Below are 57,671 nucleotides of genomic sequence, written 5' to 3'. Positions count from 1 at the left end.
GATTGTCTTGATCATATTTTACAAGCCAATCCTCATCTACTTGGAAACTGTCATTTACTTCAAATGTCGTAATTGTCGCATCGGCAAGTATTCCAATCGGTGTTTCCGTTAACAAGTCAGTTGGTTCGATGCTAACTTCATAGACCGTATCATCCGGCTTTACTTTATCGTTCTTTTTCATTTCATTAAATGCAATGGAATCACGAGCTGGGATTTGCTGCTTCTCCAGTACGTCTCCATCAATGATCAGTTCGTCCTCTTTGCCCTCATTCAATACTACTGAAGCCTTTTGACCAATTTCGATTTCTTTCCAGTCTTCATGTTTCACATATGCGACAAACTTCTTTTCTAGTGATTGAATTTGGAAGATAATCGAATCGCCCTCAAGAACGATATCCTTAATGATTCCGTCAACTGGTGTCGTTAAGGAATTATTATTATTTAACTGGGAAATCATACTATCCAAAATGCTGATTTGGCGTTCAGTTTCCGCAATGGAACGCTCAATAATCGCAATGCCTTCTGCTGTTGGCGTATTTTGTTCAATGCCAAGCTCCAGCGTTAAATTAATATTCCAGATATCGTTGTCACCAAGTGTTGTCGAATCGGTTGCAGTGCTCGGTGAGGAATTGTTATTTTCGTATTGCAGATCCGAAACAATTCTTTCTAATTCAGACAGTTCGTTTTCATACGCATCGCGATCTGTCTCAAGACGCGTAAGTTCACGTTCGGCTTCTTCCGGTTTATAAATGGCCAGCTCCGTTAATAGGCTTACACTTTGTCCTTGTGTAACAAGTACTTCACTAATTGATTGTACAGGAGCTGCGATGAAATGCTCCTGCTTCGCCGCAACAACGGCATCCGTTTCCAGAACTTTTTCATGATAATCGGCTACGGCAAACTGCACATTGTTAATATAGTAGTTTTTCATAATAATATCGTTGTCTTTTAATAGTAAATAACCATTCACTAAAACGAACAATAAGGCAACTGCGCTAAAAACCTTCACTTTTTTCGTCATACGCATTACAGACCAAGCCACCCTTCGATCCAAGTTAAAACAGGAAGAATGCTATACAGCGCAACAAGCGAGGCCAATACAATTTGAATAAGTGTTAACTTAAACAGCAACGCTTTCGGTCGATCTGTCCAATTCGATAAAAATATGTATTGAATCCATACCGCAATTATCGATGCAACTGTTAATTGGTTCAGGAAGAACAGTAAGTAGTCATGATAATATACGTAGGCCATCATAGGTGCCAGTGAAAACATGGTGAACTGTGTAGAATATCCTGCAATTGCAAAAATGATCACCGTCAGTAATTTTTCAAGGACAATGAAGAAGATGACGTAAAGCTGTATTTTTCGAATCCATCCATAATCAATATTTGTCAGTAAATGAATCAAATATGTAATGATGTAATAATGAATGATAAAAAATAATATACCGGCTAGAATCGCACCGATTAAAGACATCAGTCTGGCAAAACTATATAAATCTCCTTCACCATTTACAAGTAGTGCCGTTAAATCGGTTGTATTCATCCCCCAGAAGTTGCGGATGATAAAAAACAGCAATGTGAAACCAAAAATAGCCAGCAAAACTCTCCGATACCCTCTAAGCCTTTGATCTTCGCTACGTTCAATGTTATGTATGAGTTGCGATGGGTGTGAAAGATGATGCCAAAACTTGTACTCGAACATAAATTCACCTCAATAATTTTATTAACATATGCTTAATACCCTAACTTGAAGAAAATAACACATATATTAACAGTGTAATAGAAATCTAGTTTCATTATAATCCTTATTGCAAAGTAAGTGTAAAAAGTATGTAAATTTTGAGGTAGAGACTATGTGAATTAAGAGAGAAATGCTATTTTTAGGAAAGGCAGAAAGAAAATATAGATGGTTACATTTCAAAAATAGTCTTAAGGAGTTAGCTGGCGATGAATTCAACAAAGCAAAATCGAATCAGATCACTTATCGAAATATTTTTGGTTTCAACACGTTTAGGGCTGACATCCTTTGGCGGACCAACTGCTCATCTAGGTTATTTCCACGAAGAATATGTACGAAGAAGAAAGTGGATGGATGAAAAAAGCTATGCCGATTTAGTAGCGCTATGCCAGTTTCTTCCTGGTCCTTCGAGCAGCCAAGTGGGAATCGGCATTGGAATTATGCGCGCTGGTATAGTAGGGGGCATTACATCTTTTATTGGATTTACATTTCCATCAGTAGCGGTGCTTATCGCATTCGCATTACTTATGACGGGTTTTGATGTTGGTAATGCCGGATGGATTCATGGATTGAAGATTGTGGCAGTGGCCATCGTTGCACATGCAATTATCGGAATGGCTAAAAGTCTGACACCCGATTTGAAAAGAAAGGCCATTGCAATCGTGGCATTACTTGTGACGACTCTATGGCAAACAGCCTTTAGTCAAGTAGCGGTTATTATTTTTGCCGCAGTAATAGGGTATCTTTTGCTGAAACGAGACAATGATGGTACAGAAGCTCAGTCGCGTTTTCCGGTTTCGAAACAGATTGGAGCGATTTGCCTTCTTGTGTTTGCCGGCTTACTGGTAGCTTTGCCTTTGTTGAAAGAGATGACAGGTTCTTATTGGGTAGCAATGTTTGATAGCTTTTACCGCTCTGGTTCTTTTGTTTTTGGTGGGGGACATGTCGTGCTGCCATTACTGGAAAAAGAATTTGTCCCAACAGGCTGGATGAGTGAAGAAGCGTTTTTAGCGGGATATGGTGTTACACAGGCAGTACCGGGACCTCTCTTTACATTTGCCGCTTATTTAGGTACGGTCATGAATGGCTGGCAAGGTGGAGTAGTCGCGACAGTTGCAATATTTTTACCGGCGTTTCTTTTAGTGGTCGGGGCACTGCCGTTTTGGGATCAACTACGCAACCATCCGAAAATTACAGGTGCCATCATGGGTATGAATGCCGCTGTTATCGGTATTTTAATTGCCGCATTGTATTCTCCAATCTGGACTAGTTCAATCTTGGAGGCGAATGATTTTGCGTTGGCCGTAGTGTTATTCAGCATGCTTGCTTACTGGAAAATGCCGCCTTGGATTGTCGTTGTTACCGGGGCGGTAACTGGATTGGTACTTTTATAGAAAGAGGAAGCTATCTTTAGCGTCAGAGATAGCTTTTTCTTTTTTTTATGTGGTATCTACTTTATATGTGTTTTGTTCAATTTATTGTAGGAAACTTTCTAATTCTTCAGCGAATGTTCTACATTGCCTCACTAACAGTCTATATTTCGGCGCATACATTCTACTTTCTTAAAAAGATGAATTAGTGACATATAATTTTAATGGGATTAGAGTTCTATATTTGTAATTAATATACTAATAAGGGAATCATGAATATATCATTTTTATGTTGATTTACAATATTATGAGAATATGAAAATTATATTATAAAACTAATTATTACCATGTAAAATAATAATTACCAAATAATATTACTTAAAGTTCTGATAATTAAAGTATTGATATTACTGGTATTAGTTGGTTTACTTTATTTTTCCTAAAATAGCATTGACATAAAAAAATCTTACTAATATACTTATTAATGTTATCGTAATATACGAGACAACATTTGTTAAAATGATAAAAAATTGTTTTTATTGGAGGAAATCATTCTATGGCTAACCAACCTAAGAAATATACTAAATTCGTAGCAGCTGCTGCTACAGCTACTCTTGTAGCATCTGCAATCGTTCCTGTAGCTTCTGCTGCTGGATTCTCAGACGTTGCTGACACAAACTCACATGCTGTGAACATCAATGCATTAGTTGATGCTGGCATTATCCAAGGATACCCAGACGGCACATTCAAACCAAACCAAGAACTAACTCGCGGCCAAGTTGTAAAAATGTTAGGTAAATGGGTAGAAGCTCAAGGTTTCGAAATCCCAGCTGACTACGCAACAAAAGCTCGTTTCAATGATGTAGCTGTTGATGCTAAAGACCAAGAATTAGTAAAATATGCTGCATTAGTAGCTGATACTGGTGTATTCAACGGTTCTAACGGTGCATTAAACGCATCTGGCAAAATCACTCGTGAAAACATGGCTCTAGTTTTAGACCGTGCTTTCAAAGCAATCAACGATACTACTTTAGTAGAATTAGCTACTGAAATCGAAGACGTTAAAGTTGCTGACTTAGCAACAGCTAAAGCAGAAGCTCGTGAAGCAATCCAAGCTTTACGTGACTTAGGTATTACTGTAGTTGAAAACTTCAACCCTAAAAACACAGTAACTCGTGGTCAGTTCGCTTCATTCTTAAACAAAACTATCAACACAGCAGTTGAGTTAACTGTTAAAGAAGCAGTAGCTGTAGATGCTAAAACTTTAAATGTTACTTTATCTGATAATTCTACTCATGTAGTTGAATTAGAAAAAGCTTTAGAAGCTAACGAAGCAACTAAAGTAACTTTCACAATCGACGGTAAAGAGTATACTGCTACAGTAACTTTCAAAGTTGAAGCTCCAAAAGTAATGTCAGTTAACATTGTTGACGGCGTAACTGTTGAAGTTAAATTCAGCGAAGCAGTATTAAAATCTGATATTAATAACAAAGTGTCAATCCAAGGCACAACTTTAGATACAGCTACATTATCTGAAGATGGCAAAACATTAACGTTAAACTCTGCAACAGCAATCAACGTTAAAGATGCTGCTGTAGTAGTAGAGCCAATCCGTACTGCTAAAGATCGTTTAGTGAAAACTGCTAAATATGTATCTGTAGTTACTTATAAAGATGAAGTTGCTCCAACGATTGCTTCTGTAAAAGCAACAACAAAAGGTAAAGCTACTGATACAGTAGTAGTTACATTATCTGAAAAAGCAACTATTGGATCTGCAAAAATTAACGGTGTAGATGTAGCATCTGGAAACATTAAAGTTGACGGCAAAACTGTTACTTTAGAAGGCGTTACAGTTGAAGCTGGTAAATCTCACACTGTTGAATTATTCAACGTTGAAGATAAAGCTGGTAACAAATCAGTTAAAGCTTCAAAAACATTTGAAGTATCTGTAGACACTGTAGCACCAACAGCTACAATCGAAGCTGCTGGCGACAACACTATTTTAGTAACTTTCGATAAATCAATGAACGTTGCTTCTGTAAAAGCTGCATTAGTTAACGGTATTGTTAAAGATGAGTTACTAGGTGCTGTAACAAGTGATACTGCAACTGTTGTTGAAAAATCTGACAACAAACAATTCTTAGTAGAATTAAAAGACAACACAATCTTTGCTAACAAAGATTCACGTACTTTTACAGTAGTATTAGGCGGTACAATGACTGACGCTTTAGGTAACAAGTTTGCTGCTACTACAAAATCTGTTACATTAACAAAAGACGCTGTTAAACCAGTAGCAACTGGCTATGACATCATTGTTGATGAAGATGGTAAAGTAGAAGAAATCGTTGTAGAATTCAACGAAGCATTATCTGCTAAAACTGGTATCAACTTCGGTGATATCGCAACTGTAGTAAACGCAGAAGGTAAAGTAGACTCTACATTAGATACATTAACTGGTTCAGTTGAAAAAGGTTCTAAGAAAGTATCATTCAAATTTGCTACTCCTGTATTAGTTGAAGGTAAATTAGCTGTAACTTTCAACAAAGATTTAGTTACAGACTTATCATTAGCTGCTAACAAAGCTGATGCATTCAACATGACATTTGATTTCGGTACTGCTAAAACTTCAACTGAATTTGAAATGGCTGCAGGTGCATTTGATACAACTACTGCTGATACTATTAAAGTTACATTCCCAGAAGCAGTTAAAGGTGGCGCGGTAGCAGGTTCTGCAACTGATTTAGCTAACTACACATTAGATGGTAAAGCATTAACTGGTGCAACTATTACTATCTCTGCCGATAACAAAGTAGCAACAATTAAATTAGCTGAAGGTACAATCACTGCTGATAATAAAACAGCTGTAATGAAAGTATCAAACGTTCAAAACTTAGCAGGTAATAAAACTGTTAAAGCTTACGAGCAAACAATTGCTGTACAAGATACAAAAGCACCAGAATTAACTTCTGCTGTAATTGTTGATAATGAAACTATTGAATTAACTTATAATGAAGCAGTTCAATTTGGCGGTACATTCGCTTCTGACTTCTCATTAATCGTTGATGGTCAAGTTTCAACTGTAGCATTATCAAATGCTGCTGTAGTAGCTGGTAAAGAAAACACATTACGTGTAACTCTTTCTGCACCAATTAACTTCTCATTAGTTGATACTGTTGCTGTAAAAGTAATCGATAACGCATCTGTTACAGATAAAGGCGAACGTAAAAACGCTCAAAAATTAAACATCGAAGTAAAAGCTAAGTAATATTAGTAATTTCGATTTTAGCTCCCTCTATTTTAATAGAGGGAGCTTTTTTTGTGAGAAAATTTGTAAATCCCTATAAAATTCTATACAATATTTACTATGGAGGGATTTTTATGCATTTTTTTAGTCAATTGAAAATAAATGGACTTCTATTAGATGTTCAAGGCTTTTTTCAAACAAAAATGAATATCCTTGAAATTCATTGTAAGGAAGTATTATCGTTATTTAGAAATTGGAAATATGAAGAAGTAATAGTTGAGGAATTAGCTTTTATAGATAAGGATCAAACTATTTATTCAGACAGTACAAATTTAGTAATCGCTGAAGTTAGTCATAATCAAATAAAGTTTCTACATATATAAAATAAGAGAATAGAAATTGGAGGCGTTACATATGAAAGTTCATACTAAATTTCTAGCATCTGCAACAGCAGCTGTTCTAGCAGCAACGGCTATTGTTCCTGTAGCAAGTGCGGCATCGTTTTCTGACATTAAAGGCAGTGGTCATGAGAATGCGATTACTTCATTATCGGAGCAGGGCATTATCGGAGGTTATCCGGATGGCACATTCAAGCCGAATCAAAACCTGACGCGTTCAGATGTTGTAAAACTACTGGGGAAATATTTAGTTTCATTGGGGCATGAGGTTCCGAAAGATTATAAAACGAAAATGCGCTTTACAGATTTAACTGCGAAATCTCAGGATGAATTGTTGCAGTATGCGGCATTAGTAAAGGATGTTGGTGTTTTCCAAGGAAGTAATGGGGCACTTATGCACCGTGACCAGTTACGCCGTGACCAGATGGCAACTGTTTTAGTGCGCGCATTTAAAGTCATCAATGATTTCGATTATGTGGAAACAATGAAAGAAACAGAATATAAATCGAATATTAGTGATTTAAATCGAACAACTGTGGAACATCAGGAATCAATAGAAACAATGGCTTATTACGGTGTGACAAAACAGAAAACATTCAATCCGAAAGATCCGACAAAGCGTGGTCAATTCGCTACATTCCTGTACAATATGCTGCAAATCGAAGTACCTAAGCCTGAACCGGAAAAGCCGGCTTTAACAATTAAAAAAGTAGAAGTACAATCAGCAGACAAACTGCGTATTACGCTTTCTGATGATAAGGCGTATATTGTTACATTAAAAACGCCGTTAGTGGAAAATGTGGATACTGAAGTTACTTTTGATGTTAACGAACAAACATTTACTACAAAAGTGAAATTCGAAGTACCTGATCTGAAAATTTCTTCTATAACAAATCCAAATGGTGGGCAAGTAGAGATTACATTCAATCAGCCTGTTAAACTTGGGGCAGAGTTAAATACGGCTGCAATTAATAAGTTAGTGGCCGTTACAGGTGTTGATCGTCTCGGACAAGTACAATTGTCAAAAGGCCAATTAAGTGAAGATAAGCGCACATTGACGGTGACAATTAATGCGACAACTGGATTAGAAGGACGTTACCGTGTCGTTGTGGATGGCATTGAATCGGCAACATCAAAAAAGCTTATTAAATATGATGATATTGCAACATTCGTACCTGATAAAACAGCACCGGGCGTTTTAAAGGTAGAAAATGTTTCGGCTACTAAAGTAAAAGTGGTTTTTACAGAACCGGTAACAAATCCTATTGGGGTTACTCAATTTAAATTAGCAAATGGTACGGTAGTGTCAGGTATTCAAGGAACAATTGAAAAAAACGCTACAGAAGTTATTTATGATTTATCGGCGGCGACTGCAAAAGGGCAAATTTTAGCGCCAGGCACAGCAATTTCTGTCACATTTGGAACAATTATTGATATTTCGAATAACCTATCTTCACCAAACCCGTTAACTACGTATATTACAAAAGGGGATAAAGATGGGGTTGTACCAACGTTAACAAATGTTACGCAACTAGGTGCAAAAAAGTTCAAGTTAACATTTTCTGAGGAAGTTCGCGCAATTGTACCCGCAGATATTACCATTGCTCAAAATACGTATTCACCGGGAATTACTAGTATTGTTAAAGATAAAGAGGAGGCCAATTCCTATGTTGTTACGACGAATGGTTCATTAAACGGATATACAACTATTTCAACGACACCTGGACGCTATATTACAGATGTTTCCGGAGAAGTGAATGTATTTTCCACAGCTTACAACTTTGTAGCTGATACAACTGTCCCGTCTGTTGTCAGTACTAATGTTGTAAAAGATAAAGGAATCGAATATTTAGAGTTTACGTTTGATCGTAATGTAGAAACAGCGGCCTTTGCACAAGTGACACTATCAGGCAGCTATATTTCAAATGGATATACGTATCCATTAGCAAATTCTTTAGTAGGGCAGCTTGAAAAATCAGCAACAAACGACAAAACAATCCGAGTCCGCCTAAGTACATTAACAGGGCTGACATCAAATTCTGGCTACACATATTCAGTTGGTGCTACGTTTACAGGTGTTACTAGTGAGTATGGACAGGCGGTAAATCCTGCCTACCAAGTGAATTTTGTACGTGGTTCGGATTTTGCACAAAATGAAGAAAAGCTTTCCGTTTTAAGTGTGGAAACTTCCTATAATGCTAGACAGGGTACGGTAATTGATAATAAAACGATTGTGATTACGTTCTCGACATATGTGGACGGTGTTACGGCATCGAACCTGCAGAACTATGTTTTGGAAGGTTTGACAATTCAGCGTGCAGTCGTGAATCATAATGAGCCGCATAAAGTATATTTAACAATCAAGGAAGGGGATATTAGCTTCCCTCGCGGCACGAATTTAACAATCAGCAATTTACGGGCATTAAATTCAATCGTCACAATGGAACCTAAAACTGAGCTGGTTTATTTAAATGAAAATATCGCACCGCAATATGTTTATCATAATATTACAGGAACCGATACAATCACTCTTTCATTTAATGAAGCAGTGAAAAATGTATTGAATCATTCATTTGAAGTAAAAGTGGGCGATTTAGCAGTGCCGATTTCACAAGTATATACGACAGGTAGTAACAATGAACAAGTGGCAATCCGCTTAGCCCAACCGTTAAAAGCAAACCAAGTTGTCACTGTTTCCCAAACTGGCACATCAACAGTTAGTGATCTGGCAAATAATAAACTTGTTCTTTCACCGATTCAGTTTACCGTTCCTACGAATATTAATTACTAATTTTTGGAGCATATCTATTTCGATAGATATGCTTTTTTATATCTTTATAATACTTTCTGGTTATTTTAACGGAATTATGTTTATATTCAAATAATTTGTGGAATTGGAAAGGTTGTAAGCAAGTTTGAAGAAGATGCAATATATTTCATTGTTTTACAAACTAGGAGGTTAATAAAGATGCAGAAAAAGTATAAGAAGTTTTTGACGACGGCAGCTACTGCGACATTAGTAGCTTCAGCAATTGTTCCGGCGGCAAGTGCGGCCAGTTTTTCGGACACAGCAGGAAATACTCATGAGCGTGCGATTGATTCTCTAGTAAACCAAGGCATCATTTCAGGATATCCTGATGGTACATTTAAACCGAATCGTACACTGACACGTTCGGATGTTGTAAAACTATTAGGTAAATACTTAGTATCACAAGGTTATAAAATTCCTTCAGATTATAAAACAAAAATGCGCTTTTCAGACTTGCGCAGCACTTCACAGGACGAGCTATTGCAATACGCGGCATTAGTAAAAGATAACGGTGTGTTTAACGGAAGTAACGGAAACCTGTTACCGGCAGATCCGATTACACGTGAAAATATGGCAGTTGTTTTAGTGCGCGCTTATACGAATATTAATAATTTTGATTTCCTTGGACATGTTATGAATCAGGATTTTAAAGAGGATGTCATCGATTATAACAGAGCGAAAGCGGAGGCGCGCTCTGCAATTAGAGTTTTGGATTACTATAACGTAACGGGCGTACCGAACTTCAATCCGAAAGGTAACACCACACGCGGCCAGTTCTCTTCATTCCTGTACAAATTGCTTCAAGTGGAAGTGCCGGGCGAAGGATTGAAAGCGGTTGAAGTTGTTGATGCCTCGACTTTAAAAGTTACACTGACTGATAACACGGAACATACTGTAAAATTGGATACACCTTTGGAAGCGGGCAAAGAAACGCCAGTTAAATTTAAAATCAACGGTAAAGAGTATGGAACGTCTGTCACATACAACGTTGCCTTAACAGTAAAATCAGCCGAAGCTACAGGTGCAAATAAATTAAAGGTGACTCTAAGCGACAACTCCGAGCATGCAGTTACTTTAGAAAATAACCTTCCTGAAAATGAGGAAACAACGGTTGAATTCAAAATTGACGGTAAAGATTATACGGCGAAAGTTACGTATGTCGTTACAGAAGTGAAAGTGGCATCTGTGAAAGCGCTTAATGCAGGACAAATTGAAGTGAAATTCAATCAAAGAGTCGACTTGCCTGCCAGCCTAACATCTGCGCAATTGGCAAATTATGTGACAGTATCAGGTGTAGATAATAATTCCGTTACTCTTTCGAGAGGGCAGTTAAGTGAAGATGGCCGTACATTGACAATCTCTACAAACGGGGCGGCAGCTTTATCAGGACGCTATCTTGTAAAAGTAAACAATGTGAAAAATAATGCCGGTACAACAGTTACTCCATATGATGACGTTGTCAATTTCGGTACGGATACAGTGGCACCAACGTTAATCAGTACAGTAAATCGAGATGCGAAAACAGTTCGTGTTACTTTCTCGGAGCCTTTGCGCGCATTTAGTAACAGCAGTATTACCTTCAGACTGGCGAACGGCACGAATGTAACAGGTATTACTGGAGAAATCGAAGCGGGTGCTACGTATGCAGACTTTGATTTATCAAATGCAATGGTAAATGGTCAGCCATTAGCGGCAAATACTTCAGTTACTGCAACATTTGCAGGACTGCGTGATATTGCAGGGAATTTCAGTACACCAAATCCGTTAACGACAAGCTTTACAATGGGCGGGGCTGATGGAGTTAAACCAACGTTAACGAGCATTTCACAAACAGGCCCAAAAACATTTAGACTTACATTCTCGGAACGAATTCAAAAACCGGCAGTCGGTGATCTGGAGTTGCGTTTAGGGAATTCGGCAAATGCGATTACGGCAATTGAGGCAGTGCCTGGTGATGACCGTTCATTTATCATTACTGCTACGAATGATTTAAACGGTGTATACAATATTGGCACAGCATCCGGCAGAACGATTACAGATATTTCAGGTGAAACGAATACATTTACGACTACTCATTCGTTTACGCTTGATACAGCAGCACCTGAAGTAACGTCAACTTCAGTAACAAGAGAGGGCAATTTCGAGTATTTAAATATTACGCTCAATAAACCAGTGGATTTGGTAACTGCATCACGTGTTACAGCTTCCGGCAACTATGTTAAAGGCGGTGTAACACATACATTCAATGGCACAGCGACAGCGTTAGAGTATAGAGAAAACGGCAATCGTGCTGTAGTACGTGTGAAATTGGACGATTTACTAGGTGCAGGCGACGCGGTTAATGCAACATATAATGTGACGTTATCATTCACGGAAGTAGACAGTGCGTATGGAGTAAATACAGCAAATAAAGCAGTCTCTTTCCAACGTACATCGGATTATTCAAACAATGACAATGTACTGGTTGTGCCAACTGTTACTACTTCGGTGACGGATTCAACATTGACGAACAATCAAGTGCGATTGAAGTTTAACCATGTGGTGGACGCAACTACCGCATCTGTTGCAAGCAATTATTCTATTCCAAATGCAAGAGTTACAAATGCTCAAGTTCCAAGTGATGCATTAGATACGGTTATCTTGACGTTATCACCAAATGAAACAACAGCATCCGGCGAGCGTAACTTAACGATTACTGGTGTGAAGGCAAAAGACTCCGTTGCCTCACAGCCGAACTTAACGGCAGTCGTCAATTTAAAGGAAAACATTCGACCAATGCTAAATTCAGCTCAATTTATTTCAGCAAACCAAATCGAGCTTACTTTTAGCGAAAACGTAAGCGGTCTTGATACAGATTCATTTGTAATTGTAAATGCTGCAGGAGCATCGGTTGGAATTGCATCAGTAGCAGGATCGACAACAGGCAATAAAGTAACGGTTACTTTAGCATCGAATCAACCGGTTAATACATCAGTTACAATTACACAAGGTGAAGGAATTGAGGATGTAGTTGATGAAGCAGGCAATGCGGTAGTTCATCCATTCACTTTATCACCAACGTTAAGAACAAACTAGGTTGCAGGTAGTGGCATATATGCTGGATTGCATATATGCCTTTTTTAAGGTTTTAAATCTTCTAATATAAGATGTAGATTTTCTAATAATTATGTGAAAGTTCTAATAAGTTGCCCGTTTTCTAATAAAAAGTTACTTTCTTCTAATAACTGTTCTTAAATTTCAAATATCCCTTTTCGAAGTTCTAATAAGCCAGTCGGAACTTCTAATATAGATGCTAATTGTTCTAATAAAATACTAAGAGCGAATAAATTAGCAGTACTATGGCTTAGATATAGTTGAATCCAATTGCTAAATATATGGAATTGCTAATATCAATAGCGAAAGTTCTAATAAAATGTAGAAATCATCGAATATGTTCAACAATCATTCTAATAAAATTAGTAAAGGTTTATGAGATGCCTGCTGTAAGATACCGTCTACATAAAACTATAAACTATTGTATAATTATGCTAACTAGTTTCAGAGGAAGGGTTGAAATAAATGAAAAAGTTTTTCTATGGCTCAATTCTTACTGCCGTACTTATTATTTCGAGTATTGTAGTAAGCGGTCATTCAGTACAGGCATATACAAATCCGTTTACCGATGTAAAAGAAACAAATTCCCATTCAAACGCAATAGTATCTTTATATAATGAAGGAATTATTACAGGCGTAACGAGTAAAACTTTTGAGCCTGGTAAATCGGCAACACGTGGGGATGCGGCATTATATTTAGCGAATGCATTAAATCTGCAAAATAGTACCGCACCAAATCCAGGTTTCAAAGACGTTCCAACATCAAGCAAATATTATAAAGCCATCTCTGCATTAAATAAAGCAGGTATTGTGAACGGTTATGGCGATGAATTCCGTCCAAACGCAACATTGACACGTTCCCAGTTGGCAAAGATGTTGACGATTGGCTTTGAATTGGAGCAATCTACTACTACAAAGACGAAATTTACCGATGTTAATAAGCTAACGGATACTGCAACGAAGATATACATCCAAACATTAGTAGATTACGGAATTACAAAGGGGACAACAGCTAGCACATTCAGCCCGAATATGAAATTAACACGCGCCCAGTTAGCGACATTTTTATTCAACGCGATTGAAGCAACTTCTGATGACTTTATTGTAATTGGAGTAGAATAATGGAGCTTTATATGCACTTGAGTCTTGTATAGGCTCAAGTGTTTTCTTTTGGGGGAATTGTGATGAGATTGAGATAATGAAGTAAGAGGTATAGAAAAAGTAGAAAGTTTATCTGAGAAACGAGAAAATCCTAAACACGAAAATGGACCCCCCCTCGACTGGGAGTAGAATCTTTTTATCGAAACTATGACCCGCAAAAGTAGAACTGCATCCCCGACGCTAGAACCCACCTCCCCAATAAAGAAATACCTAGTAAAGGAAGCGAGAATTACCATCGCTTCACGAAAAGTTGCATGCTAAACTTAATTTGAATATTACTATTCTATTAAAAGTTGTACATTTCAGTGAAATATATGGCGATATTCGGTATAATTTATACGTTATTGAAATAAAAGGAGGGAATCTGTCGAATGTTGAAAATTAAATCAGCACTGTTAGCCTCGCTACTATTTATATCCACAGCGCTACCAACCGCAACGTATGCAAATGTACAAGGCACAGTTGAAGCTGAAAATCCAACAGTACAAAATTCAACCACTACTACGACTCAAACTACGGATTCCGGTAATAATCCGGTAGTTCAAGAGGAGACAGTTACAGACGAAAATAAAGCGGAGTCTACTTCTGCGGACGAAAAAGCTGAACAGCCGACGACAACACCTGCTCAGCCAGAAACAACACAAACAGAAACATCTCCGAAAAGCGAGGAATCAGTAGAACAAGAGCAAGATTCTCCCGCAAATACTGAACAACCTGCAACAGATACAGAACAAAACGAGTCATCAGAGGAGCCAGCCAATCAGCCACAAGCGGGCGAGAAATTAACGGTTAAGCAGAAGCTTGCGGATGTACCGGATAGTTTCTGGGCAAAAAATGAAGTGATGCAGCTTGTGGAAATGGGCGTAATCGGTGGTTATCCGGATGCACAGTTCCGTCCCAATCTGAATATTAACCGTGGTCAGGCAGCGAACTTGTTTAAAGGTGCGTTAAAGCTGCCGGACGGTAAGTATCAAAACAAATTTTCAGATGTAAGTACGAAATCAAGTTTTTTACAAGGTGTATTTTCTACATATGAAGCTGGTATTTTTGGCGGTAAACCAGATGGACGTTTCGGTGTAGCGGATGCGTTAACACGTGAACAGATGGCGACGACTTTAGTACGTGCATTTGATTTGAAAGACACAGGTAAAGAACTGACATTTAAGGACTGGAACAGAATCAGTGAGTCACACCGTGAAAATGTTAAAATTCTAGCGCAGCACGGAATTACAACAGGACGTGAAGACGGCACTTTCGATCCGAAAGCAACGGTTAACCGTGTGACATTCTCGGTAATGCTTCACCGTGCGCTCGTGGCAACAGATAAAATTGCGAAAAACGAATATAAAGTACAAGCTGCGGAAGTATCTAGCAATTTTAAAAACAATCGTGAAGAAATGAACTTTGCACAAGTAACATCTGACGCAAATCCATTATATCTTCGTTCAACAGCTACGATTGTATTTAAAGGAACAACGACTGAAACTTACGGTGTTGCAAAGGATACAGTTTATAATTATGCCGTCGGAAACCAAGGCGCAACAGTAAAAGTAACAGTTCGCGCATTGGAAAACGGCGATGACTTTGTATTTACAACATTGACGAACAAAGGGAAATCAAAGCTGACTGTGGATTTATTCCAGAAAGCAACGAATGTAACAAATTATCGTTTGTACCGCTATGATCGTTTCCCGATCGAAAAGAATTCAGCCGATGTGTTTGGCTTTGACTCGTCATCATACCCAACAGGATTATTACGCATTATGGAGAACGAAAAGCTGGCAACAGATCGTATGGTCGGAAAAGCCTATCGTTCAAAGCAATTAACACAAAGCTATAAAGATACTGGCGGTACAAGCTATATGCGTGATCTGGAATCTGAGTACGAAGCGTATTCACAAGCATGGCTTGGCGAAGATTTATTCAGCTACTATACACTTGTTTCTAATGGCAACGATATTGTCGACACATGGTATATGAATTCAAATGAGCGTTTATTTAAAACAGATGAAAATATGAATGGCTGGATGCTTGAAACTGCGCTTAACTATAAGAAGCGTAACAACTGGTACACAGCAGAAGGTCCATACAATAAAATGGCGACAACTACAGAGCCAATGCCGAAATCTTACCAAGGGTTCGGCCGTAATCTATTGCTGGTAAAAGAAGACCGCGCACTTGTTTTATTAAAAGAACAGGGCGACCGTTATTTTGCAAACTTAGTGAAAAACTCGTTCATTAACTTGAATAAGTTTAAAGGCGACGCGACCTACTGGAAGACAGAAGTAACGAGTACGTATTTGAAAAACTTATTTGGCATTACTGCACCGTTTATCGATACACGCTTCAATGAGCAGATTGCGTTATTCTACTATAATTCCGGCGCAGAGTTTAATATGCCGAACTATAAAGAGCCATTACGTAATTATGCGGATCTTTTAGCATCGCGTAAACAGGCGGGGCATGTAATTAATGTCGCTAAAGACGCTTATTATATTTCGGATTATTTCCCTGTGAATCAGCAGGTGACAACACATGCATCGATGAACCATGTACTTGGGGGGATGAATGTTCTGTTGCTGGCATATAAAGAATTCCAGGATCCGAAGTATTTGGAAGCGGCAAAATCAATTAGCCGTGCATTGCAAATTGAGAAGAACAAGTGGATCCGTTCAAACGGAGATATTTGGTACCGAGTGAATCCAAAAGGTGAATTTGCGGGTGATGATTATCAGCACTTAACACTTGAAGACTTGATCAACTCTTATAAAAACTGGAAAGATGTAGATCCATCACAGTTACCGGTGTTTGAAGAGATGCTAATTTCAAAAGCGAATTATTTATCGAAAAACCGTTTAGGTCACACATACAAAATCAAAAACGGTCTTGAAGAAATCGGCATGTCCGAGTATTTACCGGAAGGCAAATTATATACAGACGCATTATAATAAGCAAAGCTGTCTAGAAAGTGTAAAAACTTTTTAGGCAGTTTTTTTGTTGGAAATTGACCACTTAATAAGATAATAGAACTAAGATTACTAACAAACTTTGAAAATATGCCGATATTTAACATAGGATTATGAACATATTTGAAGCACTACCCATGAAGGAAGGGATAAAACGATGAAGAAAAACTTGAAGGTTGGTTTAATGGCAGGGCTTTTAATTACTCCGGCAATCATCGCGCAAGCTGGTGAGGCAGAAGCGAGTGCAACACCGACTCCGTTTAATGTCGAAGCTTCAGTTACTGCAGAGGGATTATTGAACAGTTTTAAAGCAGCCAATGAAGAGTCCACAAGTGCGACATTAACTCAGGAAAGAACAATTTACAATACATATAAAGATAATGAAACATTTGCGGATATCATGCCGCTGATCGATGCCAAACTGACATATTTAGAAAAATACACGCAACTCAAACAAGATGCAGCAAAAGTGAAAAGTTTAATTTCAAAATTAACGAATACAAATAAAAGCTTAGTTGCAGACAGACAGGCAGCACTGGAGGCACTTGAAAACCTAAATGGAAATCTGGAGAATGCCGGCAGAGAATTGAGCAATGCTGTAAACGGTAATGCAGGTACATTTTTGGAAACACTACTGTACTACGATGAAAACGGTCAAACAGATTTCGTTGATAAATACATTACAGCGGCATCTTTAAGCCATTTGCAATCTTTTGAAGAACAAACGACAGCCATTGAGCAATTTATCGAAAATTACATTAGTCCGATCACGACATTCACCACTCAGGAGTCATTCAGTAAGGAAAGCTTTATTAGCGCTGTTACTAACGCACGAACTGCATTTAATGACATAACAGATCTTGCATTTAAAAATGTATTGAAAGTTCAATTGGCAGAAAGTAATGCTGGTGTTGAACAAATTATAAAAAATGCAGAAGCAGATATTAAAAAGGCACAAACGGTTGAAGATAAAATTAAAGATTTAGTAGAAAACCCGCCAACTGCAACAACGTTTAATTCTAAAGTAAATGGACTTGTTAAAGAATATGAACAATTAACAGAAATTCAAAAAAAACTAGTACCAAACGCGGATGATTTAAAACCATATAAAAATGTATTAAACGTAGTAAATGAAATTACGAGAATTTCTAAGCTACCTGTAAATACTGAGGAATTCCGTGAAGAGGCGGAAAATGTAGTGACTCTATATAATGCCCTCGATCCATTGGATACACGTCTTGTAGTGAACTATGACAAATTGCTTGAAATGCAAGCGTTTATTGAAAAAGCACAAAAAGTTGAAATAGAAATAGTTAAGATTGATTCAGCAAAATATGAAGAGAAAAGCTCAATCGTTGCAGATGCAAGAACCGCGTACAATTCATTACCAACAAATGAGCGCAAATATGTATTAAAAGAATTATTAGATCTCCTTACATCATGGGAAAAATCAACGGCAACCGCTGCAACGATTAATAAACAAATCGAAGCGATTAAAACAGATGTATTTGCAAATCTGGATGATGAAAACCTGACGGACACGAAAAAGCGATCAATTGCCACTTCATTTATCACAAAAGTCCGTACAGCGGAATCTTCGTATGCCAAGATTAAGGATAATGAGCAGGAGCTTGTCACAAACCGTGCTCGTCTTGAAGCTTTAATACCGGTAGCAAAAATTGCAGAACAAGTAGTGAATTTGAACGTCACGAGCACAACTTATGCAGAAGATTTAGTATCAGCAGAAAATAAGTTAAACGATTGGGATTCTTTAAAAGAGGCGATTCCTTCAAAAGAAGCAGCAAATGTCGAGAAGCTTCATCAATTTTTAATGTCCTATTTGCGATTACAAAAAGAGGAACTATCGATAGCGGCAAATTTGGATGCTGACATTCTTGTCTTCCAAAATGCTGAATTAGTTGATTTGCAGCAAATCGATGCAGCTCGTGAAAAATATAATTCATTATCTGCAAACGGCAAGCGGTTAGTAAAAAATATTAAAGTATTAACAGAGATTGAAAAGGCGAACAAGGCAGTATTAAATACAATTCAGGCAATCAGCAAAATTGATGTATTGGCAAAAGATTTTACGCGTAAAACGACCGCAGCCGAAACTTCCTTCACCAAACTGACGGAACCTATGCAAGGGCTTGTCTACAATAGAGATAAACTAGTTGAGCTCTTGCCGTTTGCAAAGCTGATGCTGGAAATCGATGCAATTCGCCCGACGACAGCAGAATTTAAGGTTAGTCTTTCAAAAGTGCAAAATGATTTTGAAAATATATTAAAAGACTATACTGCTCCTGCAGAACCAATTACAGATTTAGAAAGCATTCAATTAAGGCTTTTTACCGAATACGGGAAAAAATTAACGGATTATGAAGTGATTGTTTCAGATTCGTTTTCAATGGAAAGCCGAATCGATGCACTGCAAACGAAATCCGGTGAAGCATTCATCACCGATTTAGCGGAAGTATCGGCAGCTTACAAAAAATTGGATTCTGCAACGAAAAGCAATGTCAGGAACTCAAAAGTTTTAACAGAGCTTGAACGGGACTACAAAGCATCACTGAAAGTAATTGATCTAATTGAAAAGCTGCCTGTTCATACAGACCGTAATTATCCATCAAAGGTAGCGGCAGCACAAAAAGCGTATGACCGCCTAACAGAAAAGCAAAAGCAAGATGTTTATAACTATGGCTCGAAGCTGGGCAATATTTTAAAAGTAGCGGATTTAATCAATCGTATTGAAAAACTGCGTGTCGGTTCAAAAACATATGAAGCGGATGTCGCGGCAATTCGCACTGAATATGCAGCGTTGACTGCTCCGGAGCAGGAACTCGTACATAATATTTCGAAGCTTGCAACTGCGGAACAAGGTGTTTCAAACGCCAAGCAGGTAGTGGCATTAATCGATGCGGCAATTCCTACTGCGGAAGGTTATATTCAAAAACTGATAGATGCAAGAAACGGCTATGATAGTTTGGCTAAATCAGATCAGCGCTTAGTAACGAACTACAAAGACTTAACGACTCGCGAGCGCGGTGTAAAACCGGTATTAAAATTGGATACCGATATTTTAGCGTTGGATCCATCGAATGCACGTACATTTGTTACTAAATTTAAATCAGCTGAGAAAGCATATGAAAAACTGACAATGTCTGAACGCTCACTACTCGTCAACAGCGAAAAGTTATTAGGAGATCTTACGACAATTTATAATGTAGTAAATGCGATCAATTCAATTAAACCATCGAGCAAAACGTTTGTCGAAGAGACGGTGGCAGCGAGAGCATTATATAACGAACTGCCGGCTGAGTTAGCAGTACAAGTGTCGAATTTACCGACATTGCAGGAACATGAATTGAATGTGGAGGGCGGCGCAAAGGTAGACGCGATGATTCGTGCATTAAATGCAGCACCGGCAAATGAATTTATCGCCAAAATAAAAGAAGCGCGTGAAGCCTATAAATCGTTAAGCTCGGCCAATAAAAAAGGCGTGACACTTGAATTCGAATTAAAAGAGCAGGAAAAATACATTAAACCAATTGAAGCGGCAATTACAGCAATTGATGGCTTAAGCAATCCAAGAAATGATTTGAGCCGTCAATTCAATACAGTCAATAATGCTTTGAAAAAATTGGATGATAAACAAAAAGAGTACGTAACGAATATGGACCAATATTCGAACTTATCCAATGTAATTCATGTCTATACACTGATTGCCGGACTAAAGCCAAGCGACAAGTATTATCAAGGGAATATGGAAGCCGCTAAGCTGGCATATGACAAGTTGTCGGAAGAGGAAAAACTGAAGGTTACAAACTATTACAAATTACAAGAGGCCGTTCTCGATATGACGGAAGTCCAAAAGGTAACGTCAATCATTGCCTCATTGAATTCTTCTTCAAGCAGTTTTGATACAGATGTTACAAATGCAGTAGCAGCATATAAAGCACTTCCTTCCGGGTCTAAGCGCCAAGTACTGAACTACTCTGTACTTCAGCAAGCTGAAAAAGATTTAAAAGCGGCAGAGCGTGTCATTAAGCAAATAGAGGATCTGGATCCATCTTTAAGGACATATGCTTCAAGAGCGAAGTCAGCGAAAACAGCGTACGAACGCCTGACAATCGACCAAAAATCTTTAGTGAAAAATTATAATAAACTGCAGGCCGCTATTTTTGAATTAGGGTTGTAATTTTATTGAAAATGCTTTAATTTAATTACTGTACCCCAAAAGGTAGAATAGGAAATCTACCTTTTGGGGTTTTTTTTAGTGTAAAATTAGATTAAAGCGAGACGCAAATTTATAGAAGATAAGAAAGATTTCTATGGGATTTGGCATGAAATTTCTATTTCGTGGCTTTAAGTTAGCTGCAAAGTTTTCTGTTAAGATAAAAGTAATTAATCCATTGTATAATAATAGTTATGGACTGATAGGGGGGAGTTTGATGAAACGGGTTTTAATTATGGGGTCCATCATTGCGTGTTTATTACATGCACCATCTTCTGATGCATATGCAAAAACGTCTCCAACTTTCACCGATGTGAAAAGTACGTATTGGGCAGCACCTGTAATATATGAGCTAGTTGAAAAAGGATTTATGGAAGGCTATACAGATGGTACATTCAAACCGAACAGTACGACGACTCGTGCGGAGGCTGCAAGTATTATTGCCAGAACGATGGGCGTCCAACTAACGACCGATTTTGTTCCTGATTTTACGGATGTTCCTGCAGATCACCGTTATTATAAAGAGATTTGTAAACTAGCAGAGTTGGGGATTATTCAAAACACTAGTGAGTTTCATCCTGAAGCCCCTTTAAAGCGTGCACATATTTCAAAAATGATTGCCCACGCCTATGACGTTGAAGTGGATCAGAAAAACAAGACATCTTTTAAGGATTTACCTAAAAACTATTGGGCAAAAGATTATATTGAATCACTGGCAGATGTGGAAATTGTAAAAGGAAAGACTGAAAAAACCTTTGAACCGAATGAGTTCGTTACTAGGGCTCATTTAGCTGCACTCACAATGCGCGGTATGGAGTTTAAGGAAAAGGTTAAAAATTTGGAAGTAGTATATGACTTTTTGCAAAAGGATTATATAGATACCGTGAATCATCATAAACAGTGGGAGAAAAAAATATTGGAGCTTGTTAATAAGGAACGGGCTGCTAAAGGACTTTCACCACTTATGCAGGACAAGGAATTAACACAGATCGCCATTATTAAAGTGAAGGATATGCTAAAACGCAATTACTTCGAACATAATTCACCTTTTTACGGCAACCCGTGGGATTTAGCAATGTTGTTCGATTATGAATATACAAGCTATGGAGAAAACCTGGCCCGAAACTTCGAGTCACCGGAAACAACGGTAAAGGCCTGGATGGCTTCACCGAAACATCGTGACAATATTTTAAAAGAAGTATATACACATATGGGCATCGGCATTGAAAAGTCGAAAAATGGGAAATATTATGTAGTTCAACATTTTTCTAGCAAATGAAATGGTAAATACTAGTACCTTACATTACAGTAATGTTACAAATTTTATTTCATTAATATAAATATTCTATAAAAAACACCGAATCTCTGCGTAAATACAGAGATTCGGTGTTTTTTGTTTTTATATCAAAATACTAGAAACTGTTACACAAGTGAAAAATAATATTACAAATATATATGTTACCCTGTTATTAGGTTAAATAAACATGAACAAACAAGTTTTACGTTATGTTATACCTCGAATATTCATCGCGAGGCCTATTTTGAAGGGAGTTCCATTTTAAAGTGAAAAAGAAAATCTTATTACCGATCTTTGCAACTTTCATGATTTTTTCAGGTGTAGGGATGGGTTCGAATAATACAGCACAAGCAGCATCAGTTTCAGAATTAACAGCAACAGCTTCTAAATATATCGGTGTACCATACGTTTATGGAGGAACAACAGCAAGCGGATTAGATTGCTCTGGATTTACTCAATTAGTATTCAAGCAATTAGGCTTTGACTTAAACCGTACAGCTGCTTCCCAATATAAACAAGGTAGTGCCGTTTCAAAATCAGATTTACAACCAGGCGATTTAGTATTCTTTAATACAACTGGTAAAGTCGCTTCACACGTTGGTATCTCATTAGGTGGAGATAAATTCGTTCACGCTGGTACAAGCACAGGCGTTACTGAAGCAAATTTAAATTCTTCTTACTGGGCGAAGCGATATAACGGAGCTAAACGCGTAGCGAGCTTTGGAGAAAGTAATAAAGTAGTTGCAGCAGTATCTTCAGAAAAAGAAGAAGTTAAAGATTCAGCAATCGATTTCACGATTTATGCTTCTCGTGGTGAAGTAGCAATTCAATTAGCGAAAACTTTAGGTTTAGATACATCTGATACAAATTCACCATTCACAGATATTAAATCATCATCAAAATATGCAGGTGCAGCAACTGCACTATATAAATTAGGTGTTTTCACTGGTGATGAGGGTAAATTCAATCCAGCTTCACCATTAACACGTGCTCAAATGGCAAAAGTGTTAGTAAAAGCATTTGACTTAAAAATGAAGCAGGATACTTTAAACTTCACAGATGTACCAACATCTCACTGGGCGCATAACGACATCTCGATCTTAGCATCGAACGGCATCACAGTAGGTAAAGGTGACGGCACATTCGGTACTAACGATAACGTTATGTTAAAACATTTAACAGCTTTCATTAACCGTTTACAATAATAAGGTTGGCAACACCAATACTTAAAGAATAAAAATTAGTAACTTCTACATATCTCAATAGATATCCACCTTGCAGGGAAGTACTTACTAATAGTAGTTGAAACACAGACGAATTTGTCTGTGTTTCTTTTTTTGGTCGAGGGCTTTATTAGCAGGTTACTGAGAGTAAGTAGAATCTTTTACATCAAGAGTAGAAAGATTACTAGAGAATGTGGGAGGTTTAGGTTGAAATGTGGAACAGTTCACACCTAAAGTAGAACGCACTAATAACTAACTTTAACCTGATTTGAAACTCTCATTTCATGATGAAAAATACCATATTCTATTTTCTATAAACTAGAAAAATATTAAATTTCTTGCTTTGTACATATTAATTTTATGAATAATTTGGTAAAATGGGAACTATCTAATAGAGGGGAGGATTTTAACATTGTCTTTGCGCAATCTTGTCGTGACGGTGACAGTCATCTTCATGGCAATGTTCCAATTGAATACGGCATTTGCTAGCACAAACTTTGCCGATGTCCCTTCTTCAAACGGGGCGTATAATGAAATAAACTATTTAGTAAATGCGGGTGTCATAAAAGGATATACGGAAAAAGGTAAAACTCTTTATAAACCGAATGCTCATGTAACCCGTGGACAAGCTGCTAAAATGGTCGTTGTTGCAACAAACAACAAGCCTTTAACTGTAAAAAAGTCATCGTTTTCTGATGTTACATTGGGAACAGAGCTTTCCGGCTATGTAGAAAGTGCGGTGGAGTTAGGATTTTTCTCTGAGCAATCCAAAGGAAAATTTGCACCGAACACGCCTTTAACACGAGAAGAAATGAGTAAAGTGCTGGCCATTGCATTTAAATTAAATACAGCTCAAACAGAAAAGCTGGAAATTCCATTCAAAGATATTAAACCAACGTATGGCTATTATCCATATATCGCGGCAATTTACTTTAACGGAATTACAGTAGAGGCAGAAAAATATAACCCGAAAAATTCAGTAACACGTGCGCAGTTCGCTTCATTTATCGCTCGTGCATCTTCTGAAAAGTATCGTTTACCATTGCCGGTACAAGGGGTAACCGTACCGGACGTTTCGTCAGCAATTGCTTCTGTCAAAGCAAATGTAAATAATCTGAATGTCCGCACATCTGCATCTTCTTCAAATGCATCGAATATTTTGGCGAAAGTAAATACAGGAGCATCATTTGCTGTATTTGAAATCCAGAAAGACGGTTGGCTGAAGGTTTCACATGGGGGGCGCTATGCCTATGTTTACAAGGATTATGTAGATTTTATAGATGAATCCGGCAAGCTGCTTAACAAAGTTCAAAAGCATGTTTACGCATTGGGTAACATTCAAGCATATGAAAAGCGTGATGTCGCATCAAATAGCGTAAGCGCGATTGCTGATAAAGAGAAAATTGCTGTATATAATACAATTGGAAATTGGTATGTCACGTTAGTAAATGGTTTACCTGCCTATGTACGAGTTTCTCAAACCGAGGATTCATTGCAGACAGAACCAGTTCCCCCTCCAACAGCGGAACCGGAAAAACCGGTAGTTGAAGAGGAAAACAATGTACCGAAACCTCCTGCGGAAAATAGCGGAGAAAATGAACAACCTGTTACGCCGCCGCAACAGCTATTGACGAATACGGTAGGCAAAGCGACAGTCGATGCCTTGCAAATTCGTGAGTCGGCTTCAGGTACTTCACGTTCGCTTGGTCAAATTAAGCGAGGAACACTAGTGGAAGTCCATTTGGTATCCGGAAGCTGGGCTAAAATCACGTATAACGGCATTAATGGATATATCAACAAAACATATTTACAACTTCTTAATCAAAAAGGACCTGCTGTAAAAGATCGTATTATTGTTCTTGATCCAGGTCATGGCGGTAAAGACCCGGGTGCTGTTAAAAAAGATGCACGTGAAAAGGAAATCGTTCTAAAAGTTGCGAATCTAGTAAAGCAAAAGCTTGAAAAAGATGGTGCAACAGTAAAGATGACGCGTTCGGGTGATACATATCCTAGCTTAGAGGATCGTGTTCGATACGCTAAAAAAGAGAACGGCGAAATTTTTATCAGTCTTCATGCAAATGCAGCAGCAAAGGAAGCAGCAAATGGAACGGAAACATTCTACAGTGTTACTTCCAATGCAAATGAAAAAGAAGATTTAGCGTTGGCAACTGCCATAAACAATGAAATCGTTAAAAATGCGAAAATGTACAACCGTGGTGTAAAGCGCGCGGACTATGTTGTTATTAAAGGAAATGTGATGCCTGCAGTGTTAGTGGAGCTCGGTTTCATTACTAATACTGCAGATAGAGAAAAGCTTGTATCTGACGAGTATGTCGAAATTTTTGCCCAGTCTATCTACAATGGCATTGTGCAATATTATACGAAATGATTGACTGAGCAGCTTCCTGATAGAGGGGGCTGCTCAGTTTTTTATTTATCATTGATTTCTAATATCTTCAGCGGAAGTTCTAATATGCTGTAAAATGTTCTAATAGAAGCGCCAAGTTCTAATATAATAGGCTTTTCTTCTAAAATGTCATCCGGATGTTCTAATATCAATCCCCGAAGTTCAAATATGCTCTGCAAGTCTTCTAATAACTTTCCTAACTTTTCTAGTAAACTGCTACTTTCATAACCCTGGTCCAACTATAAAAAAACCAGCACTTCCGTAGAAGTACTGGATCAAAATTAATTTCCTGGAATCAATTGAACTAAATCAGAGCGTACCCAACCGTATTTTGCAGGTGGGTTATTGTCTGACATAATTTTGTACCATACATAGCCGTCCGTACCTTTCGTTTCTTCAACAATTGCGACAGGATAGCCGAACATGCCTGTTTCACCTACATATTTCGCTTTATAAGTGAAGTGAACTGGCGATGATGTTGATGGTTCGTTGCGGACATTTACTAAATGACCATTTTCATATGATACGAATGCCAATTTCGCTTGCTTGTAATCTTTTTTACCGAAACGGTTGTCCATGCGGTACATATGACCGGCAATTTTACTGCCCCAGAATGGATCTGATGCATAGTGCACATTCATGCCGGCTGTTTTATTACCCGGAGCTGCACCTTTTGCATAACCACCTGATTGAGGCACGTAATTCAAGTTAACATAGCGGTTAATAAAGGCAAGGACACTATCGTCACGAGATTTATAAACTTCGCCTAATGTAGGGTCTGTATCGAATACTTTAATACCGAAAATATTGTTTTTTGTTAAAGCATTTTTACTTACACCGTAATCACCTTCGTGCATTGCTGCAGCTAAAATGAATAAGGCATTGACATTATATTGTGATTCCACCTGCTTTAAAAATTTCCCCATCCCGATTAAACGAGATTCAACTGTTGCTTTTGCATATTGAGGGGAAGTTTTGATTGCCTGGCGCTCTGTTAATAATGTCATAATTATTTTGTCCAGTTCATCAGCTGTATAGTTAGATGGCTGACGAATCGACTGGAATTGGAAGTACGGATAATGTGTTCCTACTTTTTTCGTTAATAGAACGTCAGAGTAGAAGTTTACACCGTCCTGGCTATAATATTGACCGCCGCGCTGCATAAATACCGGTGCTTCACTCACTACATAATCCCAATTATATTTTTGTGTAATATGGTTGTACGTACGATGAGTTAAGTACCCACCATCAACAAAATAGAAGTCTTGTCCTTTAATTAAGCTTGTCGGTGTTAATGTAACTTCATCAATTTTCGCATAGCCTTTTGTATCAGCTAATTGAACGATTGCATACTGATCGTTGCTTCCAATGTATTTAAACTGAGAGCCTTCTACAGCATACGATAACGACTTCGTGAAGTTTTTATCTGAATAGATTGTAACAGTGTTTGCTTTCGTATCAGCTGCTGAAGCGATACCAGAAGACATTTTAATGATTTTGTCACCTTTTATAATCAAGTTTGAGCCAGAACTTTTTAATGCCGATTCTGCTTGTTCGTAGTTAAAGTATACAGTAGAGTTTTTTGTAATTACTCCATTTGAAATTTTACCGACATAATAAACATTTGGGTTCGGAGCAGGCGTTTCAGTAGGTTCTTCACCTTCATTCAAAGCAAATGTTTCGATTGTCGTTTGCATACGGAATAAAAATGCTGCGGCATGCGCGATTGTAGCATTGCCTTGAGGTTCAAAAAATACCCCATTTTTCGTATGTGACCCACGGATAATATTGTAGTAAACGTTTGTAGCTACAGCCGGTTTGAACTGATCACTAATTTTGTTGTTATCTTTAAACGTTAATGGCTGTCCTTCCAACGGCACGTTTGAATAGCGCAATGCTTTTTCCAAAAGTGCTGCCATATGCTGGCGCGTAATTTTTTCGTTCGGACGGAATGTGCCATCAGGATAACCACTTAAAATGTTAGAACCTGCAGCTGCCTTGATTTCACGTGTCAGTTCATTACCAGCTTTTAAATCTTTAAAAGTGTATGTAGACGAATCTGGTAATTTAAGTGCGCGGGTAATATATGAAGCAAACTCTCCACGCGTAACGGCACGGTTTGGATTAAAATTTCCTTTGCTGTCTGGTCGGATGACATTAAGATTAGACCAATATGTTAATTCATTTACCATTTGATGGCCTTTTATATCATTTGCATGAGATGTTGATTGTGTTGTGAAAGACAGAGCAACGATTAATGCGAATGCTAGTCCAACTATTTTTTTTAACACAGATTCACGCTCCTTTCCTATATGATGATATTTTACCAATATATGAGCGAGAATCATAGATGAATCCTAATACTTTAAACGTTTGTAATATAAATGTAATTAAAAAGTCCTTTGAAAAATATTTTATAGATAGGGAAAAAGAGTTCTGTAGTATAAGGATAGAAAATATAAAAAGAGTGAGCTAGATTAAAGCTCATTAATATTTTATGGAAAAAATAAGAGGGGGGTTCCTGAGTTAGGGGAAAGAGATGAATAAAAAAGGAAACATTTCAAAACAAGTTGTCTTATTATATCTATCTATTAAATAGTGGATTTAATAATAATTATAAGTTTAATGCTTTCGATATTTTTTTTACTTCCTTTGTTAAATAATGAAGCTGTTCATGTATTCCCTGGAGGTCCATGTTATTTTCGTTGGAAGTACTGACCTGCTGTTGTGTTTCCTGCAGTGCAAGAGCGGACGCAAATGTTGAAATCCCTTCCGCTAACGTAGCTAATAAACCTGCCAGCACTTCAAGTGAAGCGGCTTGGATTAAAGGATTGTTTTCGATCGGTGGTTCATTGTTTTTCTTACGGTTATTTTGCAATACGACGACCTCCAAAATAGTGATGTATATATTTTATGGTTTTGAGGAGTAATTATGAATGACTGGCTGGAATTTGTTCCGGAAATTTTTAAATCTCTCTTGACTATTTAATGGTAAAATCTAGATATATTTGTGGGGTTAGGGTACTTTTGAAAATGCACAAGGCTTTTAAGATTATCAAATATATTGTGGATACAGCACTCTTCCTTGTTCTAAGCTTTTATACAGCGATTTTTTGTTCTATATTCCACTTAGGGTGGGCTGTAGATATCATTACCGTTGATACACCTAACGAAGAACATTTGACTATACCTTTCCAAGATTATATTATGTACATTTTAATAGGCAGTTTTATATTAAGTGTTTATATTTACAATTTATTCGGACACCAAATCTACAAAAGAATAAAAATTGGCATACTTACTTTCATACTTGGATTATCAATGCTTCTCAGTACAATAGAGTTGTTTTCAATGGTAATCCTATTTAGAACGATGCCAGTAGAATTTTATATTTCTCAACTTACTGTTCTTATTTTCCCTTTATTATTAATGATATTTATGGCGAAAAAACATCGGGAGTTATTTAAATGGAAAAGTAAAGGGGTATTAAAAATTACTCGAATATGAAGATTTGAAGAGAGACAAAAATTTTGTCTCTTTTTTAATGCCCAAATATAGTTCTATATTTTTTAGGGCTGAAAAACCATTGATCTGACAATTATTCTAGTAATTTAGGGTGTGTTTTATACTCTCATTGAATTATAATTGTAACCATATTATACTTAAGTTCGTCTTAATCCACATGAGCAAAACTCATCTAAAAATAGAGAACTTCATATAGGAAAGGGTTTGGGACATCTATGAATGACATTTCTGTCAAAATGAATAAAAAAGAGTGGCTCGAAATTTTTGGGGCAATTCTTGTACTTGTGGCGGCCATACTGCTTCCGCCTTCGATAGCGCAAATTAGCACAGCTGTTTTCTTTGTACTATTTGCATTTTTTAAGCCATTTCAAAGTTTAGTAATTTTAGTACCGTACGTTATTTTCCGTACATTCTTTATTGAACTGAACCCTGGTCTTAAACTCATCGGCGATTTAATTACGATCGTCGTATTGCTGCGTTTATTTTTACTAAATACGAAGAAATTTAAAACTTGGTTTCATTTCAAACCATTTGAATACTTCTTCTTCGCCTTTTTAATCTTCGGTGCAATCATTGGATACAAAAACGGTGTATCACTTGGTGCAATTGTATTCCAATTACGTACATTCGGCGTTATGTATTTACTGTATTACATTCTAAGTCGCAGTGAATTGCCGAAAAACTTCCTTGTGAAATTGGCATGGGTTACAGTATTTTCAGGTGCCGTTATTTTCATACAGGGGATAGTAGAAAAACTGTCGATGCGTCAGTTATTAATGCCGGAAGTATGGACAGAAAAAATACTTTCTTCAACAAACTTCGTGCGTGTCTACGGTATGCTGAACAATCCAAACTCGTTGGCATTGGTTATGTTCTTTGCCATTGCCGCAGTATTTTTCCTGCGATGGGCATATAAAAACAATGAATTTAAATGGACGTTCCGAATTGCACAAGTCGCTTTCTTTGGAATGCTGTTATTGACACTTTCCCGTGGTACATGGATTTCCGCATTCGTGCTTGTCCTATTCTTCATGCTTCTATCACGTAATTGGCAATTATTGAAGAGAATTGCCATTTCATTTGTTGTAGCAATCGCGCTTATTTATTTCCCTGTAAACTGGGGAGTATCTTTTTTACAAAACTTGGGTGTGGAAAACACGGTTGCGCCTGAAGAAATTTCAGGTGGTATCAGCAATCGCTTCACGGAAACATTCTCGGACGACACTTTGGAGCTTATGCAGGAAAGTGGTCGTATGTTCTATATTAAAAAAGGATTTGAAGTGCTGAAAGATTATCCGATTACAGGTGCCGGTTTTGGTACATTCGGTGGTTCGGCGACTTTATCATATGACTCACCGATTTATGAGGAGTACGGCATCCGTTCAGATATTTACGGAGGTAAAAACTTCTATTCCGATAACCAATATATCCAGGTTATTGCCGAGACAGGAGCAGTCGGCGTTCTATTATTTGCTGGCTTCCTACTTGCGATGGTATGGATGTACTGGAAAGAACGTAAAACAGTCTTCGGACAATATTTATTCGGGCTATGGTTCGCAACAGGTGTAGCAGGCTTCTTCTATAATATTTGGGAATTAAAAGTATATGTACTGTTCTACTTTATTCTCTTTGGAATATTTGCGAGTATGCGCACAATGTATCCAATGCTCAAACTCAGCGATTACGAAAAACAAAAAGCAGAATAGATCAAGGAACTATCTTCTTAGGAGGATAGTTCTTTTTTATTGAAATTAACAGACTAGAAGCTTCAATTATTGTATTTGTATTCTTTTCTTATGCTATATGTAATTTTATGTTGAAAAAAACGAAAATTTGTAAAATGTAACAAAAGATTAATAGTCTCTCACGCGAAAATTTGTTAAGGTTAGAGGTAGGACATTAAGAGAGGAAGGTGACTTGCTTCAAGTTAACAAGGAAGCACAAATTATGAAAACAAACAAATCACTATTTATTGCAGTGCTAATGGTGTTTGCACTTATTTTCAGTACACCGCAATTTGCAAGTGCAGCACAAACGACAAATGACTCATACCCGCTTTCAACAGGGGTAACATATTCAAACTATACTCATAAAGGTTCTAAAACAAGTGTAGTTAATCATTTAGAAGTAGATTTAACAGACTCTTTCACTAAGGTCGGGTTAGGTTTACCAACTCCGGTTAATACGTTAATGACTACAACGCAACATGCGAACAGTCATACGAAGGAAGGAAATCGGGTAGTTGGGGCAATCAACTCTAATTTCTACAATATGGGGGATGGCTATCCTTTATATTTAATTTCTCAATATAATACTATCGTTACACCAAGCGTTATTTCAGATTCAAGTTCGAACTATGTCAGCCAACCGATCGCATTCGGTATTACAAAGGACGGATATGGAGAGATTGCTTACTATAATAGTAAGATTAACGTTACATATAACGGTCAAACGAATGAAGTAAATGGTCTTAATGTAAAGCGCGGAACAGATGAGGCGGTTGTTTATACACCGCAAAACCATAGTTCTATGACCCCCAACAACGGAAAAGGTATGGAGTTTATCGTTGAAACTGGCAATACAATCGGTGCAACGAAATTCGGCCAGACTTTAACAGGTAAAGTAACTGCAATCCGCGGTTATGATGATGAAACAAAATCGAAAATTCCGCGTAACGGTTTCGTGCTTTCTTTTAACGGATCGGCATGGGGCGATAAATACCGTGGTATTAAAATCGGCGATGAAATTTCGGTAAACTTTGCTATTGATGATCGTTGGATGGATGCACAGTTTATGATGGCAAGTGGTCCGTTACTAGTATTGGACGGCAAAAAAAATCTGACAATCAATGAATCAAGTTCACGTGCAAGAGAAGTTGCACCACGTACGGCTATTGCGATCAGCAAAGATAAGAAGAAAGTACACTTGATTACAGTGGACGGACGTATTAGCTCAAGTGCAGGTATGACGTTACCACAGTTTGCGGATTATCTAGTAAGCCTTGGCTTTGACCGTGCGATTAATTTAGATGGCGGCGGTTCAACAACAATGGGTATTCGTAAATACGGCAGCAACACAGTCGTTTTAGCCAATACACCATCTGGAGGTACGCAACGTCGCGTTTCTGCAATTATAGAAGCAATCAGTACAGCACCAACAACAAATGCACCAAAGTATATTCAAGTAAATCGTGATAAAGTAGGTACGTTATTAGTCGGTGCAACAGTGAAACTTACACCGAACTACGTGTTGGACGAGTATTACAATCCATTGGCAGTAAATGCAAGTGACTTTGTGCTAACACCGCAAAATAACACAGTGTCAGTTAGCGGCTTAAGCTATACAGCTGTAGCACCTGGCTCTGAACGTATAACGGTTTCAAATAAAGGCGCAACACAAACTATTAGCTTCAATGTAGTGGATGCACCGGCTGGACTTTCTATTTCGGAAGTATCAGGTACAGTTGAACCAAATGCATCGCTTCAATTAAAAGCAAATGTAACAGGATCAAATAATGAAACACTAATTTATAACGATTCACAAATTAAATGGTCTATTGATGGAAATATCGGTTCAGTATCCAGCTCAGGTCTTTTCAAATCAAATGGTAAAGAAGGCACTGCCCGTGTAACAGCTACATTAGGAACAAAATCCGTTTCTAAAGAAATTGTTGTAAAGGCTGCAGAAAAACCATTATTCAAGGATATTTCTGTGAACAATGTTTATAAAACAGAAATAAAATATTTAGTTGATAATAACTTAATTAGCGGCTATCCGGATGGTACATTCAAACCCGATATAGCATTAAACCGCGGGCAAGCAGCTGTATTGCTGACTCGTGCATTAGGTTTATCTACAAAAGATGTGCCAAACCCTGGATTTAGCGATCTATCAACAAAGAGCACATATTATGGTGCAGTTGCTGCGATTGTACAAGCAGGCATCATGAGCGGTACTGGTGATGGCAAGTACGAACCGGGCAAACCATTGACTCGTGCTCAAATGGCGAAAATTTTAGTTGAAGCGTATAAATTAACGGGTACTACTTCTACAAAATTTAAAGATGTAAGTACAAAGCACTGGGCATATGATTATATTCATACGCTAGCAGCAAATGAAATTACAACAGGTTATGAAGATAATACTTATAAACCAAGTCAAGAAGTATCACGCGTACACTTCAGCTTATTCTTATACCGCACAATTACACAAAATAAATAAGAGAGAACCTTTGTAAAGTTGCAGCGAGGAATCGCAACTTTTACAAAGGTTTTTTTATGGAGAAAAGAAGGAGTTGGGGAAGAGAGGGGGGAGAGCGGGTGAAATGAAGTTGGTACGGAGAGTTTTAGTGCGTGGAATGGGTTTTTGATGGGGAGAGATGTAAGTATTTGCTTCGGTATTTTTGAAAATATGAAATATTTTGTCGCTGAAGTAGAATGCTTGGGTTGGAAAGTAGAACTTCGTTTCAGGATAGTAGAACGTTTTTCGGGTTAAGTAGAAAGTTTCACTCGAAAAGTAGAACGGATTGCGAGTAATAGCCGAGTTGTCACTATTGTGCGCGGAAGTAGAATGCTTATGGAATTAAGTAGAACTTTGCACTAGGAAAGTAGAACGTTTTTCTGGTAAAGTAGAAAATTTCATTCGAAAAGTAGAACATGTAAGAGTATTCGTCAAGATGTGGTCGAAAGTAGAACGCTTAGATCAGGAAGTAGAACCTCGCGCCAGGGAAGTAGAACATTTCCCGAGTAAAATAGAAAGTTTCTTTCAAAAAGTAGAACGATATAGCTCTAAATGAGAACTTCAAGATCTTAAAGTAGAACTTTACCCTGAAAAAGTAGAATAGAGTACTTCTTTAAGTAACTCATCACCTCCTTTAAGTAGCAACATAATTAAAATTAAAACCTATCTATTATCCTGACTTAAAACATCTTCAGGAATTAAGTAATATACACCACGTCCTTTGCCAAATTGCTCAAAATTCAAGCGCTTCAGCAGTTTTGAAGTAACTGCTTTGCAGTTGATTCCAACAAATTCCCTCAATTCACGATTTGTAATATGGTCCCCGATTAATACTCGATATTGATGTAATGCTAAAAAGAGAGCCTTTTTACTTTTCTCGCCACAGCGTGGGCAAATCCATAACCCGTGATAATAATACATGACATGATGAAATTCACACTTTTTGCAAAGAACGCCATTTCTTATACGATCTCTTTGCACATTCTTGCTTATAGGGAGCCGGCATGCGATAGCCATTAATTTTCTTTCCAATTCCACTAAATCAAGTTTTGTTTCGGCATAGTTTTGATATAATTTCTCCAGAAACTTCGGTAAGCCGCTTAAATGAATAATAGGAGAACCGTCTAAGGACGAATCCAATTTTGTTCTGATATTAGCATTGACTACAATAAATAAAACTGGCAGCTGAATTCGCCACTTTGATAAAAGGCGCGATAAAAATAACTTGTGTCGGTATGCCTGGTCAAATGGATTCGAAAAATTTTCCAGTAACCCTTCCTCAGTTTGACGAGCAAATTCATGAAAGGCAGGTTTATAAAATAGCGTACCTGAAATTTGTTTAACCTCGACAACGAGAAGAAATCTTGTCGTAATTATAAGGGCATCGATTTCATGAGAAAAACCTTTTTCATTTATACACTCAAAGTTATAAAAAATTTTATAGGGACCAACAAAATGATAATCCGCCAATGTTCTCTGCATTTTTAATTCGCCTGCTATTCCAGCTTGGACGCGATAATAAGCCTCTTGATAAGAGGTAAACTCTTCATCATCAGCTTGTAATCTAGACACAAGAGCTTCCAAATAAACAAGTTTTTCAGTCCTGTACAATAAATCACCTCTACTCGGGCATTGAGATAAAAACTCTATGACAGCAATGTATCCGAAAATTTCTAAGCTTGCAAATGCCCTTGAATAGTCATTTATCGCATAAATTCCTCTTCAAAAAGTAAAAATGAAACTAATCTTATATACAAACCGTCTCATTAACGAAAAACTATAAATTTATTGTTAATTTTCTTGTTGGGAAATAGTGTGTTCTTGCCCTCGGGAATATCGTTTCAAACAGACATTATGCTATACTGAAAATACAGATCATAACGCTGAACACATCTACTTCAGATGTGTTTTTCAAATGAAAAATGAAATAAGCCAAGCATACCCAAAACGCTTGATTCAAAGGATGAATGAATAAATGAAAATTGGTATTGTAGGAAATTACGGAAATGATAATAATGGAGACGAGGCGATTTTATTAAGTATTATTCGCCAGCTGCAGAAGGTATTTCAAATTGATACAAAAAATATTACGGTATTTAGTAATAATCCAAAACAAACAGCGGAACGTTATACTGTGCAAAGTTACCCTTTATACTACAAAAACGGTAATGCCGTGAAAACGTTCATGAAGACATACAAGGAGAATTCAAATGTCGTGAAAAACCTTGATTTTGTCGTAATCGGCGGCGGCGGCATTTTAATGGATCTTTATAAACGTGAAGCACCGCTATATGGTTCTTATGCAATGATGGCAAAAAATAATAATGTACCGTATGTTGTCTACGGCTGTGGTGCGGGTCCGCTTAACACAGGTTTAGGGAAATGGTTTATCCGCTATATGGCCAAGCATGCACAAAATATTTCAGTGCGTGATCCGCAATCACAACAGCTGCTAAAAACAATTGGTGTAAAACGTGATGTACCTGTCATTGGGGATCCGGCATTTAGTTTAGAAGTAGAACGTTCAAATTATAGTGATAAACCAAAATCAGTTGGGGTTACAGCAGTCCCATACTACAATGCTTCATATTGGCCAACCGGCGATGAGGCAAAATACGAAAACTATATTGATGGCATGGCGAAAAACCTGGACCGTTTAATTGAAGAGCATAATGTCGATGTAACATTTTTTGCGACAAAATATCCGCAAGATGCTGATGTGACTAAGGATATTCGAGCTAAAATGAAGCGTCCGGAAAATACAAAAATTATTGATGAAAACTTGCCGCCGCAGCGTATTTTGCAAATTACGTCCACGTTTGATGTGCTGATTGGTACAAGACTTCATTCTTTAATATTGGCAACAGATGCGAAAACGCCGATTATCGGTGTGTCTTATCATGTGAAGGTTAATGACTTTTTACAAATGGCAGGGCTTGGAAACTATTCATTACCGATTGATTCGCTTCATGAATCAGACGAAAAATTTGCAATGCTCTTTAACGATATGGCAGTAGATTGGGACGGTGCACAAAACTTAGCGGCTCGTACAAATGCGTCATTTAAAGAAAAATCAGCATTAGGGGAGCAGCTTTTAAAAGAAGGTGCGAAAAAGTAATGAAAAAAGTATTCGTCATTAGCAATATGTATCCATCTAAGGAACATTTAGCTTACGGCATTTTCGTGAAAAATCAGGTTGAGCAATTGGAACGAGAAGGAATCGAAACAGTGCTCGCGGTAAATACCAATCCCGCAACAGGAAAGAAAAATGTTATTTTGAAATATTTAAAGTGGGCACAACAGTTTATGCGTGTATTCCGTGCAAACAAGCGGAATATATCGCTAACACATAGCCATTATGTTTTTCCGAGCGGAATGTTCAGCTACTATTTAAAAAAGCGTCACAATATCCCGTATATCGTGACAGCACATGGTGGCGACATTAATAAAATGGCCAAAAAGGGCGGGCAAATCCGGGAGTTTACGGAGAAGATTTTACAGTCTGCAGATCATGTCATTGCAGTCGGAGAAGAGCTTGCTGCAACGATTGAAGCAACATTCCATGTTGAAAACGATAAAATTTCGGTGATGAGCATGGGGATTGATCGTAAAGTTTTCAAAGAAGCGGACGATAAAAAACAACGTGCCAAAGAGTTAGGGATGGATCCTGATAAGACAAACTTTTTATTCGTAGGCAACATCATACGGGAAAAAGGAGTTACAGAACTTGTGCGTGCATTCAATAAAGTAACGGAATCGCTTCCGCAGCAAGCCGCTCTTTATTGTGTTGGTTCGACTAAAGATAGTAATTTTACTAGCAAAGTAAAAGAGCTGGCTAAGGACAATACAGCGATCCACTTTATCGAACCGATGCCGCAGCAGGAGTTGACGCGTTATTTCCAGGCGGCAGATGTTTTCGTACTGCCATCTTATATTGAAGGACTGGGATTAGTAGCTTTAGAGGCAATGAGCTGTGGCACACCGGTTATTGCATCGGACGTGGGAGGACTGCATTATATGCTGGCGGATGGAGCGGGAGTATTAGTACCTCCGAAAGATGAGATTTTACTTCAGCTTGCACTTGAAAATGCAGTGAAAGACGGAATTGCAGTGAATGATGCGCGTGTAGCCGAGCTGCTTCATACGCATGATGCAAAAAACATTATTGCACGTTTAAAAGAGCTCTACACAGTACACGCGAATTAAAGTAATTGTAATTAAAGGAATGTGATAAGCGTTGAAAGGAATTTTAAAAATAATAGGAGCCGTCGCGGTTATAAATATTTTAGCACGTATGGTCGGCTTTGCTCGTGAAACATATATCGGAATTGAATTTGGTACAACTTTATATTCAGATAGTATTGTTAATGCTTATACAATTCCTAACTTTTTATACTTAGTCATTGGCGGAGCATTTACGACGGCCTTTATATCTATCTACCATAAGACGTCATCGAGCATTACTGAATATATACAGCGAACGTTTACAACGATTGTTGTTTCGATTACGCTCATTGTCATTTTATTTATGGCGTTGGCTGATCCGATATTAATGCAATTTTTCCAAGTGGAAAGTCAGGCAGAGTATGAAATACTGCGCTCGCTTTACTACTGGATGATGCCATCGACGATTATGCTTGTGCTGTCGACTTGGATGAGCGGTATTTTAAATGTCCAGGGCCGTTATCATTTATCAGCATTTTCGGTGCTTATTTATAATGGTTCATTTTTACTTGTATCCGTAGTATTATCCATCACAATGGGACCAATCGGAATGGGAATCGGGGCATTAGTCGGGGCGATTTGTATGTTCCTGTTCCTTGTATTCGGAGTCCGGAACGTAAAAGAAATGTCCTTTAAGCCAAACTTTAAACAGTCTGAAGATCAGAAAATGCTATGGAAAGTTGCGTTGCCGATTATGCTTGGCGGTGCGACTGCACAACTTTACATTTTAATCCAACGGTTCTTTACGAATATGCTGGAAGCCGGTGTTCCATCGGCGATGAACTATGCAACGAAAATGTCCCAGTTCCCGCAGGCGATTTTAATGACTGCCGTAACGACGGTAATCTTCCCGTTACTTAGCAAAAAAGAGGGAGAAGGGGACACAGAGTCGGTAAAACAGCTATATGTTCGCGGGATGCGTCTATTATATTTACTCGTGTTGCCTGTTTCGGTGTTCTTCTACTTCCAGGCAGAAGGTGTTGTACGCATCATATTTGAATATAAAGAATTTGATGCAGAATCAACAGCGATTACAGCGCCATTGCTGCAAGTATTCAGTACGACTATGTTCTTCCTTGCTGCCAACACGTACATTACGCGTTTCTACTATGCGAAGGGTAACTCTGTATTACCGATGATTTTCAGTATTTTAACAGTATTCGGTGTAAATATTGCGGTCGTGATGGCAACAATCGATGAAATGGGAGCAAATGCGGTTGCCTTAGGGACGTTGATCAGTGCCATCGTAAACTTCCTGTTGCTTATAATTGTACTTCAAAGTAAATATCAATTAAAACTTTTGGACAAAAATGTTGGTCAGTTATTTAAGCTAGTTATTATTGGGTTAATTTTTGTCGCAATTAACTGGGCGATTGCACAATGGATTGTAATTGATCAGAAATGGGTTCATGTAATTGTTACATTTATAGTTGCATCAATTAGCTATCTAATAATACTTTTTGCGTTCAAAATGGATGAGCTGCAGCTAGTTACAGGAAAAGTAAAAGGAAAGATTTTAAGAAAAAAATAATATGATGAAGCGCGTATCCTACAATGAAATTGGGGTATGCCTTTTTTTAGTATTTACTATTTTAGTATAGTATTAATAAAAGAAATTTTCTCTTTTCATTTATGTCTATTATCCTTATAACAGGATAATTTATAGATAATGTAATTTAAAATATTGCTAAGTTATGTCAATTGGTTGCTGTTATTAAGAAGAAATATTAGTTATATGAGCGAAAACTTTATTTTAAAAAAGCTTTACTATATAATCATATGTGGAATAATTGGAATTTAATATAAATTACTAAACATCTAAAATAGAGATAAGGGTGGAGAAGTAGTATGGCAAGAGGACGACGTGTAAATTCATGTGGAGAAAAAAGTAAAAAATTATTATTGGAAAAAGCAATCGAGCTATTTTCTACATTTGGTTATCACCAAACAAAAATCAGTGATATTGTGAAATCAGCAGATTTAACACAGCCGACATTTTATTTATATTTTCAAAGCAAAGAAACATTGTTTAACGATTTAAACGAGAAGTTCCATAATGAATTAACTGAGATTTTTTCTAGTTCAGCAAATGATATAAATGACGGGAAATTTGGAATCGACCTTATTCAGGGAAGTTTAACACATATTTTCAATTACTTTATCGAAAACCCTAACTTAACGAAAATCGGTTTTTATGAAGCAGAGCAGTCATCTACAGTGAAGGAAATGCTCGTTTCTAAATTAATACATATCCTTAACACGCAACTAAATGATTCTAATGTTGTAAAGCTGGTGGATGCTAATATTCTGGCAGAAAGCCTCGTTGGTTCGGTGGAACGACTAACATTGACAAATTTACTGACGAATAAAACGAATCCGGAACAGTTAGCGAAAGAGATTTGCATGATTTATTTTGCAACGGAGCTAAGTTTAGTACATTCATAAAATTGAAAAGAGACGATTGCCATAATGCAAATCGTCTCTTTTTCGTTTACTGTTTTGTTGTTACATGTAAATAAACACCGGCTTTTAAATTTTTGCCTTTTTCATTTTTCACTTTAGGATGAACGATGAGGGCATATTCCTTGCCTGCTGTTAACTCTTTGGAAGGGGTAACAACAAGCTGTTGACCCGATAATTTGTGCGTTGTTTTTACGGTATCTGCACCTAGCTCGACTAGTTCAACGGAAGAAGAAGCAAGCTCTTTCGCCAGTTTAGCGGAAAACTTGATCGTAAATGTTTTGTTTAATGGAACATTCTTTAATGCAGCAAGTTCTTTATAGTTTTTTAAGTTTGAAGCGATTGTGTCGTAATGTGCTTTAAAGAGAGGTTCACTTGTTGTTTTAATATGAGGTTTAACCCCAACTTCATTTATTTTCGTACCTTTTGGACCATAAAAATGACCTACTGTTAATTTTAGAAAACTGCCATCTTCAAGTTCGAAAAATGCCTGCATAGAACCTTTACCATATGTTGTTTCACCGTAAAGCGTAACTGCTTTTTGATCAGCGAGGGCTGCTGCAGTCATTTCGGATGAACTTGCACTATATCTATTTACAAGCATTTTCGTATTTTCAGGGAATGTTGTCGATTGCTTCATCGAACGTACAATAGATGTCCCCGAAGCTTCCTTCAGCTTGTAGGCATAGGTGGCATTCGGGAACATACCGATAAGCTGTTCTGCCGCTGTTACATACCCGCCTCCATTATTTTGCAAATCGAAAATAAATGATTTTGCCCCTTTATTTTTCAAGTCACGAATGGCTTTTGATACGAGGCTTGCTGTATCGTTTGAAAATGAATTCAATGAAATATAGCCCGTATTACCGTATAAAAGTTTTGTTTCCACATTAGGTAGTGAGAAAGCTTTACGTGTTAATTTTTTCGTTAAAATTGTACCGTCTTCACGTGAAATCGTGATAGAGACCGTTGTATTTGCTGCTCCTTTTATACGGGAAGAAGCCTGGTCGATTGTCAGCCCTGCAACCGGTTTTCCATCGATCTCTGTGATGATATCGCCAACTTTTAAGCCTGAATTTTTTGCACTGCCCCCATCGATTAATTCAGAAATTTGAATACCGCTTTCTACCTTTTCAATGACTACACCGATACCAACAGTAGTAAGCTCAACACCATTAAAAAACTCATCGAATTCTTCCGGTGTAAAGTAATCGGAATACGGATCAAGCATGTCTGCCAATTGCTCGATACTCGTGGCACGGTTGATGTCACCGTTAACATTCCCTACATAGTTTTCCTTAACAATCTGTTTTGCTTCATCTAAAGGAGCACCTAGCACCGTCAAAGGGACAGCCAGGCACATGATGAAAAACAGCATTGCTGATAAATGTTTTTTTAGCATGAGTCCACCTCATTAAATTTATTTTTCTATAATGTATTGCGTAATGCCATGATAGGGATATTACCATATTTTATCATGAAAGCTTCCCAAATTTATGGTAACAAGGAAAAATATTTTAAGCTATTTTTAGTCAATAAAAGAGGGTAAGTTACAAGTTTTTACACTTATAACTTACCCTTTCTATCTTCATTCAGCTGAAAACACTCACCTCTGTAGGTAATGATGAATGCTTGTTTTTCAATTCAGCGAGAGTTTCAATCCCCCCACTGAATGAAGATGAGCCCCTGGCGGATGTCACAGATTTTTTAAAGGACCCTTTTTGAGTAAACTCAAAAAAATCTGGACGCAATTACGCCGAGGCGTAATTGATAGTAAATAAACTTATTTTCGTTTTGCTAAATACATGATGTAGCCGATGACACCACCGACTAGTGATGGTACAACCCAAGCGATGCCTTGCTCATAAAACGGGAAGAGTGATAAAAAATTATCGTAAGCTTCAATTTCGAAGCCGGCCTGTTTGATTCCGTCGTATATTGCAACAATCCCTGTGAAAATTAAAGCCATACCATATACGCTCGGTGCATGATTGAATAAATTTCCGAATAGTGCAAAAACCATAAGCACGATTGCGAACGGATAGATTGCAACTAAAACAGGTAATGAAAGGTTGATTAAATCCGATAATCCAAAGTTTGAAACACCGAAGCTGAATAGTGCAAAAATCACTAAGTACACTTGGTAAGAAAGTTTCGGGAAAATCTTATGGAAAAATGTTGCATTTGCAGATAAGAGACCTACAGATGTTGTTAAACAAGCTAAAATGATTACGGCTGATAAAATAATCTTACCGGCTTGTCCATATAGTTGCTGTGCTGCCAAAGAAATAATTGTACCGCCATCTTCATGGAAGCCGATTGCCGATGTACTTGTTACCCCGATATAACCTAATGATACATAAACAAATGCTAAACCAATTGCAGCGACTATTCCTGCGAAAATTGTGATTTTAACCTGTTTTACTCGATCAGTTACACCACGGGCAACTAATGACTGAACGATAACAATCCCGAAAACCAATGATGCGAGTACGTCCATCGTTAAGTATCCTTGAATGAACGATTCACCAAAAGCGTTATTAATATATGGTCCCTGTGCTTCACCAGGTTCACCTAACGGAGTAATAACTGCTTTAATCGCAAGTAAACAAATAACGACTAAAAGAGCAGGTGTTAAAATTTTTCCGACACGGTCGACGATTTTTGTCGGGTTATATGCTAAGTAGAATGTGATTCCGAAAAAGATAAGTGTTGTAATGAATAATGGAATCCAGCTACCTTTCATTGCTTCTGTTAAAAACGGCTCTACACCGATTGAATAAGAGACAGCGCCAGTACGCGGAATTGCAAAGAATGGTCCGATCGACAAGTAAATAATCGAAGTGAAAATTATACCGAAATATGGATTAATGCGGCCAGCCAATATTTCTAAGTCTCCGCCATTCTTTGCGACGGCAATAATACCTAATAGAGGCAACCCGACTCCTGTTATTAAAAATCCGATCATGGATATTACAATATTTTCCCCAGCCATTTGGCCTAATTGTGGTGGGAATATGATATTACCTGCACCTAGGAACAATGCAAATAACATAAAACCTACCGCGATATTCTCACGGAAAAAACTTGACTTGCTATTCATGTTGACTTAACTCCTTTAATTTGAAAATACAAAGTTTTCTAAAAATTTAAATCTTTTAACAAAAACTAATTCTATCATAAAATTATTAAAATACAAGCATATTTTCAGAAATCAATTTGCGCTAAATCAGTAACCATGAAAACTTAGTTAATTTCTATTACACCATATTAATATGTAAGTATAATAATATGAAGAAGGTATAACCATCTAAAGAAATTTCTCATTAAAAGAGGGTTGTATCCTCTATTAAAAATTAAGTAATATATAGTTAAGGTAGTTTCATGGAAAAGGGGGAGTTTTCATATTGAATAATAATTGGAAGATAGTGCTGACAGGTGTAACGTTTTCACTTGCACTATTCATCGCACCAGATGCCCAAGCATCCACCTATACGGTGAAACATGGCGATACGTTAACAAAAATTGCAAAGGCCCACAACACGACGATTAATCAGCTTAAACAATGGAACAAACTATCTCAAGACCGCATTTTTATTGCACAAAAACTGGTCGTTACGCCAGCAAAAAGTACAGTGAGCAAATCGACAGCAGCAACTAAAACGGCAACATCTAAAACGAAAACAACTGCTGTTTCAGTTATAGAGGAAAAAGTCGAAAGCCCGCAAAATGGAGTTTCCCATACCGTTATTAAAGGTGATAATTTAACAAAGATCGCTAAAAAGTACAGTATCTCGGTAGCGAGTATTAAACAGTTGAACAATTTGAAATCAGATGCGATTATAGTTGGTCAAAAGCTGACAATTAGCCAGCAGTCAGCTAAAGACTTGGCAGTTGAAGCTCCTTCTGCCAAAACAGTGGAAGCTGAAATTAATTTTAATCAGACAGCTGATGAAGCGATTGAAAAACAGTTAAAGAATGAAGTTGCACTAGCGGGGAAAGTTTCGCAACAAACAGAGCGCCTCTATGGACAAGCTATCCAAGCGGCTAACGCAGTATTAGGAACTCCTTATAAATATGGCGGAACAACAACAGATGGATTTGACTGTAGCGGATTTGTAAACTACATATTTAATTCTGTCGGTGTCCAAATGGATCGCAAAAGCAGTCTCATGTATTTCGAACAAGATACGACGAAAGTAACGCAACCTGTACCAGGAGATTTAGTATTTTTCAAAAATACATTTATCCCTACGATTTCACATATGGGCATCTATTTAGGTAACAATGAATTTATTCATGCCGGTTCAAAGGGTATTACGATTTCAAATGTCCAGGAAAAGTATTGGGCTGAGCGCTTTGTCGCGTATAAACGCCTGAATAATTTAAAATAAAATATTAAAGAACTAATAAGTGTTGTTGAAAATTGCTTATTAGTTCTTTTTTTATTACATAAATTCGCGATAATGTTACAAATATTACAGTTCGGACTTTAAATTTTGGTTAATATTACAATTAATAGCGGTAATTGTTTAGCTAATAGTTTAAAATTCCTAATTAAAATAGGTTCTTTGGCAATGTTTGGAGTTATTTAAAAGCGGGTAAATGTAACTTTGTTGTTACACAACTGTAATGTTATAAAATATAATCTCGTGTTAACCTAATATCAGTTAAGTTTTCAGAAAATTTATTGATTGGTTGGAGGAACACGATGGATTACTTGAAATTATTACGCAATATCGTACTAACTTTGGCAGCTGCCTTCGTAATTTTCTTCGCACCGGTGAATGAAAAGGAAGCTTCTGCAGAATCAGCTTACTCAATTGATGAGTTAAAAGAAGTTTCTTCGAAATATTTAGGAGTTCGCTATTCATACGGCGGCACATCAGCAAAAGGCTTTGACTGCTCAGGCTATGTACGTCACGTATTTAAAGAACTAGGCATCACATCACTGAATCGCACATCTTCAGAAATGTATACGCAAGGTACGAAAGTTAAAAAAAGCGACCTTGAGCCAGGCGATTTAGTATTTTTCAACACATCAGGCAAACGCATCTCTCATGTAGGGATTTACATTGGTTCAGGAAAATTCATCCATGCTTCTACAAGCAAGGGTGTTATTAAAACAAGTATTAACGACAAATATTACTGGGGTAAAAAGTACGTAGGTGCTAAACGCATCGCTAACTTCTCAACAGCAGAAGCCCTTGCAGAAGACGCAGATGATTCAGATGTAGACAACACTCCAGAAGCAGAATAACACATAGCTTATACACACTACTACATACTGCAAATTTCCTAATTACAATCTCTCACCTTTTATAGGGTGGGGGATTTTTTAGTGTTTTGAAATAAGGAATAGATGTTGAATGTGAGTTTGAGTTCTACTTTTGAATCAAAGGGTGGTAGATTAATAGGGGAGTGGTATTGAAGAGGAAAAGATTTTTTGAGTAAGCAGTTCTACATTAGTTGGTGAAGTTTCCACATTAGACTCTAAACATTCTACATAAGCTTTTATATTTCCACATTACTAGCGCTCAGTTCTATATAAACAAAGAAATGTTCTACTTTTCTCGTAAAAGTGTCAAATAAAAACGAGATGCTTCATAAAGTAAGTTCCGTAAACAAAAAACAGCATCCGGAAGCCAATAAATGACTTTCCAAATGCTGTAATAGAATCTATTGCGGAACGCGGGCTGTCCAGCGAGAAAGGTCAATACCTTTAACTGTAACTAATTCTTTAGGGAAGATAAATGTCCAAGGTTTTGTCGTATTAGGCTGTACTGATAAAACAGGATTTAATTTGAACGATCCTTTTGCAACTACGACATTGCGTGCATCCATAATTTCAAGAGGTAACTGTTCTAAGTTAATCGCTTTATCATGGCCGTTACGGATGAAAATGGAAGCGTGTAAGCTGCCATCATTATTCATCTTAGCCTGTAATCCTGTAAAGTTCACTTCTGTTTTTCCTAATTTCGGTAAGCTTTTCACGATTTCTGCCAATTTTTCTTGTTGATCATCTGGTAATTGCTTTTTCCATGTTTCATCCAAGTCTAATTGGTGACCGCGTAATGAAAGCAAGTTGAATGAAATTTTCCAGCCGTCTTCAGGCACTTCGTCTGCTGTGATAGAAGAAGCAGGGAAGGTGAAAATCCAAGGACGTGCACTTTCTGCCGGGATTACACCAAGTTCTTTAAAATCAAAGTAATTTGAAGCAATGCGGTTATCATCTTTATCCAAAATTAATAATTCGATTTCGCCTAATTCAATAGCCTCAGATAATGAAGAACGGAAAAATGCTTTTACATTCCATGAACCGTTTGCCAGTGATGGCTCGATATTAATTGCTGCCAATGATAATTGATTTGGCTTTAATGGTGCTAAATCATTTGCCAGAAAGTTAAATACATACTTTTGCTCCTGTGGAACATCCCATTCAGGATGGAATGACAATTTTGTAATGACATCACGGTCCGCATCCTTTTTAGAATTTTCATTGGATGATTTTACGACAGATGATGAATCTACAGCACTGTCTTTACCTACTTTGTCACCTTTTTTAAATAAATCAAATAAACCCATTTGTTATTCCTCCACATTCATCGTATTGTTTTTCATAAATGTTACAAGTTCTTCTACAATTGTGCGGCGAAGTTCTTGGTAGTTTTTACCGAATAATTCTAATCCTTCACGTTGGTAAATACGCATGGGATCTTCCTGTTGGTAATGACGTAAACCGATTCCTTCTTTTAAGTGAGCCATTTGTTCTAAATGTTTCACCCACATATGGTCGATGAAACTTAGCATTACCTTTGGAATAACGGTCATAATTTGTTCATTTTCCTCAAAACTTTCGATTACCTCTTTTAATTGCTTAACGGGAGGATCCATAGCATCAAGTAAATTTTTGAGCTTTGTTTCATCACGATTTACTAAGATTGGTTCAATAAATAAGGAATTGACTGTTTTCTCCATTTTATCAAAATCCCACTCAGCAACATCTTTATCCTCAGGTGCATTTTCACGAACTGCAAAGTCAACTGTTTCATACATCATTCGAACTAAAAGAGGAATAATATCTTCGTTTCTCAAGACTCTGTCACGTAAATCGTAGACAATACGGCGCTGATCATTAATTACATCGTCCAGCTTTAAGTTGTATTCACGCATAGAGAAGTGTGCGCCTTCAACGATACGTTGTGTCCGTTCAATCAGCTCTGTCACTTCTTTGTTTTGAATAAGACCGATTTCGTCAGTTGTCATTTTCTTGCGGAATTTCTCTACATCATCTTTTGCGAAACGCTTGAACATATCGTCTTCAATTGAAAGGATAAATCGAGTTTCACCTACGTCACCTTGACGACCTGAACGTCCACGTAACTGGTTATCGACACGACGGCTTTCATGCTTTTCAGTACCGATTACAAATAAACCGCCAAGATCTTCAACGCCTTCACCCAATACGATATCCGTACCACGTCCAGCCATGTTTGTTGCGACTGTTATACGATTTTTTTGTCCCGCTTCCGAAATTAATTCAACCTCTTGCTCGACTGTTTTCGCATTTAGTAATTGGAATTGTAAGCCGTGTTTTTTCAAGTAACTTGCTACTTTTTCTGATTGTAAAATAGAAGTTGTCCCGATTAATACCGGTTGTCCTTTTTCATGGCGTCGCACTGCTTCCTGTGCCACATATTCGTATTTTTGCTCGATGTTTTCGAATACGATATCCGGCTGGTCCAGACGGCGACGTGGACGGTTTGTCGGTATTTGAATTACACGCATACCGTAAACTTCTAAAATTTCTTTTTCCTGTGTTTTCGCAGTACCTGTCATCCCTGATAATGTCGGATACATACGGAAATAGTTTTGAATTGTAACTTGGGCCTGTGCTTTGTTTTCCTCAGTGATTGTTACGCCTTCTTTTGCTTCAATCGCCTGGTGTAAGCCGTCAGAAAGTGAACGACCTTCCATAATACGGCCTGTAAACATATCGACCAATTCGATTTTGTCATCGCGAACGATGTAATCAACATCACACTCAAACATAACGTGTGCACGTACTGCCTGAATTACATAGTGGTACAATGTTTGATGTTCCAAATCGTATAAATTATCGACACCGAATGCCGCTTCAACTTTTTCGATACCTTGATCTGTTAACGAAGTCGCTTTCGTTTCATCATCGAAATCATAATCTTCTTCAGCTTTGAAACGTTTTGCAAGCATTGCGGCAATACGGTGCAGTTCTTCGTTTGCACCCATTTTACCAGCGATGATTAACGGTGTTTTCGCTTCGTCGATTAAGACAGAATCTACTTCATCGATAATCGCAAAGTGGTATGGACGCTGTACTTTATCGCCGATTGTATGTGCCATATTATCACGAAGATAGTCGAAACCGAATTCTGTCCCGACACCGTATGTAATATCCGCATTGTACGCTTCCTTTTTATCTGCAGGTTCCATCATTGGAACGTTCAGTCCAACTGTTAACCCAAGGAAACGGTGGATTTGCCCGATTAATTCGAAGTCACGTTTTGCAAGGTAATCGTTTACTGTAATAACGTGTACACCTTTACCTTCCAAAGCACGTACGTAAGAAGGAAGTGAGGCAACAAGTGTTTTACCTTCACCAGTCGGCATTTCGGCAATATTACCTTCAGTCAGTACTAGACCGCCGATTAACTGCACATCAAAGTGGCGCATGTTTAATACACGTTTAGAAGCTTCACGGACAACAGCAAATGCATCAGGGATAATATCAACTAGCTGTGTTCCGTTTTCTAGACGTTCTTTAAATGTAAATGTCATATTTCGAAGTTCTTCGTCAGACATAGGACTATATGTTGCTTCGAGGCTATTAATCTGCTCTACTGTTTTGTAGTATCTTTTAAGCTCTCGAGCACTTGTTTGCTCTTTATTACGTTTGAAAATTGAGAACATTATTTTACTCTCCTTTGAAATTGGCTACTTTAATATAGTAGACACTCCGTTATTTTATCAAATATTGCACAAAAAGACTACTGACCAAAAGGTAATTCATAGGAGTAATATAAATAAATTGGATAAGCCTTTCTTTTATATTAATAATTATTTGATAAGTTTGAAATATACAAGAAGAATGAAAGATGTAAAATTTATGTGGGCTGAATAAATAGTGGAAGGAATTTAAGCTATATTTTATGAAATGTTCATGCTATACTTATGTTGAATAAAAATGTAGAGTTTTTAATGAATCTCCAAAAGGCGATTTATTGTAATGCTTAATACTACAAAAATTAAGGAGGAGAGACATGATTTACGTGTCTTTAATCGTAGCTTTTATTGCTGCTATTATACTAACTCCGCTTGTGAAGCGATTGGCTTTTCGCCTTGGAGCTGTAGATGCCCCGAACTATCGTAAAGTGCATGCTCGCATTATGCCACGATTAGGCGGTTTAGCAATTTTTGGTGCGTTTATGATCGGGATATTACTTTTAAAATTTGTCACGAACTTCGAAAGTGACTACTTATACGCGATTTTAATTGCCGCGACAATTATTGTAGCAACAGGTATCGTTGATGATATGCGTGAAATTTCCGCTAAAGCTAAATTGCTTGGCCAAGTGATCGCTGCCTGTATTGTTGTATTTGTCGGCGGTATTCAAATTGACAATATTAACTTACCGTTTGGTGGAGAACTGGAATTCGGCTGGTTAGGAATTCCGTTCACAATTATTTGGATTGTCGGTATTACAAATGCAATTAACCTAATCGATGGTCTTGATGGACTAGCTGCAGGTGTATCAACAATTGCTTTAATGACATTAGCCGTAATGGCAATGATCATGGGGAATGGTATTGTTATTGCAATGGCTGCCATTTTGGCTGCTGCAACAATCGGTTTCCTGTTTTTCAACTTCCACCCTGCGAAAATTTTCATGGGGGACACAGGTGCACTCTTTTTAGGATTTATGATTTCGGTGCTCGCACTATTAGGATTTAAGAACGTAGCGGTTATTTCGTTCGTTATCCCGGTAATTATGCTGGGAGTTCCGATTTCCGATACTTTCTTCGCAATCGTGCGTCGTTTGCGTAGCGGTAAAAAGTGGTCAGATCCGGATAAATCGCATTTACACCACCGTTTATTGGATTTAGGATTCTCACATCGTCAAACTGTGACGATTATTTATGCGATGGCTGCAATGTTCGGTCTCGCTGCTGTCATCTTCTCGATGGCAAAAGTATGGGGCGCAATTTTACTCATTGCTGTTATATTAGTCGCGATTGAGCTGTTTGTAGAAATTATCGGCCTAGCCGGCAAAAACTATAAACCGCTGCTCAACCTCGTAAGAATTTTTAATAAGTGAAAAGACCGAAACAAGTAAATGGCTTAATGCCGTTTGCTTGTTTTTTATTTATGGGGAATTATTGGCCGAATTATGGCGGGATTTAGAAAGTTTTGCGGCTAATGTGGAACGGAATGAGTGAAAGTAGAAAGTTCAAAGTCTAAAGTAGAAAGTTCTAAGGCTAAAGTAGAAATTTCTCAGAGGAATGTAGAACAGAACGCCTGTAAAGTAGAACACCCCTTTAATATAGGTAGAAACGCCATAAAAAAACCAACCCCCACATCATTTGCGAAGATTGGTTCTTTCTTATTGTGTATCTGTATTCGTTCTTGTTGTGTAAGCTGAGTTGGATTGAGAGCTTGTGCCCGAAATGTTTGTAGATTCCGGAGTAAGCCCTAAATGACTTTTTAAAATATGGCTAGTTTCTTCTAGTGCTTCTTCATCCAGTTTGTAATAGTAGACACCTGTTGACATGTCGTCATAGCCTTCCAATGTTAATGTATCAATACGTGGCATGCCGTTTGATAAATAGCTGAAGAAAGATTTCATTTCAGTGAATGTCATATCTGTCTTCATATTGTTTCCGACAGCCGATAAAATATCATCGTATTTTGAAATGGATGTAAATGATGCTGCTTTAGAAGCGATCGCCTGAATAATTTCCTGTTGGCGTTTTCCGCGTTCGATGTCATTGTCCTGTTTACGTGTACGTGCAAGAGCCAATGCTTCACGGCCATCCAATGTTTGTAATCCGGGTTGAAGCTTAACAGTATTACGGTCGAATTCGTCTTTTTCATTCATCGTGTAAGGCACTTCTGCTTGGATACCGCCTAAAGCATCGACAATATCGATGAAGGCGTTAAAGTTTACACGTAAATAATAGTCAATTGGGATATCAAATAGTTCTTCTACAGTTTCTATTGAAGCAAGTGTGCCACCGCGCGCATGCGCATGGTTGATTTTATCGTTATATCCGATATGAGGGATGTAAACATATGAATCACGTGGGATACTCACTAGTTTAACTGTTTTTGTTTTATTGTTTAAAGTGGCAAGCAGGAGGGCATCAGTACGGGAATTGTCTGCACCTTGTCCGCGCTTTTCACTATCATCGACACCTAAAATTAAAATAGAAACATTGTCTTGAGCCGGTTCAACTTTTACTTCACGTTTATCCGGGAGTTTGCGGTCCTCGATTTCTTCATATGCACTGTTTGCAGCATGTTCGGCTTGCTTCGTCAAATAGACACCGTATGCTGTTGCGCAAATTACGAGCGAAAGAGTCAGAAGCGTCGTAACTTTAAGAAACAATCTGAATTTCGAAGAGCCTTTCCTTTTATTTTGCCTTGTTTTCATAAAGATTCTCCTCTAGGTTAGGGATAGGTTACTATATTAAATTGGCTATTATAGTTAATTCGTAATCTTATCTAATATACTACAATCTACTTTTGTCGTAAAGTAACGATATCTTGCATTATGATGACAAATATTTCGACACTATTCCTTAAAAAATTCGATGAAAAGCGCTTCTTTTTGTGTGACGGCTGCCTGTCCGTTTGTCAGTTCGGTAATCCAGTCAATAAAATTTTGCTCTTCTTCTTTTAAAACGTGTACATAAATATCTACATTTTCCGCATACTGAATATCATGAAGAGGGTAGTGGGAACCGCGTATCTCATTTTCTATTTTCCCCAACCACACATAATCAATCTCGATTTTCATTAAATAATGCAATTTTCGCTCAACAACTTGAGCAGCTGCAATTCCTTCTGTTGTTGCTTTACTATAAGCACGGATTAAACCGCCTCCGCCAAGTTTAATCCCGCCGAAATAGCGAGTGACGACAACAACCGTATCTTTTAAACCTTGTTTTTTAAGTACTTCTAACATAGGGACGCCTGCAGTACCGCTTGGTTCCCCGTCATCATTCGCTTTTTGGATATGGTCATGCTCCCCGATCATATAGCAGGAGCAGTTATGGGTAGCCGATGCATGCATCTTTTTTATTTTATCAATAAAGAGAATCGCTTCTTCTTCTGTCTCAACGCGTTCTACATAAGTTAGAAAAACGCGATTTTGATATGATGATTTCTGATTCTCCGTAACCTTTTACAGTAATGTAGTTATTTCTCATTATCGATTCTCCTTAATATTACAATTTGATTTCAAATTTGTGGTTATAATTTAACTTAAAAAATGATTTACTAATGATATAATATGTATGTACTATAATAGTAGGTTGCAAAGTAAAAAGATAGAGTAGTTCGCTTTCTGACTAAGTAAGGTGGGGAAAAAGTGCTAGAAAACAATCAAATAGACATCGCCTCGCTTGATGTAATATTTAATCGAATGTTGGAAACTATTACAAGTTCGAAAGATGATGTATTTATTATAAGCGAACAAAGCCGCAGAAACTTTGAAGAGATGCAACAAGAGCTGGAAGTTGTGCGTCATGAAATTAAGATTATAATAGATGAAAGTGATAATTTGGAAAAGTTGCTTCAATTATCTAGACAGCGATTAGTCATTGTAAGTAAAAGTTTCAATAATCATTCAGAAGAGCAAATACGTGCAGCTTATGAAAATACAAGTAATTTACAGTTAAAGGTCTCCCTTTGCCGGGAACGCGAAAAGCAGCTAAGAGACAAGCGTGACGATTTGGAAAGGCGCCTGCGCACACTTTATGATACGATTGAAAGAGCGGATCATATCGTGAATCAAGTGAATGTTGTTATTAACTTTTTGACTACCGATTTGAAAAATGTCGGGGCAGCACTTGAACAGGCGAAGATCAAACAAGATTTTGGCATACGTATTATCGCAGCCCAGGAAGAAGAACGAAAGCGTTTATCGCGTGAAATTCATGATGGGCCTGCACAAATGATGGCGAATGTGCTGATGCGTTCGAATTTAATTGACCGCACTTTCCGAGAAAAAGGAGCCGACGCCGCTTTAAAAGAAATTCATGACTTGAAAATAAGCGTTCGCAACGCCTTATCCGAAGTACGCCGCATTATTTATGATTTACGTCCAATGGCGCTCGATGACCTAGGTATTGATCCGACATTGAAAAAGTATTTATCTACGATTATGGAATATAATCCAGGTGTTGAGATTCAGTTCCTTTCATATAATAACGAGCGCAGAATTCCTTCAGATTATGAGGTGGCTGTTTTCCGTTTAGTGCAGGAAAGTGTAAACAATGCATTGAAACACGGAAAGCCTAACCTGATTATCGTTAAACTTGAATGGTTATGTGACGAAATTAATGTTGTAGTAAAAGATAATGGGGTTGGATTTGATACAGAAAGCGCTCGTGAAGGATCTTTCGGTATTATAGGAATGAAAGAAAGAATTGATCTGCTGAAAGGTTCTTTGAAAATTAGCAGCAGCATCGGTAAAGGAACAACGATTTTAATGAAAATTCCATTGCCGACAAAAGATGAAGAGATAAGATAGCAGAATTCCAGGGGGTTTCGAAATGACGAAAATTATTATTGTAGATGATCACCAATTATTCCGTGAAGGGGTAAAACGTATTTTAGATTTTGAAGACACATTCGAGGTTGTTGCTGAAGGTGATGACGGCACAGATATCGTAAACTTATATGGACAAAACGAACCGGATGTCGTATTGATGGATATTAATATGCCGGGCAAAAACGGTGTAGAGGCGACAGCTGATTTAATCGCTGTATATCCGGATGCCAAAGTAATGGTTTTATCGATTCATGATGACGAATCATATGTAACACACGCATTAAAATCAGGTGCACTTGGCTATATGCTGAAAGAAATGGATGCCGATGAAATTGTTGAAGCAATCAAAGTTGTTTCTAACGGTGGTTCTTACCTGCACCCGAAAGTAACGAAAAATCTAGTTGCGGAATTCCGTCGTCTATCAGAGCACGAAAACAAAGGTAATTTCCATCAAACAGAAATTCGCCGTCCATTCCACTTATTAACGAAGCGTGAATGCGAAGTGCTTCAATTGTTAACAGACGGCCAATCAAACCGTACAATCGGCGAGACATTATTCATCTCGGAAAAAACGGTTAAAAACCATGTATCAAGTATTTTACAAAAAATGAATGTTAATGACCGTACACAAGCAGTTGTAACAGCAATCAAAAACGGCTGGGTAGAAGTACGTTAATTACATATTAAACGTTAAAACAAGGATTCGATTTTCGTATCCTTGTTTTTATTTTTGCATATTATTACTGATTAATAAAAAGTTTTCCCGTGTATTCTATGAAACATCTGTGAAAGAGTTTCGTCCTAATATTTTGAAGGCAACAGCAAATAATTCGAATATCGAATTTTTACATTGATAAAGAAAATATCGGTTTGCAATAAAATAAATTCGTATAAGAAAAAACATCATCTCGTGCTATTTTGCACAAAATATGTTTTTCTAATATTGTGTGCTAAAATGTTTTGCGGGAGGTTGTAAAATTATGAAAAAATGGTTGGTAGCTGTACTTGCGGTTTTTGTACTGGCAGCTTGCGGGGATAAACAAGAAGCTTCACCTGAAAATCTGCAGAAAACGATCGATGAAGGTACTGTAGGCTTTGAAATGATGGGTAATTCAATTCAGGAAGAGGCGGATGTACCGGAGGAAGAAAAAAATAATATTATATCTGCTTTTAATGAATATATTGCAGCCTTTAACGAAAAAGATTTAGAACGTTATAAAAATATAATTTCAAAAAATGCGACAGGCTTTAATTATGATGAAGATATTGAAGCGGTTTCCGATGTGTTTAACCAATATGATGTTAAACGCACGGCCGAAGATATTACGATTGTAAAATACAGTGGTGATGAAGCCCAAGTATTTTCTAATTTAACGACAGAAACGAAAGAAATCGATACAGGTGCAGAACTATCCGGTGTCGGACGTCAAGTAACGGTATTGAAGAAGGAAGACGATTGGAAAGTTTCGAGCATCTATTATATCGGCAGTGAATAAACTGTTATCTTCTATAATATATATAGTAAAAACATCTTGCGCGGATTTATGCCAAGATGTTTTTTTCATATAACGATGCAGTTGTAAAAGTGGGAAGTTCCCTATAAGAATGGTAAATTACCGTTCACAATTATAGCGAGTTCCTGTAAACTAGTGAACATAGGAGAGTGGGAGAGCGATGAAAACAGCAATTGTTACAGATAGTACAGCCTATTTAACACTTGAAGAACGAAATTCGTACAATGTCCATATGATTCCTCTAAGTGTAAACATTGAAGGAACATTTTACGATGAAGAAATCGATATTACAGCTTCAGAATTTTACGACCGTGTGCGCGGTGCAGCGGAGTTTCCGAAAACAACGCAACCGTCTGTCGGAAAATTTGTCGAGCTTTATGAAACATTAGGAAAAGATTATGATGAAATTGTAACGATTCACTTATCAAGCGGTATTAGCGGAACTTTCCAAGGTGCTGTCCAAGCGGGCGCAATGGTGGAAGGTGTGAACGTTCATGCATTTGATTCGGAAGTTGCAGCCTACTTGCAGGGCTTGTATGTGAAAGAAGCCGCAAAATTAGCGTTGGATGGCGCAACAGGTGAACAGATAATGTCCCATTTAAATGAATTAAAGGATACGCGGGATGTTTATATTATTGTCGATGATTTACAGCACCTCCAACGCGGCGGTCGACTTTCAGCTGCAGCAGCATTAATTGGCGGATTGCTGCAAGTTAAGCCAATCCTGACGTTCCAGGATAAAGTAATCGTTCCGTTCGAAAAAATCCGTACACGCAAAAAAGCACTACGCCGAGTGGAAGAACAACTAGCTTCAGCAGTCGAAAAGCACGGCGCACTGCAAGCAACAGTTATTCATGGCAATTGTGAAGAAGAAGCAAGTGAATGGATGAAATCTTTAGCCGCCGCTTACCCAACAGTCGACTTTACTCTAAGCTATTTCGGACCGGTAATCGGTACACACTTAGGTGAAGGTTCAATGGGAATCGGTTGGATTAAGAAATAACTAGGCTTTAGGCTTAACAGTCACTACTTCTTAGGGAGAGTGGCTGTTTTTTTGGTTTGTGGTGCGGGAGGCTGAGAAGTGGAAAGTTTTGAGTTGAAAGTAGAACACGGGTCGTGGAAAGTAGAAAGTATTCCAAGGGAAGTGGAGAATTTTGGGTTGAAAGTAGAATGTGAACGGGGGAATTTGGAATTTTTCGAATGAAAAGTAGAAGTGTTTCCATGTCATAACCTGCAAAATCTAAAACACTTAAAACGAAAATAAAATAAAGGAGCGAAAATCATGTACACAAGAACATCCTCAATAAGAAAACGCTATAGACTATTCAAACCCTCAATATCAACCTTTTCTAATGTCTCAGACAAATCAAATCCTTCAACCTACACTCGCTACTCCGGACTCATTCCAGAACCTGAAATCGTAAATTTCTTCACCGGTCGAATATGGTCGCGCAACCACACACCATTTCCTCGGCAAAAAATCGATACTTATATCAACCGCGGTTATTTCGAAACGATTCCCGCTGTTATCACAGAACCTAAGTTAATTTGCCGTCGTTGTCTAAATGAACAATCACATAAATTCGTTTCCTTTCACTGCGCGAAGTGTCAAAAACTCTGTCACTATTGCCGACATTGTATTACGATGGGGCGAATGTGCAGCTGTGATGAACTAATTTTGTGGAAAACGGAAACCCGAAAACAGAAATCGCGAGTTCAGTTTGCATGGAGCGGCAAGCTTACCTCTCAACAGGAAAAAGCAGCGAACGAACTGGCGCATAGTATTTCGCGAAATAGAAATCATTTATTGGTGGCGGTTTGTGGTGCCGGTAAAACGGAGATTCTTTTTACTGCAATATATGACTCGCTCAAAGCAGGTAAAAGAGTTTGTGTGGCAACACCTCGGACGGATGTCGTCTTGGAATTGTATCCTCGATTTCAGAAGGTGTT

At 37.7% G+C, this 57,671-nt stretch carries 35 protein-coding genes and 1 pseudogene (1 of these 36 only partly in view); 25 read left to right on the top strand and 11 right to left on the bottom strand.

All coding sequences use genetic code 11. The annotated features are described in order from the left end of the window. Both ABS917_RS10705 and ABS917_RS10700 read right to left on the bottom strand, forming a co-directional pair. On the bottom strand, window positions 1–1,027 hold the 5' portion of the coding sequence (locus tag ABS917_RS10705; protein ID WP_350478961.1) for an HlyD family secretion protein. 404 nt of this gene lie to the left of the window's left edge; the window shows 1,027 of its 1,431 coding nt (coding positions 1–1,027); the start codon lies at window positions 1,025–1,027; its stop codon lies beyond the left edge, outside the window. Continuing rightward, window positions 1,027–1,707, bottom strand: a complete 681-nt coding sequence (locus ABS917_RS10700; RefSeq protein ID WP_350478960.1) for an amino acid transporter — start codon at window positions 1,705–1,707, stop codon at window positions 1,027–1,029. The genes ABS917_RS10705 and ABS917_RS10700 overlap by 1 nt, the downstream gene beginning before the upstream one ends. A 245-nt stretch (window positions 1,708–1,952) precedes the next feature. Between ABS917_RS10700 and ABS917_RS10695 the strand changes: the two genes are divergently transcribed. From ABS917_RS10695 to ABS917_RS10645, 11 genes are all read left to right on the top strand, one after another. After that, complete coding sequence (locus ABS917_RS10695) at window positions 1,953–3,137, top strand: chromate transporter (RefSeq protein WP_350478959.1); 1,185 nt, start codon at window positions 1,953–1,955, stop codon at window positions 3,135–3,137. Window positions 3,138–3,669: 532 nt separating this feature from the next. Beyond that, on the top strand, window positions 3,670–6,378 hold the full coding sequence (locus tag ABS917_RS10690; RefSeq protein ID WP_350478958.1) for an S-layer homology domain-containing protein: 2,709 nt from the start codon (window positions 3,670–3,672) through the stop codon (window positions 6,376–6,378). A gap of 53 nt (window positions 6,379–6,431) precedes the next feature. Beyond that, window positions 6,432–6,740 (top strand): hypothetical protein, encoded by a 309-nt coding sequence (locus tag ABS917_RS10685; protein WP_350478957.1) that lies wholly within the window; start codon window positions 6,432–6,434, stop codon window positions 6,738–6,740. Window positions 6,741–6,771: 31 nt separating this feature from the next. Next, window positions 6,772–9,546, top strand: a complete 2,775-nt coding sequence (locus tag ABS917_RS10680; RefSeq protein ID WP_350478956.1) for an S-layer homology domain-containing protein — start codon at window positions 6,772–6,774, stop codon at window positions 9,544–9,546. 177 nt (window positions 9,547–9,723) lie between these two features. Next, complete coding sequence (locus ABS917_RS10675; protein WP_350478955.1) at window positions 9,724–12,639, top strand: S-layer homology domain-containing protein; 2,916 nt, start codon at window positions 9,724–9,726, stop codon at window positions 12,637–12,639. 483 nt (window positions 12,640–13,122) lie between these two features. Beyond that, window positions 13,123–13,779 carry an S-layer homology domain-containing protein gene (locus tag ABS917_RS10670; protein ID WP_350478954.1) on the top strand — a complete coding sequence of 219 codons (657 nt, stop codon included), beginning with the start codon at window positions 13,123–13,125 and terminating at the stop codon, window positions 13,777–13,779. Between the two features lie 410 nt (window positions 13,780–14,189). Next, window positions 14,190–16,766 carry an S-layer homology domain-containing protein gene (locus ABS917_RS10665; protein ID WP_350478953.1) on the top strand — a complete coding sequence of 859 codons (2,577 nt, stop codon included), beginning with the start codon at window positions 14,190–14,192 and terminating at the stop codon, window positions 16,764–16,766. A 175-nt stretch (window positions 16,767–16,941) separates the two neighbouring features. Further along, window positions 16,942–20,982 (top strand): hypothetical protein, encoded by a 4,041-nt coding sequence (locus ABS917_RS10660; RefSeq protein WP_350478952.1) that lies wholly within the window; start codon window positions 16,942–16,944, stop codon window positions 20,980–20,982. Between the two features lie 253 nt (window positions 20,983–21,235). Then, a complete protein-coding gene (locus ABS917_RS10655; protein ID WP_350478951.1) occupies window positions 21,236–22,297 on the top strand; it encodes a CAP and S-layer homology domain-containing protein in 1,062 nt (353 codons plus the stop codon). A 284-nt stretch (window positions 22,298–22,581) separates the two neighbouring features. Then, the gene (locus ABS917_RS10650; RefSeq protein WP_350478950.1) at window positions 22,582–23,520 is read left to right on the top strand and encodes a C40 family peptidase; all 939 of its coding nucleotides are present in this window, start codon (window positions 22,582–22,584) and stop codon (window positions 23,518–23,520) included. Window positions 23,521–23,950: 430 nt separating this feature from the next. After that, the gene (locus ABS917_RS10645) at window positions 23,951–25,927 is read left to right on the top strand and encodes an N-acetylmuramoyl-L-alanine amidase (protein ID WP_350478949.1); all 1,977 of its coding nucleotides are present in this window, start codon (window positions 23,951–23,953) and stop codon (window positions 25,925–25,927) included. A gap of 299 nt (window positions 25,928–26,226) precedes the next feature. On the opposite strand, the gene ABS917_RS10640 is transcribed toward ABS917_RS10645, so the two are convergent. Continuing rightward, window positions 26,227–28,236, bottom strand: a complete 2,010-nt coding sequence (locus ABS917_RS10640) for an S-layer homology domain-containing protein (RefSeq protein WP_350478948.1) — start codon at window positions 28,234–28,236, stop codon at window positions 26,227–26,229. Between the two features lie 323 nt (window positions 28,237–28,559). Next, window positions 28,560–28,823, bottom strand: coding sequence for a multidrug ABC transporter ATPase (locus ABS917_RS10635; RefSeq protein WP_350478947.1), 264 nt, complete (start codon window positions 28,821–28,823; stop codon window positions 28,560–28,562). An 862-nt stretch (window positions 28,824–29,685) separates the two neighbouring features. On the opposite strand from ABS917_RS10635, the gene ABS917_RS10630 reads away from it, so the two are divergent. Beyond that, a complete protein-coding gene (locus tag ABS917_RS10630) occupies window positions 29,686–31,176 on the top strand; it encodes an O-antigen ligase family protein (RefSeq protein WP_350478946.1) in 1,491 nt (496 codons plus the stop codon). A gap of 241 nt (window positions 31,177–31,417) precedes the next feature. Continuing rightward, window positions 31,418–33,691, top strand: coding sequence for an S-layer homology domain-containing protein (locus ABS917_RS10625; protein ID WP_350478945.1), 2,274 nt, complete (start codon window positions 31,418–31,420; stop codon window positions 33,689–33,691). 681 nt (window positions 33,692–34,372) lie between these two features. Here ABS917_RS10625 and ABS917_RS10620 read toward each other — a convergent pair. Next, on the bottom strand, window positions 34,373–35,281 hold the full coding sequence (locus ABS917_RS10620; protein WP_350478944.1) for a nuclease-related domain-containing protein: 909 nt from the start codon (window positions 35,279–35,281) through the stop codon (window positions 34,373–34,375). A 403-nt stretch (window positions 35,282–35,684) separates the two neighbouring features. Here ABS917_RS10620 and ABS917_RS10615 point away from each other — a divergent pair, with 403 nt between their 5' ends. From ABS917_RS10615 to ABS917_RS10600, 4 genes are all read left to right on the top strand, one after another. Beyond that, entirely contained in the window at window positions 35,685–36,827 is a 1,143-nt protein-coding gene (locus ABS917_RS10615) for a polysaccharide pyruvyl transferase family protein (RefSeq protein WP_350478943.1), read from the top strand. Beyond that, window positions 36,827–37,915, top strand: coding sequence for a glycosyltransferase (locus tag ABS917_RS10610; RefSeq protein ID WP_350478942.1), 1,089 nt, complete (start codon window positions 36,827–36,829; stop codon window positions 37,913–37,915). The genes ABS917_RS10615 and ABS917_RS10610 overlap by 1 nt, the downstream gene beginning before the upstream one ends. A gap of 31 nt (window positions 37,916–37,946) precedes the next feature. After that, a complete protein-coding gene (gene murJ, locus ABS917_RS10605; protein WP_350478941.1) occupies window positions 37,947–39,464 on the top strand; it encodes a murein biosynthesis integral membrane protein MurJ in 1,518 nt (505 codons plus the stop codon). Between the two features lie 317 nt (window positions 39,465–39,781). Then, on the top strand, window positions 39,782–40,378 hold the full coding sequence (locus ABS917_RS10600) for a TetR/AcrR family transcriptional regulator (protein ID WP_350478940.1): 597 nt from the start codon (window positions 39,782–39,784) through the stop codon (window positions 40,376–40,378). A gap of 46 nt (window positions 40,379–40,424) precedes the next feature. Here ABS917_RS10600 and ABS917_RS10595 read toward each other — a convergent pair whose 3' ends face one another. Together ABS917_RS10595 and brnQ are read right to left on the bottom strand one after the other, a co-directional pair. Continuing rightward, complete coding sequence (locus ABS917_RS10595) at window positions 40,425–41,795, bottom strand: S41 family peptidase (protein WP_350478939.1); 1,371 nt, start codon at window positions 41,793–41,795, stop codon at window positions 40,425–40,427. Window positions 41,796–42,176: 381 nt separating this feature from the next. After that, window positions 42,177–43,496, bottom strand: a complete 1,320-nt coding sequence (gene brnQ / locus ABS917_RS10590; RefSeq protein ID WP_350478938.1) for a branched-chain amino acid transport system II carrier protein — start codon at window positions 43,494–43,496, stop codon at window positions 42,177–42,179. Window positions 43,497–43,800: 304 nt separating this feature from the next. Between brnQ and ABS917_RS10585 the strand changes: the two genes are divergently transcribed. Then, window positions 43,801–44,787 carry a C40 family peptidase gene (locus ABS917_RS10585; RefSeq protein ID WP_350478937.1) on the top strand — a complete coding sequence of 329 codons (987 nt, stop codon included), beginning with the start codon at window positions 43,801–43,803 and terminating at the stop codon, window positions 44,785–44,787. 317 nt (window positions 44,788–45,104) lie between these two features. Then, window positions 45,105–45,653, top strand: a complete 549-nt coding sequence (locus ABS917_RS10580) for a C40 family peptidase (protein WP_350478936.1) — start codon at window positions 45,105–45,107, stop codon at window positions 45,651–45,653. A 419-nt stretch (window positions 45,654–46,072) separates the two neighbouring features. On the opposite strand, the gene ABS917_RS10575 is transcribed toward ABS917_RS10580, so the two are convergent. After that, complete coding sequence (locus ABS917_RS10575; protein ID WP_350478935.1) at window positions 46,073–46,978, bottom strand: accessory Sec system S-layer assembly protein; 906 nt, start codon at window positions 46,976–46,978, stop codon at window positions 46,073–46,075. 3 nt (window positions 46,979–46,981) lie between these two features. Continuing rightward, window positions 46,982–49,342, bottom strand: coding sequence for an accessory Sec system translocase SecA2 (secA2, locus tag ABS917_RS10570; protein ID WP_350478934.1), 2,361 nt, complete (start codon window positions 49,340–49,342; stop codon window positions 46,982–46,984). Window positions 49,343–49,692: 350 nt separating this feature from the next. Between secA2 and ABS917_RS10565 the strand changes: the two genes are divergently transcribed. Further along, the gene (locus tag ABS917_RS10565; RefSeq protein WP_251689785.1) at window positions 49,693–50,748 is read left to right on the top strand and encodes a glycosyltransferase family 4 protein; all 1,056 of its coding nucleotides are present in this window, start codon (window positions 49,693–49,695) and stop codon (window positions 50,746–50,748) included. A 285-nt stretch (window positions 50,749–51,033) separates the two neighbouring features. Here ABS917_RS10565 and ABS917_RS10560 read toward each other — a convergent pair whose 3' ends face one another. After that, entirely contained in the window at window positions 51,034–52,083 is a 1,050-nt protein-coding gene (locus tag ABS917_RS10560) for an LCP family protein (protein WP_350478933.1), read from the bottom strand. Window positions 52,084–52,224: 141 nt separating this feature from the next. Then, window positions 52,225–52,861 (bottom strand): annotated as a pseudogene (locus tag ABS917_RS10555) (YigZ family protein). A 161-nt stretch (window positions 52,862–53,022) separates the two neighbouring features. On the opposite strand from ABS917_RS10555, the gene ABS917_RS10550 reads away from it, so the two are divergent. From ABS917_RS10550 to ABS917_RS18925, 5 genes are all read left to right on the top strand, one after another. Continuing rightward, window positions 53,023–54,186 carry a sensor histidine kinase gene (locus tag ABS917_RS10550; RefSeq protein ID WP_350478932.1) on the top strand — a complete coding sequence of 388 codons (1,164 nt, stop codon included), beginning with the start codon at window positions 53,023–53,025 and terminating at the stop codon, window positions 54,184–54,186. 22 nt (window positions 54,187–54,208) lie between these two features. Then, complete coding sequence (locus ABS917_RS10545; protein ID WP_350478931.1) at window positions 54,209–54,883, top strand: response regulator; 675 nt, start codon at window positions 54,209–54,211, stop codon at window positions 54,881–54,883. Between the two features lie 304 nt (window positions 54,884–55,187). Then, entirely contained in the window at window positions 55,188–55,703 is a 516-nt protein-coding gene (locus tag ABS917_RS10540; RefSeq protein ID WP_350478930.1) for a nuclear transport factor 2 family protein, read from the top strand. Window positions 55,704–55,881: 178 nt separating this feature from the next. Then, entirely contained in the window at window positions 55,882–56,724 is an 843-nt protein-coding gene (locus ABS917_RS10535; protein WP_350478929.1) for a DegV family protein, read from the top strand. Window positions 56,725–57,003: 279 nt separating this feature from the next. Beyond that, window positions 57,004–57,671 (top strand): DEAD/DEAH box helicase family protein (locus ABS917_RS18925; protein ID WP_483316057.1); only part of this gene is annotated, 668 nt, incomplete at its 3' end.

Source organism: Solibacillus sp. (assembly GCF_040273735.1).
Taxonomy (GTDB): Bacteria; Bacillota; Bacilli; order Bacillales_A; family Planococcaceae; genus Solibacillus.
This window is presented reverse-complemented; position numbering and strand designations above follow the sequence as displayed.

What these genes read in the sequence shown, in the direction of transcription:
- ABS917_RS10700 (WP_350478960.1), bottom strand. Translation starts at nt 1,707, where the DNA reads ATGTTCGAGTACAAGTTTTGGCATCATCTTTCACACCCATCGCAACTC.
- ABS917_RS10695 (WP_350478959.1), top strand. Translation starts at nt 1,953, where the DNA reads ATGAATTCAACAAAGCAAAATCGAATCAGATCACTTATCGAAATATTT.
- ABS917_RS10690 (WP_350478958.1), top strand. Translation starts at nt 3,670, where the DNA reads ATGGCTAACCAACCTAAGAAATATACTAAATTCGTAGCAGCTGCTGCT.
- ABS917_RS10680 (WP_350478956.1), top strand. Translation starts at nt 6,772, where the DNA reads ATGAAAGTTCATACTAAATTTCTAGCATCTGCAACAGCAGCTGTTCTA.
- ABS917_RS10675 (WP_350478955.1), top strand. Translation starts at nt 9,724, where the DNA reads ATGCAGAAAAAGTATAAGAAGTTTTTGACGACGGCAGCTACTGCGACA.
- ABS917_RS10670 (WP_350478954.1), top strand. Translation starts at nt 13,123, where the DNA reads ATGAAAAAGTTTTTCTATGGCTCAATTCTTACTGCCGTACTTATTATT.
- ABS917_RS10665 (WP_350478953.1), top strand. Translation starts at nt 14,190, where the DNA reads ATGTTGAAAATTAAATCAGCACTGTTAGCCTCGCTACTATTTATATCC.
- ABS917_RS10660 (WP_350478952.1), top strand. Translation starts at nt 16,942, where the DNA reads ATGAAGAAAAACTTGAAGGTTGGTTTAATGGCAGGGCTTTTAATTACT.
- ABS917_RS10655 (WP_350478951.1), top strand. Translation starts at nt 21,236, where the DNA reads ATGAAACGGGTTTTAATTATGGGGTCCATCATTGCGTGTTTATTACAT.
- ABS917_RS10630 (WP_350478946.1), top strand. Translation starts at nt 29,686, where the DNA reads ATGAATGACATTTCTGTCAAAATGAATAAAAAAGAGTGGCTCGAAATT.
- ABS917_RS10625 (WP_350478945.1), top strand. Translation starts at nt 31,418, where the DNA reads ATGAAAACAAACAAATCACTATTTATTGCAGTGCTAATGGTGTTTGCA.
- ABS917_RS10615 (WP_350478943.1), top strand. Translation starts at nt 35,685, where the DNA reads ATGAAAATTGGTATTGTAGGAAATTACGGAAATGATAATAATGGAGAC.
- ABS917_RS10610 (WP_350478942.1), top strand. Translation starts at nt 36,827, where the DNA reads ATGAAAAAAGTATTCGTCATTAGCAATATGTATCCATCTAAGGAACAT.
- ABS917_RS10600 (WP_350478940.1), top strand. Translation starts at nt 39,782, where the DNA reads ATGGCAAGAGGACGACGTGTAAATTCATGTGGAGAAAAAAGTAAAAAA.
- ABS917_RS10595 (WP_350478939.1), bottom strand. Translation starts at nt 41,795, where the DNA reads ATGCTAAAAAAACATTTATCAGCAATGCTGTTTTTCATCATGTGCCTG.
- brnQ (WP_350478938.1), bottom strand. Translation starts at nt 43,496, where the DNA reads ATGAATAGCAAGTCAAGTTTTTTCCGTGAGAATATCGCGGTAGGTTTT.
- ABS917_RS10580 (WP_350478936.1), top strand. Translation starts at nt 45,105, where the DNA reads ATGGATTACTTGAAATTATTACGCAATATCGTACTAACTTTGGCAGCT.
- ABS917_RS10575 (WP_350478935.1), bottom strand. Translation starts at nt 46,978, where the DNA reads ATGGGTTTATTTGATTTATTTAAAAAAGGTGACAAAGTAGGTAAAGAC.
- secA2 (WP_350478934.1), bottom strand. Translation starts at nt 49,342, where the DNA reads ATGTTCTCAATTTTCAAACGTAATAAAGAGCAAACAAGTGCTCGAGAG.
- ABS917_RS10565 (WP_251689785.1), top strand. Translation starts at nt 49,693, where the DNA reads ATGATTTACGTGTCTTTAATCGTAGCTTTTATTGCTGCTATTATACTA.
- ABS917_RS10560 (WP_350478933.1), bottom strand. Translation starts at nt 52,083, where the DNA reads ATGAAAACAAGGCAAAATAAAAGGAAAGGCTCTTCGAAATTCAGATTG.
- ABS917_RS10545 (WP_350478931.1), top strand. Translation starts at nt 54,209, where the DNA reads ATGACGAAAATTATTATTGTAGATGATCACCAATTATTCCGTGAAGGG.
- ABS917_RS10540 (WP_350478930.1), top strand. Translation starts at nt 55,188, where the DNA reads ATGAAAAAATGGTTGGTAGCTGTACTTGCGGTTTTTGTACTGGCAGCT.
- ABS917_RS10535 (WP_350478929.1), top strand. Translation starts at nt 55,882, where the DNA reads ATGAAAACAGCAATTGTTACAGATAGTACAGCCTATTTAACACTTGAA.